The sequence below is a fragment of the Microbulbifer sp. ABH2_005 genome, from assembly GCF_056160005.1.
In genome coordinates this window covers 1-57671 of the sequence record NZ_JBSWWI010000002.1, presented here as the reverse complement: position 1 = coordinate 57671, position 57671 = coordinate 1, and the positions used below count along the sequence as shown (strand labels likewise).

At 51.7% G+C, this 57671-nt stretch carries 52 protein-coding genes (1 of these 52 running past the window's edge); 28 read left to right on the top strand and 24 right to left on the bottom strand.

What is annotated here, in order from left to right; translation table 11 throughout:
* A protein-coding gene (locus tag ACXAFI_RS17765; protein ID WP_475109877.1) for a TonB-dependent receptor family protein crosses the window boundary here: on the top strand, window positions 1–442 show its 3' portion. It extends 1727 nt beyond the left edge of the window; only the last 442 of its 2169 coding nucleotides appear in the window; its start codon lies off the left edge, out of view; the stop codon is at window positions 440–442.
* 76 nt (window positions 443–518) lie between these two features.
* On the opposite strand, the gene ACXAFI_RS17760 is transcribed toward ACXAFI_RS17765, so the two are convergent.
* Complete coding sequence (locus tag ACXAFI_RS17760) at window positions 519–1706, bottom strand: class I SAM-dependent rRNA methyltransferase (protein ID WP_475109876.1); 1188 nt, start codon at window positions 1704–1706, stop codon at window positions 519–521.
* 378 nt (window positions 1707–2084) lie between these two features.
* On the opposite strand from ACXAFI_RS17760, the gene ACXAFI_RS17755 reads away from it, so the two are divergent.
* Entirely contained in the window at window positions 2085–3071 is a 987-nt protein-coding gene (locus ACXAFI_RS17755; RefSeq protein ID WP_475109875.1) for a GlxA family transcriptional regulator, read from the top strand.
* Between the two features lie 270 nt (window positions 3072–3341).
* The gene (locus ACXAFI_RS17750; protein ID WP_475109874.1) at window positions 3342–4616 is read left to right on the top strand and encodes a serine hydrolase domain-containing protein; all 1275 of its coding nucleotides are present in this window, start codon (window positions 3342–3344) and stop codon (window positions 4614–4616) included.
* Window positions 4617–4693: 77 nt separating this feature from the next.
* Here the strand turns inward: ACXAFI_RS17750 and ACXAFI_RS17745 are convergent, their stop codons facing one another.
* From ACXAFI_RS17745 to glyQ, 4 genes are all read right to left on the bottom strand, one after another.
* Window positions 4694–7675 carry a S8 family serine peptidase gene (locus tag ACXAFI_RS17745; RefSeq protein WP_475109873.1) on the bottom strand — a complete coding sequence of 994 codons (2982 nt, stop codon included), beginning with the start codon at window positions 7673–7675 and terminating at the stop codon, window positions 4694–4696.
* A 356-nt stretch (window positions 7676–8031) separates the two neighbouring features.
* On the bottom strand, window positions 8032–8583 hold the full coding sequence (gene gmhB / locus ACXAFI_RS17740; protein ID WP_444920576.1) for a D-glycero-beta-D-manno-heptose 1,7-bisphosphate 7-phosphatase: 552 nt from the start codon (window positions 8581–8583) through the stop codon (window positions 8032–8034).
* A gap of 54 nt (window positions 8584–8637) precedes the next feature.
* Window positions 8638–10719 (bottom strand): glycine--tRNA ligase subunit beta, encoded by a 2082-nt coding sequence (glyS, locus tag ACXAFI_RS17735; RefSeq protein WP_475109872.1) that lies wholly within the window; start codon window positions 10717–10719, stop codon window positions 8638–8640.
* Entirely contained in the window at window positions 10719–11675 is a 957-nt protein-coding gene (gene glyQ / locus ACXAFI_RS17730) for a glycine--tRNA ligase subunit alpha (protein WP_152450306.1), read from the bottom strand. The genes glyS and glyQ overlap by 1 nt, the downstream gene beginning before the upstream one ends.
* A gap of 157 nt (window positions 11676–11832) precedes the next feature.
* Between glyQ and ACXAFI_RS17725 the strand changes: the two genes are divergently transcribed.
* On the top strand, window positions 11833–12720 hold the full coding sequence (locus tag ACXAFI_RS17725) for a lysophospholipid acyltransferase family protein (RefSeq protein ID WP_444920578.1): 888 nt from the start codon (window positions 11833–11835) through the stop codon (window positions 12718–12720).
* A gap of 55 nt (window positions 12721–12775) precedes the next feature.
* Here ACXAFI_RS17725 and ACXAFI_RS17720 read toward each other — a convergent pair whose 3' ends face one another.
* The 9 genes from ACXAFI_RS17720 to def form a co-directional block, all read right to left on the bottom strand.
* Entirely contained in the window at window positions 12776–13963 is a 1188-nt protein-coding gene (locus ACXAFI_RS17720; protein ID WP_475109871.1) for an ABC transporter permease, read from the bottom strand.
* A gap of 67 nt (window positions 13964–14030) precedes the next feature.
* Window positions 14031–15191 carry an ABC transporter permease gene (locus ACXAFI_RS17715; protein ID WP_475109870.1) on the bottom strand — a complete coding sequence of 387 codons (1161 nt, stop codon included), beginning with the start codon at window positions 15189–15191 and terminating at the stop codon, window positions 14031–14033.
* Entirely contained in the window at window positions 15188–15883 is a 696-nt protein-coding gene (locus tag ACXAFI_RS17710; protein ID WP_152450314.1) for an ABC transporter ATP-binding protein, read from the bottom strand. The genes ACXAFI_RS17715 and ACXAFI_RS17710 overlap by 4 nt, the downstream gene beginning before the upstream one ends.
* Before the next feature lie 48 nt (window positions 15884–15931).
* On the bottom strand, window positions 15932–16963 hold the full coding sequence (locus ACXAFI_RS17705; protein WP_475109869.1) for an efflux RND transporter periplasmic adaptor subunit: 1032 nt from the start codon (window positions 16961–16963) through the stop codon (window positions 15932–15934).
* Window positions 16964–17059: 96 nt separating this feature from the next.
* Window positions 17060–18511, bottom strand: a complete 1452-nt coding sequence (locus tag ACXAFI_RS17700) for a TrkH family potassium uptake protein (protein WP_152450318.1) — start codon at window positions 18509–18511, stop codon at window positions 17060–17062.
* Between the two features lie 83 nt (window positions 18512–18594).
* The gene (gene trkA, locus ACXAFI_RS17695) at window positions 18595–19980 is read right to left on the bottom strand and encodes a Trk system potassium transporter TrkA (RefSeq protein ID WP_152450320.1); all 1386 of its coding nucleotides are present in this window, start codon (window positions 19978–19980) and stop codon (window positions 18595–18597) included.
* A gap of 30 nt (window positions 19981–20010) precedes the next feature.
* Entirely contained in the window at window positions 20011–21318 is a 1308-nt protein-coding gene (gene rsmB, locus ACXAFI_RS17690; RefSeq protein WP_475109868.1) for a 16S rRNA (cytosine(967)-C(5))-methyltransferase RsmB, read from the bottom strand.
* A complete protein-coding gene (gene fmt / locus ACXAFI_RS17685) occupies window positions 21315–22268 on the bottom strand; it encodes a methionyl-tRNA formyltransferase (RefSeq protein WP_475109867.1) in 954 nt (317 codons plus the stop codon). Before fmt ends, rsmB begins: the two co-directional genes overlap by 4 nt.
* A gap of 64 nt (window positions 22269–22332) precedes the next feature.
* Window positions 22333–22839: a peptide deformylase gene (gene def, locus ACXAFI_RS17680; RefSeq protein WP_152450326.1), complete on the bottom strand. Its 507-nt coding sequence runs from the start codon at window positions 22837–22839 to the stop codon at window positions 22333–22335.
* A gap of 182 nt (window positions 22840–23021) precedes the next feature.
* Between def and ACXAFI_RS17675 the strand changes: the two genes are divergently transcribed.
* From ACXAFI_RS17675 to ACXAFI_RS17665, 3 genes are all read left to right on the top strand, one after another.
* A complete protein-coding gene (locus ACXAFI_RS17675) occupies window positions 23022–24092 on the top strand; it encodes a LysM peptidoglycan-binding domain-containing protein (RefSeq protein ID WP_152450328.1) in 1071 nt (356 codons plus the stop codon).
* Window positions 24093–24185: 93 nt separating this feature from the next.
* Window positions 24186–25343 carry a DNA-processing protein DprA gene (gene dprA, locus ACXAFI_RS17670; RefSeq protein WP_475109866.1) on the top strand — a complete coding sequence of 386 codons (1158 nt, stop codon included), beginning with the start codon at window positions 24186–24188 and terminating at the stop codon, window positions 25341–25343.
* An 88-nt stretch (window positions 25344–25431) separates the two neighbouring features.
* Entirely contained in the window at window positions 25432–26865 is a 1434-nt protein-coding gene (locus ACXAFI_RS17665) for a catalase (RefSeq protein WP_475109865.1), read from the top strand.
* Between the two features lie 55 nt (window positions 26866–26920).
* Here the strand turns inward: ACXAFI_RS17665 and ACXAFI_RS17660 are convergent, their stop codons facing one another.
* Window positions 26921–27145 carry a hypothetical protein gene (locus ACXAFI_RS17660; RefSeq protein WP_475109864.1) on the bottom strand — a complete coding sequence of 75 codons (225 nt, stop codon included), beginning with the start codon at window positions 27143–27145 and terminating at the stop codon, window positions 26921–26923.
* On the opposite strand from ACXAFI_RS17660, the gene tsaC reads away from it, so the two are divergent.
* The 5 genes from tsaC to ACXAFI_RS17635 are packed head-to-tail and all read left to right on the top strand — an operon-like array spanning window position 27144 to window position 30391.
* Window positions 27144–27710 carry an L-threonylcarbamoyladenylate synthase type 1 TsaC gene (gene tsaC, locus ACXAFI_RS17655; RefSeq protein ID WP_152450334.1) on the top strand — a complete coding sequence of 189 codons (567 nt, stop codon included), beginning with the start codon at window positions 27144–27146 and terminating at the stop codon, window positions 27708–27710. The two genes, ACXAFI_RS17660 and tsaC, sit on opposite strands and share 2 nt — an antisense overlap.
* Window positions 27711–27737: 27 nt before the next feature.
* Window positions 27738–28643, top strand: coding sequence for an oxygen-dependent coproporphyrinogen oxidase (gene hemF / locus ACXAFI_RS17650; protein WP_475109863.1), 906 nt, complete (start codon window positions 27738–27740; stop codon window positions 28641–28643).
* A gap of 28 nt (window positions 28644–28671) precedes the next feature.
* Window positions 28672–29124, top strand: coding sequence for a hypothetical protein (locus ACXAFI_RS17645; protein WP_475109862.1), 453 nt, complete (start codon window positions 28672–28674; stop codon window positions 29122–29124).
* Window positions 29121–29942: a shikimate dehydrogenase gene (gene aroE, locus ACXAFI_RS17640; protein ID WP_475109861.1), complete on the top strand. Its 822-nt coding sequence runs from the start codon at window positions 29121–29123 to the stop codon at window positions 29940–29942. The genes ACXAFI_RS17645 and aroE overlap by 4 nt, the downstream gene beginning before the upstream one ends.
* The gene (locus tag ACXAFI_RS17635; protein ID WP_475109860.1) at window positions 29876–30391 is read left to right on the top strand and encodes a hypothetical protein; all 516 of its coding nucleotides are present in this window, start codon (window positions 29876–29878) and stop codon (window positions 30389–30391) included. Before aroE ends, ACXAFI_RS17635 begins: the two co-directional genes overlap by 67 nt.
* A 53-nt stretch (window positions 30392–30444) precedes the next feature.
* Here ACXAFI_RS17635 and ACXAFI_RS17630 read toward each other — a convergent pair whose 3' ends face one another.
* The 3 genes from ACXAFI_RS17630 to ACXAFI_RS17620 form a co-directional block, all read right to left on the bottom strand.
* Complete coding sequence (locus ACXAFI_RS17630) at window positions 30445–30963, bottom strand: hypothetical protein (protein ID WP_444920593.1); 519 nt, start codon at window positions 30961–30963, stop codon at window positions 30445–30447.
* 86 nt (window positions 30964–31049) lie between these two features.
* Entirely contained in the window at window positions 31050–31997 is a 948-nt protein-coding gene (locus ACXAFI_RS17625; protein WP_475109859.1) for a LysR family transcriptional regulator, read from the bottom strand.
* Complete coding sequence (locus ACXAFI_RS17620) at window positions 31990–32544, bottom strand: gamma carbonic anhydrase family protein (RefSeq protein WP_475109858.1); 555 nt, start codon at window positions 32542–32544, stop codon at window positions 31990–31992. Before ACXAFI_RS17620 ends, ACXAFI_RS17625 begins: the two co-directional genes overlap by 8 nt.
* A 65-nt stretch (window positions 32545–32609) precedes the next feature.
* Here ACXAFI_RS17620 and ACXAFI_RS17615 point away from each other — a divergent pair, with 65 nt between their 5' ends.
* Genes ACXAFI_RS17615 through ACXAFI_RS17605 form a run of 3 tightly spaced genes read left to right on the top strand, consistent with a single transcriptional unit; the run spans window position 32610 to window position 35799 of the window.
* On the top strand, window positions 32610–34658 hold the full coding sequence (locus tag ACXAFI_RS17615; RefSeq protein ID WP_475109857.1) for a M3 family metallopeptidase: 2049 nt from the start codon (window positions 32610–32612) through the stop codon (window positions 34656–34658).
* Window positions 34659–34693: 35 nt separating this feature from the next.
* Complete coding sequence (locus tag ACXAFI_RS17610) at window positions 34694–34969, top strand: YheV family putative zinc ribbon protein (protein WP_152450352.1); 276 nt, start codon at window positions 34694–34696, stop codon at window positions 34967–34969.
* Complete coding sequence (locus ACXAFI_RS17605; RefSeq protein ID WP_475109856.1) at window positions 34969–35799, top strand: hypothetical protein; 831 nt, start codon at window positions 34969–34971, stop codon at window positions 35797–35799. The genes ACXAFI_RS17610 and ACXAFI_RS17605 overlap by 1 nt, the downstream gene beginning before the upstream one ends.
* A gap of 333 nt (window positions 35800–36132) precedes the next feature.
* Here the strand turns inward: ACXAFI_RS17605 and ACXAFI_RS17600 are convergent, their stop codons facing one another.
* Complete coding sequence (locus tag ACXAFI_RS17600) at window positions 36133–37473, bottom strand: MATE family efflux transporter (RefSeq protein ID WP_475109855.1); 1341 nt, start codon at window positions 37471–37473, stop codon at window positions 36133–36135.
* A 788-nt stretch (window positions 37474–38261) separates the two neighbouring features.
* Between ACXAFI_RS17600 and coxB the strand changes: the two genes are divergently transcribed.
* From coxB to ACXAFI_RS17580, 4 genes are read left to right on the top strand one after another with little or no spacing between them, the layout of a single operon-like run.
* On the top strand, window positions 38262–39407 hold the full coding sequence (coxB, locus tag ACXAFI_RS17595; RefSeq protein WP_475109854.1) for a cytochrome c oxidase subunit II: 1146 nt from the start codon (window positions 38262–38264) through the stop codon (window positions 39405–39407).
* An 18-nt stretch (window positions 39408–39425) separates the two neighbouring features.
* Window positions 39426–40976 (top strand): cytochrome c oxidase subunit I, encoded by a 1551-nt coding sequence (gene ctaD / locus ACXAFI_RS17590; protein WP_152450358.1) that lies wholly within the window; start codon window positions 39426–39428, stop codon window positions 40974–40976.
* 18 nt (window positions 40977–40994) lie between these two features.
* Window positions 40995–41567: a cytochrome c oxidase assembly protein gene (locus ACXAFI_RS17585; protein ID WP_152450360.1), complete on the top strand. Its 573-nt coding sequence runs from the start codon at window positions 40995–40997 to the stop codon at window positions 41565–41567.
* A gap of 6 nt (window positions 41568–41573) precedes the next feature.
* Window positions 41574–42464: a cytochrome c oxidase subunit 3 gene (locus tag ACXAFI_RS17580; protein ID WP_444920601.1), complete on the top strand. Its 891-nt coding sequence runs from the start codon at window positions 41574–41576 to the stop codon at window positions 42462–42464.
* A gap of 54 nt (window positions 42465–42518) precedes the next feature.
* Here the strand turns inward: ACXAFI_RS17580 and ACXAFI_RS17575 are convergent, their stop codons facing one another.
* Complete coding sequence (locus tag ACXAFI_RS17575) at window positions 42519–42743, bottom strand: DUF2909 domain-containing protein (protein ID WP_475109853.1); 225 nt, start codon at window positions 42741–42743, stop codon at window positions 42519–42521.
* 33 nt (window positions 42744–42776) lie between these two features.
* Here ACXAFI_RS17575 and ACXAFI_RS17570 point away from each other — a divergent pair, with 33 nt between their 5' ends.
* The 7 genes from ACXAFI_RS17570 to ACXAFI_RS17540 all read left to right on the top strand — a co-directional run bounded on the left by ACXAFI_RS17570 (window position 42777) and on the right by ACXAFI_RS17540 (window position 49121).
* Window positions 42777–43523 (top strand): SURF1 family protein, encoded by a 747-nt coding sequence (locus ACXAFI_RS17570; RefSeq protein WP_475109852.1) that lies wholly within the window; start codon window positions 42777–42779, stop codon window positions 43521–43523.
* A 10-nt stretch (window positions 43524–43533) separates the two neighbouring features.
* Complete coding sequence (locus ACXAFI_RS17565) at window positions 43534–44175, top strand: hypothetical protein (protein WP_475109851.1); 642 nt, start codon at window positions 43534–43536, stop codon at window positions 44173–44175.
* 11 nt (window positions 44176–44186) lie between these two features.
* Entirely contained in the window at window positions 44187–45293 is a 1107-nt protein-coding gene (locus ACXAFI_RS17560; protein ID WP_475109850.1) for a COX15/CtaA family protein, read from the top strand.
* 44 nt (window positions 45294–45337) lie between these two features.
* Entirely contained in the window at window positions 45338–46231 is an 894-nt protein-coding gene (cyoE, locus tag ACXAFI_RS17555; protein WP_475109849.1) for a heme o synthase, read from the top strand.
* Between the two features lie 4 nt (window positions 46232–46235).
* Window positions 46236–46922 (top strand): SCO family protein, encoded by a 687-nt coding sequence (locus ACXAFI_RS17550; protein WP_475109848.1) that lies wholly within the window; start codon window positions 46236–46238, stop codon window positions 46920–46922.
* A 65-nt stretch (window positions 46923–46987) separates the two neighbouring features.
* Window positions 46988–47653: a CPBP family glutamic-type intramembrane protease gene (locus tag ACXAFI_RS17545; protein WP_475109847.1), complete on the top strand. Its 666-nt coding sequence runs from the start codon at window positions 46988–46990 to the stop codon at window positions 47651–47653.
* A 271-nt stretch (window positions 47654–47924) separates the two neighbouring features.
* Entirely contained in the window at window positions 47925–49121 is a 1197-nt protein-coding gene (locus ACXAFI_RS17540) for a dipeptidase (protein ID WP_475109846.1), read from the top strand.
* A gap of 657 nt (window positions 49122–49778) precedes the next feature.
* Here ACXAFI_RS17540 and ACXAFI_RS17535 read toward each other — a convergent pair.
* From ACXAFI_RS17535 to znuC, 3 genes are all read right to left on the bottom strand, one after another.
* Complete coding sequence (locus ACXAFI_RS17535; RefSeq protein WP_475109845.1) at window positions 49779–52394, bottom strand: TonB-dependent receptor; 2616 nt, start codon at window positions 52392–52394, stop codon at window positions 49779–49781.
* Between the two features lie 233 nt (window positions 52395–52627).
* Window positions 52628–53437, bottom strand: a complete 810-nt coding sequence (gene znuB / locus ACXAFI_RS17530; RefSeq protein WP_475109844.1) for a zinc ABC transporter permease subunit ZnuB — start codon at window positions 53435–53437, stop codon at window positions 52628–52630.
* On the bottom strand, window positions 53438–54229 hold the full coding sequence (gene znuC / locus ACXAFI_RS17525) for a zinc ABC transporter ATP-binding protein ZnuC (protein WP_475110015.1): 792 nt from the start codon (window positions 54227–54229) through the stop codon (window positions 53438–53440).
* 144 nt (window positions 54230–54373) lie between these two features.
* On the opposite strand from znuC, the gene ACXAFI_RS17520 reads away from it, so the two are divergent.
* Window positions 54374–55273: a metal ABC transporter solute-binding protein, Zn/Mn family gene (locus tag ACXAFI_RS17520; RefSeq protein WP_475109843.1), complete on the top strand. Its 900-nt coding sequence runs from the start codon at window positions 54374–54376 to the stop codon at window positions 55271–55273.
* A gap of 106 nt (window positions 55274–55379) precedes the next feature.
* Here ACXAFI_RS17520 and ACXAFI_RS17515 read toward each other — a convergent pair whose 3' ends face one another.
* Entirely contained in the window at window positions 55380–55676 is a 297-nt protein-coding gene (locus ACXAFI_RS17515; RefSeq protein WP_444920613.1) for a hypothetical protein, read from the bottom strand.
* 339 nt (window positions 55677–56015) lie between these two features.
* On the opposite strand from ACXAFI_RS17515, the gene ACXAFI_RS17510 reads away from it, so the two are divergent.
* On the top strand, window positions 56016–57671 hold a 1656-nt coding region (locus tag ACXAFI_RS17510; protein WP_475109842.1), incomplete at its 3' end, for a 5'-3' exonuclease H3TH domain-containing protein.

The following is a 57671-nucleotide window of genomic DNA, read 5'->3' as shown; positions in this document are numbered from 1 at the left end:
TGGAAGTGAGTGGGCACTCGCAAACGGTTGGGTATTGCCGGTTCGTGCAACCTACACCTTTACTGACGCAGAAATCAGTGAAGACAGTGACGGTGAAGAGCTGCTTGCTGGCGATAATCTCGAATATCTGCCGGAAAATGTTTTTGCCGTATCTGCCGGCCTCGACAGCGGTGCCGCCTGGCGTTTAAACCTGACCGCAGCTTACCAGGATGAGATGTGTGTACACACCGGTTGCAACCGGGGGAATACCGATAAACTCGATTACACAGAGTCCCTGTGGGTTGTGGATGCCGCTGCGCACTACGATTTCAGCACAGACCTGACCGGCTACCTGAAAGTGGATAACCTGTTTGATGAGCAGGTGATAATCAGCCGCAGTCCCGATGGTGCTCGCGCCAACCGGCCGCGCACCGCCACACTGGGTATGAAATACGTTTTCTAATCCCACAGAGTGACAGAGCAGTCAATTAGGAACCCCGGCCTTTGCCGGGGTTTCTTTTAGAGCGAATAAATGCCCGCTACCAGCGGCTGCCGCCCAGATGGGCAAAGTGGGCCTTGAGGTAGTTGGTCTCAGGAATTGCTGGATGAATGGGATGGTCCGCGCCCTGGCCACCGCTGGCGAGTATTGAAGCTCTACGGCCCAATCGGTGTGCCGCACCGCGTACACAGTCGAGCAGTTCATCCGATTGTAAGTGCATAGAGCAGGAAGCACTTACTAACAAGCCATCCTCCGACAGTAAACGCATAGCCAGTTCGTTAATGTGGCGGTAAGCGGCGAGGCCGGCCTTGTGATCCTTGCGCCTTTTGATAAATGCGGGGGGGTCGAGCACTATGACATCGAACTTCTCGCCCTCGGCCACCATGGTCTTCAGAACCTCTAGCGCCTTACCTTGCACGGTATCCAGTCTGTCGGCAAAACCGTTGTGCTGTGCATTCAATTGGCACCAGTCCAGGGCTTGCTGCGAGGCATCTACGCACACCGCGTGGGAGGCACCGTTGGCCAGAGTCTGGATTCCCCAGCCGCCGGCATAGGAGAAGAGGTCCAACACGCGCTTCCCTTGTACCCAGCGGTTTAACAGGCGACGGTTTTCGCGGTGATCGTAGAACCAACCGGTTTTTTGCCCCTGGTGGACCGGCGCCAAAAGCGGAACGCCATTTTCTTCAAAGGGCACTAGTTCGGGCACTTCTCCGTAAACAATCTGGTTAACGAGTGGCATATCCTCAACCGCGCGGCCCTGGTGATCATTGCGCAGCAGAATTCCCTTGGGTTGAGTCAGCTCGATTAACTTATCCACAACCACCTGTTGGTAGCGATCCATGCCCCAGTTGCTGACCTGTACCACTAGGTGATCGTTAAAGCGATCAACTACCAGCCCCGGTAGGGCATCGGAGTCTCCGTAAACCATACGGTAGCTGGGGTGGTCGAAGTAGCGTTGCCGCTGTAGCAATGCAGTTTGCAAGCGCTCACTAATGTCGTCTTCGGAAAAATTGTCCTTGCGGCTCACTAGGCGGGCGCAGATCAATTGGCTGGGGTTGACCCAGGCAGTGCCCAGAAGTTTGCCCTGACTATCGAGAACCTGGCACTGGCTCCCCGCTTCCAAGCCTTTCAGCGGGGAGCGCTTGGTGTCCACCTCATTGCTGTATATCCACAGGTGGCCGCGCTTTAAACGGCGCTCTGCGCCGCGATTTAATATTAATTCCGCCAATTGGGGTCTCCGTAAGCTGGGGGATTCGCGGAGGCAATTGTGCTCGGCTCGATGGATAGGTCAAGGATTTCGAGCCTTTGTGGATAAACGTGCTCGATGTGAAGTGATCAAAGGGCAAAGTGCGGTAAAAGTGTGAATAACTAGCTTAAAGATCACCCTGTGGATAAACACCGGGAGCGCAGACATCCTATTAAGCAGAGCAGAACGAAAGGTGTGTGAGTGCTCACAAACAAAGTGTGGCCTCGCTAATGAATCTAGTCACAACCTCTGCAGGACTAAGGGTATTTAGCAGAAATGGTTGGTAAAGTGCGAATTAATCGGCAGAATTTACCGCCAAGATCAAATTTTGCCTAGTTGGCGTTGTGGAAAACTCTATCAATGAAATTGACCCAGGACCAGTCTATTCAAATTGCCATGTTTATCTATCCGGGCGCTTCCAGCTTGGATGTGACTGGGCCACTGGAGGTTTTTGCACTGGCTAATCATCTTCTCCGCGAGGAGGGGCGTTATCCCTCTGACTTTTACAAAATCCAGTTGTTGGCTGAAGAATCCGGGCTGGTACAGATGGGCACCGGTGTAAAGCTGTATGCGGATTGCGGATATCGTGAGGCGAAAGATATCCACACTCTATTGATGAGCGGTGGGCCGCCTGGAAGTTATAAGGACCTCTACGCCGAACCAGACATCCTCGGTTGGCTGTGCGACCAAAAACAGGTGGTTACAAGGATGGGCTCTATATGTAATGGTGCTTTGATTTTGGCTAAAGCAGGGGTGCTGGCAGGTCATAAAGCAACTACCCATTGGGCAAATGTGGATGAGCTACGGCAGTTTGCCGGTATTGAGGTAGACCCTGATGCTATTTATGTGTGCGATGATCATATTTATACCTCGGCCGGTATTACCGCGGGCATTGATCTTGCTCTGGCGTTAGTCGAGGAGGATCACGGGCGTAGTTTGGCACTGGCAATCGCCAAACTAATGGTGCTCTACCTCAAGCGGGATGGCGGACAGCGGCAATACAGCAGCCACTTGATGAATCAGCAACAGAGTGATCGCTTTGCCAGACTTGTGGAGTGGATTTACCAAAACTTGGATCAGTCTCTCACAGTAGAAAAATTGGCTCAGGAATCTGCGATGAGCCCACGCAATTTTTCCCGCTGTTTTCTCAAGGAGCTGGGAGTGACCCCGGCGCGCTTTGTCGAGAATATCCGTGTGGAAAAAGCCTGCCAATTGTTGTCTGAGCAATCCCTGTCTCAGGAAAAAATAGCCTGCCTATGTGGCTTTCAATCCCAGGAGCAATTGAGACGCACGTTTCGCAGACATAAAGGCATACTTCCCAGTGAATTCCGCCGGCGTTTTCATTAAAAAATTACTGGCCTTTTAATAATTTTTGAAGGATTTCTTTTTCAAAGAAAAAAGATGAAAAGTTACAGTATTTGAAAGGTATTTTTAGATTGCTTTAGCAGTGCAATGTCAGAATTCGTCGTAAGTGTGTCTCTTTTTCCAAAAGCTGCAGCGTAATAATCCTAGGTCCAAAATTTTTGGGTACGTGATAACGGTTAACTCGTGTAGACATGGCTTAGAGTCTTAGAGTCTTAGAGGCTTAGGGAACTAGGAACTTAAGAGATAGATTAAATGAAAAATAAAAAATTTGTGCTGGGTATCTTTGCCCTGCTGTCTTGTATTGGCTATTTATTGTGGCCGGTTTATCAATTTTATGCCTGGTCTCTGGATGCGTTACCACTCAGCCCATTTGGTTGGCAGGCGCTGGCCACCGAGGCACCATCGACACAAAAGCTATACCAAAAAGAGCTGCAACCGGCAGCAGATCAATCACTTAAAGCCATTGAAACGCATCGCCAGGAGATTGGTTCTCCAGCAATCTCTGCGGCAGTTTCGGCTTGTGGCGAGCTTGTCTGGGCTGGTGCATCTGGATGGGCAGACCTGGAAAAGCAAATTCCTGTTACCACTGAAACACGTTTTCGTATTGGTAGTACTTCCAAGGCTCTGACTGGAACAGCTCTCGCGCGTTTGGTACAGAAGGGGAGTATTGATCTTGATAAATCAATAACCAACTATTTGGAAGCATTACCCAATCAAGAGTGGACAGCGATCACCCCGCGCCAGTTGGCCTCCCATATGTCGGGCTTACCACATTATAAGAAGAATTCTGATTGGCTGGGTTTGTATAAAACACTGGCACTGGACAGTCATTACGACAGTATGTATCAGGCTCTGGAAATTTTTGACAGTAGTGAATTGTTGTTCCAGCCAGGCTCAAGTTTTTATTACAGCACCTTGGGAACTGTTCTTCTAGGCGCAGTTCTGGCAGGTGCAGAGCAAAAAAGCTATTTGAATGTGATGGAAGACGAAGTATTTATTCCTGCCGGAATGAAAAATACTGAGGTCTCTCCATTAAATGGCAATATGGAAAGAAATATTGCCCGTTTCTATAAGAGTAATGGGTTAAGCGGCGACGAACTTCGCCTACGTGAATGGCGACCGGTGGATTTAAGTCATCGTCTGCCGGGTGGTGGTTTTATTTCAACACCTACGGATCTGGTAAAGCTGGGTGCACACTATCTCGACGACAATTTTTTAGCTGCTGAAACCCGAGAAGCTTTTTGGACACCGCAAAAGCTTGCCAATGGAGAAGTGAACGAGCAGCACTATGCGTTGGGTTGGCGGTACCGTGAACAAGAAATTCCGTCTTTGGGAATTGTGCGCCATGCTAATCATGGTGGCGTCAGCCGCGGCAGTCAAAGTTGGTTGATGGTAATACCGGATCACAACTTGTCAGTGGCCCTAAATATCAATCGTAAAACAAAAATCTTTTGGGACTTTGGTCGTATCTCTATGGATATTGCTGAAGCTTTTATTCGACAGCAGGATAAATTAGGTTGTAAATAAAAAACCGGCCGAGACATTAGTCTCGGCCGGTTCCTAAAAACTCCCCCCGTCTGCCAATCGGTGGAGGGAATGGCTCTCTACTGGGTATTCACCATAATCTCGGTTTCGCTAAATACAGCCTCACCATTACCGTGGCTGAGAATCCCCAGGGCACGAGTACCGGGAGTGAGACCTATCCACTCCAGGTCGATAGTGCCACTGCTGTTTATATGCGCCTGAGACGGAGTGGTGAGCTGAGTATTGCCGCTGTTCCCGCTCAGGTTGAAGTTAAACAGAGTGAATGGGGTGGGGCCCTCTGCAGAGGCGTAATCCACCACATACACAGCGTATTGGCCGGCAGTGGGATTGCGCAGATCAACAGACTCGGCAGAGGTTGGTGAGCCGCTGGTGCCCACTTCTGGAAAGTCGGGGCCGGGTCCGTAGACTTGCAAATCCAGGTCGTCGCTGCCACTACCATCGCCCACATCCGCATCGAACAGGGCTACCCGGGCAAGCTCTGTACCCTCCGGAATATCGAAGAAAATCAGCTGGTTTTCTCCATCCTCAACGCTACCGGGGAAAGGTACGCCTTCCGCCAAGCCGTTGATATCCACCTGATAGTTGCCGTTATAACCAAACTGCACGGGCAGGTTTACGGTGCCATCGCTGCCATCCGCGCTGACCTTCTGAACCGTGGATAGCGGAACCGGGCGCACGGCGATGGGACTGCGTACTTCCTGGCGTAAACCAACGGATTTCCAGCTCAGCTCGCCAAATACCCACTCGTTCATGGCCGCTTCCTCGGTAACCGTAAAAGTGACCTCAAACTCGGCACTATCTCCCTCTCTAAGGCGCAGGGTTCTGGGGTTAACACTGACTTCGACCCCTTCGGGTGCCTCTACAGAAGCCCAATACCATCTCTGGCCGCGGCCGACGCTGGTGACACGGCGCTTGATGGTTTGCGTGCCCACCAATTCCCCGACGCCGATTGATGGCAGGTTGAGATTACTGGAATCCAGGGAATAGCCAGCGGAAACCAGTCCCTCACAGGTGGAAGTTTCCAGAATCTGGGGCTGATTTTCCGCACCACAGAGGAAGGCCAGATAGTCGTTGATACCGGCGTCATAGACCAGACCGGGATCGAAAGCGGCAGCGGGTACTATGGCGCCTGCGCCAATATCGAAGGGGTCAGCGGCTTCGGGTCCGAAGGACTTTTGCAGGTCGGTGCGCGCCGTGCTCATCAGCGCAGATTTGGCCATTGCCGGGCTCCAGTCCGGATGGGCCTGTTTTAACAGAGCCATAATACCGGCGACATGGGGGCTCGCCATGGAGGTGCCATTTTTGGCGGCGAACAGGCTGCCACCACTCAGCACTGGCGAGGTACCGGCGAGAATACCTACGCCCGGTGCCGCCACATCCGGTTTGATAATATCCGGCGCGCCCACGTTATGGCCGCGGGAGGAAAAGCTGGCGATGCGGTCTTCGCGGGATATCTTCAGCTCTGGATCGAGAGTACCCGTGACCTCGGCACTTTCAACCAGCATGGCACCATCGGTATGGCGAATCATCACACCGGGGATGGTGGTGTTGGGCGCCGACATAACGATCGGGTCCATACGGTCCACGGCGGTGCCGTCGTTGTATACGACAATGGCCACTGCGCCTGCATCTGCGGCATTGTTGTATTTAGTACTGAAGGAGCAACCTCCACGCTTCACCAGGGCGATTTTGCCTTCTACCGCCTCAGCATTAGTCAGTGCGGAGCAGGCTTCCAGGGGGGCACCCACAACAACTGGTGCCGATAGCAGACCCGCATCTTCCATCGTTACCGGGCCGTTGCCTTCACGGGCATCGTAGGTGCCCACAACTGCCTCAGGGGCATCCACCTGCAGGGCCGTGCCGAAGCTCTGGTCGTCCTCGGCGGCCCCCACTGCGGTAATCCAGGGGACACCGGAAGGCGTGCCCATTGTTTGTGGGCCTGGGCCATTGTTGCCGGCAGAAGTGGCAACAAAAACGCCCGCATCGGCGGCAAACAGGAAGGCGATTTCATCAGCACCGGTAAAAACGGTACTGGAGCCGCCCACCGAGAAGTTGATGACATCCACACCGTCGGCCACGGCTTCGTCAATGGCCGCCATGGAGTCTGCCGAGGAGCAGCCGCTATCGTCCGGGTCTGGGGCATCCCAGCATACCTTATAGGCCGCGATACGGGCGCGCGGCGCCATACCGGTTAGAGTTTCGCCATCCGGGGTGACTACACCGTAGTTGCCAGCGGCAGTGGTGGCAGTGTGGGTGCCGTGTCCATCTGCATCCCGTGCGGACAGAAACTCGTAATCCGCCAGAGTCTTGTTGGAGAGGAAGGCGTCAGAGAAAGACTTGGCCTTGATCAGCTTGTTGTTACAGGTAAAGGCGGCGTCACCGGGGTTAAAGTCTGTGTTGCCGAATTCACAGCCCTCACCGATAAAGGATTCAGGCACCGGACCATAGGAAATATGGGCTCCACGATTACCCTGCCGCGGCGTTGGTATATCCATCAGGCTCGGGTGTTCCGGGTGGATACCCGAGTCGATGACACCCACCACCACATCCTCCCCGGTGATACCCCAGAGCCAGGGGCTGGGTGTATTCGTCAGGCCGAGGAAATCTGCAGTGGAGTCGGTGTGCATCTTCAGCAGGCGGTCTTCCCAGACGCCTTTCACATCTTTATGGCTGCGCAGTGCTTCGGCTTCCTTTTCACTCATAACCGCGGCAAAGCCATTAAAGGCCGCTTTGTATTCGTGCACTTTGCGTGCGCCGGGCACGGCAGAGAGCACCTGCTGGCGACGTGTTTTGAGGAAATCGGAGTAGTGGCGATAGCTGCTGCTGCGGGGGTCAGCTTTACGGCGTACGTTGGATTTAGCGCTGGAGAGGCCCGCGACTGTGCCGCTGTAGGCGGAAAGTGGTTCGCCATCGAGCTGTACGATATAGACCTTTTTATTCTTTTGGATTTCGGGGGTGAGAGTGTCTGCCACCGTGGCTGCGAAACTACTGCTTGAGCACAGCAGGCCCGCAATAAGCGAGGCAATTATTTTTCGTTTCATTGAGTTGTCCCATTTTTTTATTTTTACAGGCGGGTAGAAGTGGGAGAGAAAGTGCGCTGTTTATCCATTGTCACTGACACCCAACACGCCATCCTTGGTTTGGCAGAACACGCTTTCACTGGGATAAAGCCGTCCGACCTGTCACTCGCTTTTAAAGTAATGTGTCGCAGGACTCAATGAACTGGCGCCATAGTCATTGTTTTGTACTATTTTTGCTAACTGGCGAGAAAGAAAAAAAGGTAAGTCACAAATGCGAGGTGGTGCTGTAGCGGAGAGGGTTCCTGATGATGTTTTTCACAGGCCCTTGGAAAAAACCCGTTAAATCTAGAAGGCTGGAAAGGGGAGGATCAGTGGGCTCAGTGGCCCACTAGAAATTGGCTGAAACCAGCTAAGTCTTCAAACACAGCGGTTTCCGCCAGACGCGGATCGGGGCTCTCGACCAGCTGCTGCAGAGTCTCAGTGCCCGCACCGGTTTTAACCAGTACCGGCTTGCACCCTTTCACCAACGCCAGCTGTAGATCGGCCAGTTTATCGCCAAGCAGATAACAGCCGTGCAGGCTGGTGTCGAATTCCGCCTCGATAGCATCGAGCAGGCCGGCCTGGGGCTTGCGACAGCGGCAGTTGTCCTCGGGCCCATGGGGGCAATAGAAAATCGCAGCAATTTCTCCGCCCGCATCTTCTACCAGGGAACGCATTTTGGCGTGTATCGCCTCCAAGTCATCCAGGTCAAACTGGCCCAGGGCCAGGCCGCTCTGGTTGGTGGCTATCACCAGTTGGTGGCCGGCCTGACTGAGTGCAGCCAGTGCCTCGATGCTGCCGGGCAGGGGCTGCCACTCCTCTGCGGATTTCACGAACTGGTCGGGGTTTTGGTTGATGACCCCATCGCGGCCGAGAAGAATTATTGCCATGTGGATTCGCCTGTGTCGCTGAACCGGGGCGCAGAGCCCCGGTTCAAGTAGCCATTACTTGGCGGGAACCAACAGGGAGATGTCGGCAACTTCGAGGAACAGTGCGCGCAGCTGGGCCAGTAGGGCCAGGCGGTTGTTGCGCAGTTGCTCGTCGTCGCTCATCACCATCACATGGTCGAAGAAGTTATCCACGGTTTCGCGCAGTCCCGCCAGACCGGCGAGGCCTTCGGCGAAGAGCGCATCGCTATACAGAGGCTCGACTTCTGTGCGGGCAACCTGTACTGCGGCGAACAGAGCCTTTTCAGCCTCTTCCAGCAACAGAGTTTCATCGACACTGTTGGGTACAGCACTGTCTAACTTGGCGAGGATATTGGAAACGCGCTTGTTGGCGGCGGCCAAAGCACCGGACTCCGGCAGCTGGCTAAAGGCGTTCACCGCGTGTACGCGATTATCGATATCCAGCGGGCGCGACAGCTTGCGCGCGGCAACTGACATAAATACTTCGGTGGCGATACCCTGGTCCTCGTACCGGGCGCGGAAGCGGTCCAGTACGTATTGCAGAGTTTGCTCTACCACCTTGTCGTATTCGCCCAGGGCGGTGCGCGGGTAGTTGTCGCGGGCCAGTTCCAGCAATTCGCGCAGGTCTAGGTCGAGACGCTTCTCTACCAGAATGCGGATGATGCCCAGGCTGGCACGGCGCAGGGCGAAAGGATCGCGGGAGCCGCTGGGGGGCTGGCCGATACCGAAGATACCCACCAAAGTATCCAGGCGGTCTGCCAGGGCGATAGTGGTACCCGTATCGCTGGCAGGCAGTTCGTCACCGGCAAACTTGGGCATGTACTGCTCGTACATGGCCTTGGCCACGTCCAGCGGCTCACCGTCGTTTTCGGCGTAGTAGTAACCGGCGATGCCCTGCATATCGGCAAACTCGAACACCATCTCGGTAACCAGATCTGACTTGCACAGGCGGCCGGCGCGCTCGGCCCAGTCGCCGTTACTGCCAGTTTTCTCGGCAATGGTGCGCGCCAGGGCAGCTACCCGCTCGGTCTTGTCGTAGACACTGCCCAGGTGCTGTTGGAAAACGATTTGGCGCAGCTTTTCACGGCGCGATTCCAGGCTGGCCTTTTTGTCGGTCTCAAAGAAGAAGGCAGCATCCGCCAGGCGCGGACGGATTACCCGCTCGTTGCCGTGGATAACCTGGGCGGCATCCTGGCTCTCGATATTGGATACGGTAATAAAGAACGGCAATAGCTGGCCGTCTTCATCGACGACGTGGAAATATTTCTGGTGCTCCTTCATGGAGGAGATCAGGGCCTCAGCGGGCACCTCCAGGAAGCGCTCTTCGAAGCGGCCGGTGAGGGCGACAGGCCACTCCACCAGTGCAGTCACTTCGTCGAGCAGGTCGTCGTCGATGACCGCTTCACCATTGACGTTATTGGCTTCAGCAATAACTTGAGCGCGAATGGCTTCGCGACGTTCGGCGAAATCTGCCATGACGTAGCCGGGTTCGCGCAGAACCTGTGCATAGTCGTGGGCGGAGTGGATTTCCAGTTCGCGATTGCAGTGGAAGCGGTGACCACGGCTGGTTTTACCGGCTTTTAAGCCGAGTACTTCGCCATCCACCACCTTATTGCCGAACAGCATGACCAGCCAATGCACAGGGCGCACGAATTCTTCACGGCGCGCCCCCCAGCGCATGCGCTTGGGGATAGGTAGCTGAGCCAGGGCTTTCTCGACGATGTCTGCCAACAGGGATTCGGTTTCAGCGCCTTTTTGTTCGCTGATAAACGCCAGGCGCTCGCCTTTGTCGGTTTCCTTGCGTCCCAATTCTTCAACGGTTACACCGTTGCTGCGGGCGAAACCTTCCGCGGCTTTACTGGGCTTGCCCTCTTTGTCGAAGGCGGCTTTAACGGCCGGGCCCAGTTTTTCAATTTGTTTGTCCTGCTGCTTGTCGGCCAAGCCGAACACAGCGACTGCCAGGCGGCGCGGGGCGGCGTAAAATTTTACTTCGCCAAAAGATAACTCAGCGCCTTTGAGGCCTTGGCTAATGCCATCGGCGAAGGCGTTCATTAATTTGTGCAACGCCTTGGGTGGCAGCTCTTCGGTACCCAGCTCTACCAGAAAATCCTGAGCCATTACTGCTTCTCCTCTTGCTCGATGTTTTCCGCCAGAATATCCGCTCGCAGTGCCTCATCTGCCAGGGGGAAACCTAAGGCGCGGCGCGCATCGTAGTAGGCCTGAGCCACGGCACGGGCCAGGGTGCGAACACGCAGGATATAACGCTGGCGCTCGGTCACCGAGATGGCGTGGCGCGCGTCTAACAGGTTGAAGGCGTGGGAGGCTTTCATGACCTGCTCGTAAGCGGGTAGTGGCAGGCCCAGTTCGATCAAACGCGTGCTCTCGCGCTCGCAGTGATCGAAGGTGGCGAATAGGAATTCCACATCGGCGTGTTCAAAGTTGTAGTGGGACATTTCCACTTCGTTCTGGTGGAAAACGTCGCCGTAGGTGACGGGGCTGCCGTCCGGGTTGCGGGTCCAGACCAGGTCGTAGATGGACTCAACCCCTTGCAGGTACATGGCGATGCGCTCGAGACCATAGGTGATCTCGCCGGTAACCGGGTAGCACTCGAGGCCTCCCACCTGCTGGAAATAGGTAAATTGGGTGACTTCCATACCATTCAGCCAAACTTCCCAGCCGAGGCCCCAGGCGCCCAGGGTTGGGGATTCCCAGTTGTCTTCTACGAAGCGGATATCGTGGATAGCCGGGTCTACGCCCATGGCGCGCAAGCTGTCGAGGTACAATTCCTGGATATTGTCCGGGGACGGCTTCATCACTACCTGGTATTGGTAGTAGTGCTGCAGGCGGTTGGGGTTTTCGCCGTAGCGGCCATCGGTGGGGCGGCGACAGGGCTGCACATAGGCCGCGTTCCAGTTTTCCGGGCCTATGGCGCGCAGGAAGGTGGCTGGATGAAAGGTGCCGGCGCCCACTTCCATATCCAGAGGCTGTAGAATGACGCACCCTTGGCGCGCCCAATAATCCTGCAGGGCAAAAATAAGTCCCTGGAAGGTACTGAGATCGTATTGCTTGGACACCGCTATCTCCGGATCAGTATCTGCTGTGGGCAAAGGGACGCAATTATAGCGGCAGCGGCTCCTGTGCTTAAAGCGCTATAGCCGCGTCAAGAGGTTTCAATGGCCATACTTGGGCAACACGGCCACTTTTAAGTGGCTTTTGTATAGGAAGTAGTGAGTGGATATTAAGGGGCGCCTTGCTGTTGGGGCACTGAAAATGATCGGTAAATTGCCGCTGCACTGGTCGCGGCGAGTGGGTTGGTTTGCCGGCAAAATGGCAGTGTGGACGCGTTCCGAGGGCCTGCGTCTGAGCCGAATCAATCTCAAGCTTTGCTATCCGGCGATGGACCCCAAGCAGCGCGAAAAGCTGGCAAGGGAGAGTGTGATCAACACGGCCATGGCCGGTTTTGAGATGGCCTCACTGTGGAATACGCCCTGGGCCAAAAATGAAAATGCCATTGTCCGGGTGCGCAACCAGCAGTTGCTCAATGCCGGCGAGGCGGAAGGGCGCGGTACCATCGTGTTGATGCCACATACCGGCAACTGGGAAATATTTGGACTGTACGTGGGCACCTTGGCCCCCTGTGCTGTGCTTTACCAGCCACCCAAAATCGAAGCCTTGGACCCGGTGATTCGCAGTGGGCGTGAAGTGACCGGCGGCAAGATGGTACCCACCAATGTGCACGGCGTGCGGTCGCTGCTCAAATCTCTGAAGGCCGGTAATTTAGCCCTGATTCTGCCCGACCAGGAACCGGATATGGGCGGTGACTTCGCCCCATTTTTTGGACGCCCGGCACTGACTATGACCCTGGTGCACAATCTGATACAGCGCACCAACTGCCATGTGGTTTTTGGATTTGGCAAGCGTGTAGAGGGCGGCTTTGAGCTGGTATTTGTCCCTGCGGAAAAAGCGATTTACAGCGAAGAGCAAAAAGTATCCCTGGCGGCGATGAACCGCGGTGTGGAAGCCTGTATTGCCCAGGCGCCGGAGCAGTATCAGTGGGAGTACAAGCGCTTCCGCCGCCAGCCGGAGGGCAAGAGCAAAATCTACCGCAAAAAAAAATAGGGGCCTGAAGGGCCCCTTTCTCTATCGGTAACAAGAATAGGCAGCGAGGCGAGCTTTATGCCGCGTGGCGAAATGCCACGATTACCGGCATGCGCGCGGCGCGCCAGGCGGGGAAAAAGCCACTGAGAAAGCCGATCACTAGCGCCAATATGGCGCCCTGCAGGAAAAGGTCCGGGGACATCTCAAAACTAAATACCACCTGGGTAAAACTACCGCCCAGTGTCGAAGTATTCAGGCCGTCGAAGAACAGGTAGGCAGCCAGGGAACCCAAAAGGCCACCGGCCACAGCCAGCACCATGGCCTCGGCGATGGTGCCGCAGAAGGCGGAGAAATTGCTAAAGCCGAGGGCGCGCAGGGTGGCAATTTCCTTGGCGCGGTCCGCCACTGAGGTGTACATGGTATTGAGCGCGCCGGCCAGGGCACCGAGGGCCATCACCGCACTGATGATCCAGCCAAAGGTGGCGATATATTGCAGTTGTTTGCCCTGGCTGGCGAAATACTCCCGCTCGGTCTGGGCGTCGAGATTCAGGCGCGGTTCCCGCGCAATGGTTTCCTTAACCGATGCCAGACCGCCGTTATTGTCCAGTTGCAGGCGAATCGACTGGTAACTGCTGCCGCGATTGTAATGGCTCTGGATGGTTTTGATATCTGCCCACAGCTCACTCTCGAAAATATTGCCCCCTGTGGAAAAAACCCCGACCACTTTCCACAGGTTTTTGCCAAAGCGCACCTCGCTGCCAATATCAAAACCACTGAACTCTCGCAGAACCCCCTCACCGACAATCATTTCATTGGTTCCTGGGACAAACATACGGCCTTCCGTTAAGCGCATATTGGTGCGCATGGCCATGCCGGTTTCGTTGAGGCCGCGCAGGGGGATATTGGCCTCGGTGCCGCTGGACCTTTTGATGCCATCCACAATGACATACAGTTCCGGCGAAACCAGTGGGCCATTGGCATCGCGGGCGACTCCCGCGGACTCGCTAACCAGGTTGACCTGGTCCTGCAGGATCACCGAGTTGAGTTCGGTGGAGGAACCCTCGCGCATCAGGATGGCGATCTGGCTGGAGCCGGCACCGCGCATGGTTTCCTCGAAGCCTTTGGCCATGGCGAGAAAAGCCAGCAGAATCGCCACCACCACCGCCGAGGCCAGTACCATCGCCAGGGACATCCACAGGCGCCGGCGCAGGCTGCCCAAGTTCATTAAGGTCACTGAAATTATTTGTGCAATTAGAGAGCCCATTGGCTTTCCTCCGGTTGGGCTTTATCAATCGGGCGCTTTCTGTAGTGAGAAGCTCGATACAATGTATTTAAGGCTGACGATTAAATGCCGAGACAATATTCAGCCGCAGCGCGTTAAAGGCCGGTAGCAGACCGGTAATAATTCCCAGCAACAACATAAAAAACAGTGCCTGCAGGGCGATGTCGCCATCGAGAATCAAGTTGGGCAGGAAACGGGCGAGGAAGGTTTTGACCCCTTCAACTAAAAGCCAGGCCGCGGCGAGTCCAGAGAGACCGCCGATAAAGGCGATTAACAGGGATTCCGAAAGCACCATGCGGAAAATACGCGTGCTGGAAAATCCTAACGTCTTGAGCACCGCGATCTCTCCGGTACGCTCGCGAATCGCCAGGGCCATGGTGTTGCCGACCACAATCAGAATGGTGAAAAACGCGGTAAAAACCACCGAGAAAATAATCAGGCCGATATTGCCGATTTGCTCGATAAAGGCTTTATTGAAGGATTTTTCCGTGCTGGTATCCGTTTCACTTTGCGAGTTGGCAAAACTGTCGTCGATAGTTTTTGCCACTTTTTCATTGAGAGAGGGATCGTCTGTGGTGAGTGCCATCCAGCCTATCCAGTCATTGCCGAATGTCTGGGTTTCCATAAAATATTTGTAGTGAAATAACATCTGGCGGGTATCATACTGCTCGGTATCCCCTTTAAAAATACCGGAAACGACAAACTCCCAGGTGTAACCACCGTCTTTGTGAGTAAAAATATTCGAGGAAATGGGAATTCTATCCCCCACTTTCCACCCATAAATCTGCGCGAGTTTTTCACCCACCAGCGCGCCTTGGCGATTGTTAAACCAAGCCTGTTTTTGCTCTTCCGGAATCACTATTTCTTCGTAAACGCGCAGATAGGATTCTGGGTCCACCGCCAGCGATACAATTTGCCGGCTCTGCTCCTGGAAATAACCCCCAAACCAATTCAGGTGGGTGACGTCTTTTACCCCTTCCACCGCAGCGACTTTTTGGAAATAAGAGATGGGCAGTGATTGGGTAAAATTGATTCGGTTAAAAACCACCAAACGGTTATCAGCAGATAATTCCACACTGGAATTGAGAGCGGTTTTTAAACTGGTAACAGCGCCAAAAATTAAAAAGGCGATGAAAATGGCGAAACAAGTGAGAAATAACCGCAGAGGTTTCCTCGTCATGTTTTTATAAATTAAATAGAGATCGTTCATGCCACAATTTCCCTCTGCACAAATTGCCCCTTATCGAGATGCAGGGTGCGCTTGGCGTATTTGGCCGCGGCCGGATCATGGGTGACCATGACGATGGTCTTACCGTGATCGCGGTTGAGTAATTGCAGCATTTCCAGGATTTCATCGGCGGTGGCGCGATCCAGGTCACCGGTAGGCTCATCACACAGAATGAGTTTTGGATCGGAAACAATCGCGCGGGCGATGGCCACCCGCTGCTGCTGGCCGCCGGACATTTCACTGGACATATGTTTGGCGCGATCGCTCAGGCCCACCAGGGCGAGGGCGGTTTCCACATTTTTTCGGCGTTGCGTCTTGGACAGTTTGGTAAGCAGTAGCGGGAGTTCCACATTGCGCTGTGCGTTGAGCATCGGCATCAGATTGTAGAACTGAAAAATAAATCCAATATTCTGCGCGCGCCAACGGGTCAGAGCGCTCTCACTGAGGGAGTCTATACGGGTGCCATCAAACCAAATTTCCCCACTGGTGGGCTGATCGACCCCACCGAGCATATTCAACAGGGTGGTTTTACCGGAGCCGGATGGTCCCATAATGGCGACAAAATCTCCGCGCTCAATACTCATATTGAGGTCGTCAAAAATAGAGATTTTCTCTTTACCTTTGACAAAACTCTTACCGACACTATTTAACTGAAACAACACATCTTCAGACATCTGCAATTTCCTTTTTTAAATGAATATTTAGAGCCGTAGTCTGTGCCGTTAAAGCGCCACTTCCTCCGCGGCAAGAAAGCCAACCTTCACCCCCATATCCGGCAGGATACGGGAGTCCTTTTGATCGATGCCGATACGTACGCGCACTGTCGCCTTGGCGCGATCGGCGGTCGGAATAATCGCCACTACCGTGGCGGGAATATCCCACTCGGGATAGGCGTCTAAGTTCGCATTGACCTTTTGCCCGGTGGAGATGCGGCCGATAAAGGCCTCGTTAACATCCACCTCAATCTCCAGGGAGTCCATGTCTACGATGGTACAGATACCTGTGCGGGTGAAACCGCCACCGGCGGAGCTGGGGGCGACAATTTCTCCGGGCTGGGCATTTTTTTGCGTGACGATCCCGCCAAAGGGGGCGCGAATGGTGTGATCTTCCAGGCGTTCACGCTGCCGCTCGGCTTCCAGCTTAGCCACCTCGATATTTGCCCGGGCGCTGTTTAAGTCCGCCCTCAAACCTTCGACTGTGGCCTCACTCTGGGTCAATTGCGCTTTGCTGGAATAATTTTTTTCGCGCAATCCGGCGAAACGCCGATATTGGCGCTCGGCCTCTTTTAATTTGGCGAGAATGCTGGCTTCCTGGGCCTGCAGTACCTGAATCTGCGCGCGGGCAAATGCCAGGCTGACGCGCGCCTTGACGTCGTCGAGACGAGCTAGTACCTGGCCTTCCTGTACCTGCATACCCTCCTCGACATCCACACTGCTGATCAGCCCCATCACTTCCGCAGACACCGTGGCCATGCGTCGTGCGGTGATATATCCGGAAGCATTCAATACCGTTTCCAGGCGCGCGCTGCTGGTAGGTACAGATGCGGTAGTGTGTGTGCTGGCAGAGGCTGGGATTGGGCCTGCGGGTGGATCTTCGGCCAAGAGGGAGGCGCCAAAAAAACCAACCAGCAGGCCGGCGACTGCGCCGCTGGAAGCCGCCAACAGGGTTTTTCGGGACGATGAAGGTAAATCATCGGGCGCTGTATCCCGGTCAATTTTCAGTTGACCAAGCAGCTCACTGGTGTTTCTGCTCATACAACCCTGTTCTTATTCATTACTTCCTGTAAAGAACAACTGTGGCAGAAACTAAAAAATATTGCTATTCGATCTCGCCCGCCTTCTGGCGCTTAATTAATGGCGCCAGAAGGCGGGGGTTAACAGCACCAGCAGGGTGAAAATTTCCAGGCGTCCCATCAGCATGGCGAGGATCAGAAACCACTTGGCGACCTCGTTGACTGAACCATAGTGGGATGACGCCTCACCCAGGGCGGGGCCGATATTACTTAGGCAGGAGGCCACCGTTGTGACAGAAGTGACGAAGTCTTCGCCAGTGGCAATCACGATAATGGCGAGAATGAAAAACGACAGAACATAGACCGCAAAAAAGCCCCACACGGCATCGGTGACCCGGTCCGGTACAATCTTGCGATTGAGTTTGATGGGAATCACCGCATTGGCGTGCACCAGGCGATTCAATTCGCGCATACCGGATTTCATAATCAGCATACCGCGCACCGCCTTGATGCCCCCCGAAGTGGAGCCGGCGCAGGCGCCGAGAATCCCCAGCAGCAATAGGGCATAGGGTAAAAATACCGGCCAGGCGGAAAAATTCTCCGAGGCAAAGCCGGCGGTGGTGCTGATGGAAACTACCTGGAAGAAGCCGTGCAACAGGCTGTTGCCCGGAGAGAAAATATTCAGAATCCACAGGTAACAGCTAATCAGTAGACCGGCGCCCAATATCAGCATGACATAGAAGCGAAATTCGGAGTCGCGCCAGTAGTGTTTGAGGGTTTTGTTGCGGAAAGCATAAAAGTGCAAACCGAAGTTAATCGCCGCGGTGAACATGAAAATGATGCAGATCACCATAATGGCCCGGTTGTGGGCGTAGAAGCCCATACTGGCATCATGGGTGGAAAAGCCGCCGTTGGCGACGGTGGAGAAGGCGTGTCCCACGGCATCGAATACAGTCATGCCCGCCCACCAGTAACCGATGCCACACAAAATCGTCAGGATCACATAAATGACGATTAACGCCCGTGCCGTCTCCGCGATACGCGGCGTCAGCTTGGTGTCTTTCACCGGGCCGGGTATTTCCGCCTTGTACAACTGCATACCGCCGATGCCGAGCATGGGCAGGATCGCCAGCGCGATCACAATTACGCCGATACCGCCAAACCACTGCAATTGCTGGCGGTAATAGAGAATCGCCGGGGGCAGGGAGTCGAGGCCGGTGATCACGGTGGCACCGGTGGTCGTTAGCCCGGAAATAGACTCAAAAATGGAATCGGTAATACTCAGATCGGGTTGCGGGCTGATAATAAACGGCAGGGAGCCGAAGCTGCCGAGGATCAACCAGAAGAGTGAGGTCACCACAAATCCGTCGCGAGTGCGCAAATCCTGACGCAGGTCGTGTACCGGCAACCACATAAACAGGCCAGTTACCAGGGTAATGACAAAGGCGATAATAAAGGCGTTGTGGGTATGGTCTTCATACCACAGGGACACGACGATGGGTGGCAGCAGGGTTAAGCTGAACACCGTAAGGAGAATTCCGAAAACTCGCGCAATTACCGCAATTCGCATTGGCGCCTGTCAGCCTGTTATCTGTTGTTACTTTATATGGACGGCGGAGTGTGTGATCGCCGGACTTTTCAAAAAAAAGCGGGCTAGAAAAAGCCGAAACCAACCTGGAACAACTGTTCCACATGGCGCGTCTGGCGGCGATCCACCAGGAATACAATCACGTGATCGTCGCTCTGTACAATCACATCGTCGTGCGCCATCAACACTTCGCTGCCGTTGACGGTTTCGCGCACTATGGCGCCGATGGAGGCACCCTCGGGTAAATCGATATCCTCGATTTTCTTTCCCACCACCTTAGAGGTGCGTTCATCGCCGTGGGCGACCACCTCGATTGCCTCGGCAGCGCCGCGGCGCAGGGAGTGCACATTGACCATATCACCGCGGCGCACATGGGTAAGCAGGCTGCCGATGGTATTTTGCTGGGGCGAAATGGCAATATCGATTTCACCGCCCTGCACCAGGTCCACGTAGGCGCGGTTGTTGATCAGGGTCATTACCTTGCGCGCGCCCAGGCGCTTGGCCAGCAGCGATGACATGATGTTAGCTTCGTCATCGTTGGTGAGGGCGAGGAAAACATCGGTGTCTTCGATATTTTCCTCCAGCAACAGCTCCTGATCTGAGGCGCTGCCGTGCAGGATAATGGTGTGGGACAGCTCCTCGGATAAAAATACACAGCGCTCGTGGCTGCGCTCAATAATCTTGACCGAGTAGCGGTTCTCTAATTTGGTCGCGAGACGCAGGCCGATATTGCCGCCTCCGGCAATGACTACACGTTTATAACCGTGCTCCAGACGGCGCAGCTCGCTCATTACCGCGCGGATATCGGCCCTTGCGGCGATAAAAAAGACTTCATCGCCGGCTTCAATTACCGTATCCCCTTGGGGAATAATCGGCCGGTTTCGCCGGTAGATGGCCGCCACACGGGTATCCACCTTAGGCATATGCTCGCGCAGATAACGCAGCTGGTGTCCCACCAAAGGGCCGCCCTGAACGGCCAGTACCGTCACCAACTGCACGCGGCCACTGGCGAAATCCAATACCTGCAACGCGCCGGGGTGCTCCATCAGGCGTGCAATATATTCGGAGACCAACTGCTCGGGGCTGATCAGGACGTCGATGGGAATGGCTTGGTTGTCGAATAACTGGGGATACTGCAGATAGGAGGAGGCGCGCACACGCGCGATCTTGGTGGGCACACGGAACAATGAGTGGGCAATCTGGCAGGCCGCCATATTGGTTTCATCATTGTTGGTCACCGCCACCAGAATATCGGCATCCTCGATGCCGGCATCCATCAGCACATCGGGGTGAGAGGCGTGGCCGTTGACCACGCCGATATCGATGCGGTCGCGCAATTCCCGCAGGGTTTTTTCGTCGCTGTCCACCAGCACAATATCATTGCGCTCCGAGGCCAGGGCCTCCGCCAGTGAGCCGCCCACCTGGCCGGCGCCGAGAATGACAATTTTCATATCGGAAGAGACCCGCGGCTAGCGCTGCTGTTATTCGGCTTTGCTGAGCAGAGCGTAGTAGAAACCGTCGCCGCCACCGTTGTGGGGTAACAGTTGCATTCCCGCAACCTGCTTTTCACCCCAGGACTTACCGTGCAGCAGTTCCGGAGTATTGTCGCTCGCATCCTCGGTCTCCGCAATGAAGGCGGCGACAACTTCGCTATTTTCGGCCGGCAGCACCGAGCAGGTGGCGTACAGCAGACTGCCGCCGGGCTTGAGCAGTGCCCAGGTGGCGCGCAGAATTTCTGCCTGCAGCTTGGCCAGCTCGGCGATATCCTCCGCGCGGCGCAACAGTTTGATATCCGGGTTACGGCGGATGACCCCAGTGGCGGAGCAGGGCGCGTCGAGCAGGATTCGGTCGTATTGTTGTCCGTCCCACCAGGAATCTGCCGCGGCCGCATCGGCGCAGATTAATTGTGCGGACAGGCCGCAGCGCTCGAGGTTTTCCTGTACCCGGTCGAGGCGCTCCTCCTCGATATCGAGGGCACTCAATTCAATCGCGGGCTGCTGTTCCAGCAGATGGCAACTCTTACCGCCAGGCGCGGCGCAGGCATCCAGCACCCGCTCGCCTTCACCGGGTGCCAGCAGCTGTGCCGCCAGCTGGGCGGATTCATCTTGCACGCTCACCAGGCCCTCGGCAAAACCGGGCAGAATCCCCACCGGCACCGCTTCGAGCAGGGTGATGCCCACGGGCGAGAGGGCACAGGCCTCGGCGGACAGCCCAGTTTCGTCGAGCTGCTGCAGGTAATCCTCGCGGGAGATACGCGCGCTATTGACCCTCAGGGTCATGGGTGGATTGGTATTGTTGGCGCGGAAAATTTCAGACGCCTGGGTTGGCCAGGCGGCTTTGATCGCCTGTTGTAGCCAGGCGGGATGTACCGAGCTGAACTGTGGGTTACCGGACAATTTTCTCTGCAGACGCTCGCGTTCGCGCAGGGCGTTGCGCAGCACGCCATTGATCAGGCCGGTGGCGCGATCCAGCTTGAGACTGCGGGCGGCGTTGACTGTGGCAGAGATGGCTGCGTGATCGGGAATGCGGGTATATTCCAGCTGATAGAGCCCCAGCAGGATCAGTGCGCTCACCAGGCTATCGCTGGGTGTTTTGCGCAGCAACTTGGCTGCGATCAATTGCAGGCGCGGGGCGGTGCGGGCACAGCCATAACAGAGTTCGCGCAGCAGGGCGCGGTCGCGCTCCTCAACCTTGTCCTCGGCTTTAGGTAACAGGCGTGCCAGTGAACCTTGCGATTCCAGCAGCGCGGCCACTACCCGGGCTGCTTCGGCGCGTACATCTCTACTCATAATGATCCCAATTGTGTGCCGGGGGCAAACAGCGCCCGGTAGCCTTTCAAAATTTCCGCGGCCGGCAGCGCTTTTTTACCGGGTAACTGCATTATTTGCAGGCGCAGGGCTTCGCGACCACAGGCCACCAGGATGCCTTCATCGTCGCAGGCCAAAACGGTGCCGGGCGTATCGCTGTGGCAGCCTCGCTCCAGGCTGGCGCTGTAAATGCGTAGGCGCTGCTCGCCTTTGCTGTCGCTAAAGGTGGTCCAGCATACCGGGAAGGGATTGAAGGCGCGGATCTGGCGCTGAAGTTCCTGCGCCGGGCGCTGCCAGTCGATGCGCGCTTCCTCTTTGGTGATTTTATTGGCGTAGTTGGCCTTTGTATCATCCTGGGCTTCTGGCGTGGCAGTGCCTGAGGCCAGCTGCGCCAGTGCTTCGGTCAGAGCCGGCCCACCGAGTTCGGCGAGCTTGTCGTGCAGGCTGCCGCCGGTATCTTTCGTAGTGATATCGCAGCGGCGCTCCACCAGCACCGGGCCCGTATCCAGTCCGGCCTCCATTTGCATAATCGCCACACCGCTCTGGCTGTCACCCGCTTCGACGGCGCGCTGAATGGGAGCGGCACCGCGCCAGCGCGGCAGCAGGGAGGCGTGTACGTTGACGCAACCCAGTCGCGGGGTATCCAGTACTGCCTGCGGCAGGATCAGGCCGTAGGCCACCACCACCATAATGTCGGCGCCGAGTGCCGCCAGCTCTTCCTGGGCAGCCTGGTCGCGCAGGCTCTGAGGCTGGTATACGGGGATACCGTGGGAGAGCGCCAGCTGCTTGACCGGGCTGGCCAGCAGTTTTTTGCCACGCCCCGCCGGCCTGTCCGGTTGGGTGTAAACGGCGATGACATGGTGGTCGCTGTCGAGCAGCGCCTGCAGGTGCACGGCGGCAAAGTCCGGCGTGCCGGCAAAGATGATGTTCACTGGCGGATTCTCAGATCGAGGGATGGAGATGGCGCCGGGCCAGCCGGCGGCCAGTTCTTATATATCAGGCGCGTCGGCGCTGGGACTTTTCCAGCTTGGAGCGAATGCGGTTGCGCTTGAGTGGGGAGATGTAATCCACGAACAGCTTGCCATCCAGGTGATCGACTTCGTGCTGGATGCACACTGCCAGCAGTCCCTCAGCCTCTATGGCAAAAGGTTCGCCGTTGCGGTCCAGCGCCTTCACGCGCACCCTGCGCGGGCGCTCCACCGTCTCGTAGAAACCGGGTACCGACAGGCAGCCCTCATCGTACTGGTGGATCTCTTCCTCTAACACCTCGATTTCTGGGTTGATAAAGGCCAGCGGCTCGCTGCTGTCCTCAGAGATATCCACCACCACGATACGCTCATGGACATTGACCTGAGTCGCAGCGAGGCCAATGCCAGGAGCCGCGTACATGGTTTCGAACATGTCTTCTAGCAGCTGGCGGTGCTCGTCGGTGACTTTTGCGACGGGTTTGGCGATCTCACGCAGGCGCGGATCGGGAAATTCCAGTATCTCGAGTTTAGCCATAACACCTGTGACAAACTTCTAGTATTCGTTGAACGTGCGCTGATAACATTATGATCGCGCTCAATATTTACCGAGTGGACCCCGATTTTCGCTGGCGCTGCGCGCCCGGGGCCGGCCACATTTCCTGTGAAGGGTGGCCCGGCGCTGAGAATTATAGCGATAAAGAGCATAGGAATGCTTCCATGAAAAAAATAATCCTGGCCGCCGTCTCGATGTTGGCGGTCGCCCTTGGCACCCAAGCGCAGGATCAGGTGCGCCTGAACCCCAGCCACCCGGATGCCTATGTCGTGCAAAAGGGCGATACCCTCTGGGATATCTCCAGTGAATTTCTGGTACAGCCCTGGTACTGGCCGGAGATCTGGCAAGTAAACCCGCAGGTTGAGAACCCCCATTTGATCTTCCCCGGCGACAGTCTGCGCCTGGTATATGTAGATGGCCAGCCGCAACTGCAGCTACAGCGCGGACCGCGCGCCTATCAACTATCTCCGGGTGCAAATGGCAATCGCCTGACCCCGCAGATCCGCCGCGAGGCGGTAGAGGATGCGATCCCGGCGATTCCTCTGGATGCCATCAATGCCTTCCTGTCCCGCACCCGTATCGTCGAGCCAGATGCCTTTGAGGGCACGCCTTATATCGTTTCCGGTTCCGATAACCACATTCTTATGGGCGCGGGCGATACCATTTATGCGCGCGGTGATTTCGAAGTGCCCCTGGCTTCCTACGGCCTTTACCGTCCGGGGCCTGTCTACGTAGACCCCGTAAGCAATGAGACTCTGGGACGCCAGGCGTTGGGCATTGGTGAAGTGGATTTGCTGCAGCTTGACCCGGATAACCGCCCTGGATTCTCCGTCGCCACTCTGGGCGTAGCCAGTACCGCCCGCGAGATCCGCCTTGAGGACCATTTGATGCCGGTGGAAGAACGTTCCATCGATGCACTCTTTCACCCCAGCGCCCCCGCCGTGACGGTGAATGGCTTGATTGTGGGTGTCGATGAAGGCGTGACCCAGATCGGCAAGTTTGACGTAGTCATCCTCAACCTGGGTGAGCGCGATGGCATAGTGCCTGGCAATGTGATGGCGGTGTATAAGCGCGGCTCTATGGTTCGTGATCGTATCGCCGGAGACAGCGTAAAGCTTCCGGATGAGCGCGCTGGCGAGATGATGGTTTTCCGCACCTTTGAGAAGATGAGCCTGGCGCTGATACTCGAAGCGGACCGTCCCCTGGCGGTAATGGACTCGGTGCGCAATCCATAACCAGTCCATAGAGAGTGCGGTGACTCTTGCTGTTTGGAGTGCCGCACCACTGAATAACCACTTTCCTGCAAAACAGACAATACGGTGAGCTGCATGGATGCGTTGACCGCCAGTATGGCTTTACTGCGCCTTGAGGGATTGGGCCCTGCACGTTACTGGCAGCTGCTAGAGCATTTCGGTAGCCCCGATCGGGCCCTACTAGAATTTCCCCCAACCCTATTGAGTAAACTGCCGCCACGGGCGCAAACCCAATGGCGTGAGTGTTGCCGTCTTGGCGCCCAGAGCGAATTGTTGGAGTGGGTGTCAGCCGAGCGAGCCCGCTGTGCGCAAACCGGAGTGCATCTGGTGCACCACGGTGATACGGATTTCCCGGCTTTGCTCTCGGAAATCTCCCGGCCCCCACCATTACTGTATTTACGCGGTGCCCGCGCCGCTCTCTCTTTACCCCAGATCGCTATTGTCGGTGCGCGCCGTGCCACCACCGCCGGGTTGGATAATGCCCGCAGCTTTGCCATGGAGCTGGCCGGCGCCGGTTTTGCTATCACCTCAGGGTTGGCACTGGGAGTGGATGCGGCAGCGCACCAGGGCGCATTGAGAGGAGAGGGGGTCACGATTGCGGTGCTGGGCAGTGGCGTCGACTCCGTCTATCCCCGCCAAAACCGCGCCCTGGCCGAAGAAATCCTTGTCGCTGGCGGCGCCATTGTCAGTGAGTTGCCGCTCGGCAGCGGTGCCGAGGCGAAAAACTTCCCACGTCGCAATCGGATAATCAGCGGACTCTCTATGGGAGTACTGCTGGTAGAGGCCGCTGTGCGATCCGGTTCCCTGATTACCGCGCGCCTGGCGTTGGAGCAAAATCGCGAGGTCTTCGCCATCCCCGGCTCTATTCACAACCCGATGGCCAGAGGCTGCCATCACTTGATCAGGGAAGGGGCGACGCTGGTGGAGACCAGCGCAGATATCGCAGGACAGCTGGGCGGCCTGTTGTCCGCGCCGGTAAAGAATGAAATCGCAACCGAGGTAGCACTAGAAGTAGCGCTGGACGAACACCAGCAGCAATTGCTGTTAGCCCTGCAGGGCGGTCCCCGCAGTATTGAACAGCTTGCAGTGGATACCGGGGAGTCCGCCGGTGAATTGATGGCGCTGTTGCTGCAAATGGAATTGGAGGGATTGTTGGAGCAGTTGCCAGGTGGTTACCAGCTGACAGCTCGGGGCGCAGGTTGCTGTCGTCAAAGAGAGGGCGTAACCACCTAAATCATCTTTGAGGCTGCAGCCGCCGGATGGTTCGCGAACTGTTAGCCCAGCGTTAATACTCAGTGGATTCTAAAACAGGAGGCAGGTCATGGCGGATAAACCCAAACTCACCACCGATGCCGGCGCACCCATTCCGGACAATCAAAATAGTCTGACCGCGGGTCCGCGAGGGCCGCTATTAATTCAGGATTACCAGCTGCTGGAGAAGCTCGGCCACCAGAATCGAGAGCGGATTCCCGAACGCACTGTACATGCCAAGGGTTGGGGGGCTTACGGCACACTGCGTATCACCGGGGATATCGGCAAGTACACCTGCGCCAAGGTGCTGCAGAAAGGCGCAGAAACACCCATGATTGGCCGTTTCTCTACGGTGGCCGGGGAGTTGGGAGCGGCGGATGCCGAGCGCGATGTGCGCGGCTTTGCCCTGAAATTCTATACCGAGCAGGGCAACTGGGACCTGGTGGGTAACAACACCCCGGTCTTTTTCGTACGTGACCCCTACAAGTTTCCCGACTTTATCCACACGCAAAAACGTCATCCCCGCAGCCACCTGCGCTCTCCCACCGCCATGTGGGATTTCTGGTCGCTGTCTCCGGAAAGTCTGCACCAGGTTACGATCCTCTTCTCCGATCGCGGCCTGCCGATTTCACCCATGCATATGAACGGTTACGGTTCCCATACCTACTCTCTGTGGAACAATGCTGGCGAACGCTTCTGGGTGAAGTTTCATTTCAAGACCCGCCAGGGGCACAAGTTTCATACCGATGCCGAAGCGGAGGAGGTGGTTGGTCGCACCCGTGAGAGCTATCAGGAAGCGTTGTTTGGCGCGATTGAGAAGGGTGACTACCCCAAGTGGAGCCTGCAGGTACAAATCATGCCGGAGGCCGAAGCGGCCAAGACACCTTACAACCCCTTCGATCTGACCAAAGTGTGGCCCCACGGGGATTACCCGATGATCGAGGTTGGCGAGATGGAGTTAAATCGCAACCCCGATGATTACTTTGCCGAGTTGGAGCAGGCCGCTTTCTCTCCCTCAAACATTGTGCCGGGCATTAGTTTCTCCCCGGACAAAATGCTGCAGGCGCGAATTTTTTCCTATGCCGATGCCCACCGCCATCGCCTCGGCACCCACTATGAAAATCTACCGGTCAATGCACCGCAGTGCCCGGTACATAACTACTATCGCGATGGCGAGATGAATGCCACGGGAATTCGCAGCGGCAATCCCGACGCCTATTACGAACCCAACAGTTTCAATGGTCCCCAGGAAGACCCCAGCGCCAAGGAACCTCCAATGGCACTTTCTGGCACCGCTGATCGCTATGATCACCGCGAGGGTAACGATGACTACAGCCAGGTCCGCGCCCTTTTTAATCTTTTCGATGACGGCGAGAAGCAACGGCTCTTTGGCAATATTGCCAGAGCCATGGCAGGGGTTCCGGATGAGATAGTGCAGCGGCAGTTGGCTGAGTTTCACAAGGTGGACCCGGATTACGCTGCAGGCGTTAAGGCCGCATTGTGAGCCTGACTAAAGTTTCAGCGCTGGTGACTTGATACAGGGGGCAGTGGATAAACGATTACTCGGGGGAGACGTTCGGCAACACCTTGTGCGCGGTTGCGCAATCCGCTAGATTTTGGCGCTTGTCCCCACTTTGACAGTTGAGAGAGTTGAAATGAGCAAGCCTTTTGTAGCGATCCTGATGGGGTCCGGTTTCGATTTGCCAGTGGTGGAAACCGCCTTCGCTGTGCTGGATAAGTGCCACATTCAACATTGCAACGCCAACTAGCAGCGATACTGTCATGAGGTACTCTCCCCTTGCTGTACAAAAGGCTGCCCGCGCCCTTGCGGCGGGTGGTGTTATCGCGCACCCCACCGAGTCTGTGTGGGGCCTCGCCTGCGATCCAAATAACTTACAGGCCGTTAGGCGCCTATTGCGCCTGAAAAACCGCCCACTGGAGAAAGGTTTGATCCTGGTTTCCGGTGAGGAGGAAAGTTTTAGCCCGTTGCTCGACTCTCTCAGCGCCGAACAGCGCCAGCAGATGCGGGAAACCTGGCCCGGCCCCGTGACCTGGCTGGTACCCCATAAAGGCCGCGTACCTTACTGGGTCTGTGGCGCTCATCCCGCGGTGGCTCTGCGCCACACCGACCACTCTTTTACCGCTGCGTTAACACGGGCTTTTGGCGGTGCTATCGTATCCACCTCTGCCAATCCGGCGGGGTGCCAACCCGCAAGGCATAAGTACCAGGTACTCCGCTATTTTGGCGATGCCCTCGACTATGTGGGTGGCGGTGCCACTGGTGGCCGCAACTCCCCCAGTGAGATTCGCGACCTACTCAGCGGAGAGCTGTTGCGCGCGGGTGGTTGATTTCTATAAATGAGTTAGTGATTCCCCATGAGTGATATTGATACCAAGGAAGTAAAGGGCTACCTGCTGGATCTACAAGATCGTATTTGCAGCGCGCTGGGTAGTGAGGACGGCCGGGAGTTTCACGAGGACGCCTGGGAGAGGCCCGGTGGCGGTGGTGGTCGAACCCGTGTGCTGGAAGAGGGGAACCTGATTGAGAAAGGCGGGGTTAATTTCTCTCACGTCTATGGTGACGGCCTGCCACCCTCTGCCACCGCCAGTCGCCCCGAGTTAGCCGGCTGCTCCTTTGAGGCGATGGGTGTCTCTCTGGTGATCCACCCGCGCAATCCCTATGTGCCCACCAGCCATGCCAACGTGCGTCTGTTCGTTGCCAAAAAGCCTGGCGCGGAGCCGATTTGGTGGTTTGGAGGGGGCTACGACCTCACTCCTTACTACGGTATCGAAGAAGATGTGGTGCATTGGCACAGCACCGCCAAAAATGCCTGCGCCCCTTTTGGGGAAGAGGTATACCCACGCTTCAAACAGTGGTGTGACAAGTATTTTTACCTCAAGCACCGCGATGAGGCCCGTGGAGTGGGTGGTCTTTTCTTTGATGACTTTAATGAGGGCGGTTTCGAAAACGCCTTCGCCCTCACTCGCGCAGTGGGCGACAGTTATCTGGAGGCTTACCTGCCCATTATTCAAAAGCGCAAGAATACGCCTTACGGTGAACGCGAGCGGGATTTCCAGCTGTACCGCCGCGGCCGTTATGTGGAGTTCAACCTGGTGTTCGATCGAGGCACTTTATTTGGTCTGCAGAGCGGTGGGCGTACCGAATCTATCCTTATGTCATTGCCCTCGCTAGTGAGTTGGAAGTACGACTGGCAGCCGGAACCGGGTTCCGCTGAGGAAAAGCTCTACACGGATTTTCTGCCGCATAGGGACTGGGTATAACCTGGATCAGGCACTACGGAGGTTTGCTGTGCAACAGACGCGATTGGAAGCTATCAACTCACTATTCCTGGATTACAGGCGCCACTTCGAAACGGGTGATGCGCAGCAGATAGCCGATTATTACCGCTTCCCTCTGCATTATTACCGCGAAGATGGCAATAAACTGACGGTGGATCGCGGCGCATTCGTGCAGCAGGTCGAAAAGTTGCTCAACGCCTACAGGCGCCTTGAGGTGTGCCAGATTCTCGGTACGGTGACCGAGATTATCGAGTTGAACGATTACAGTAGCCTCGCCAGCGTGCGTTGGACCCTGTTACATCGCTGCGAGCAAAGCGACAAGGCAATCGAGCTTTACAGCTCCCACACCCGTTACCTGCTGACGGATACTGAACAGGGCCTTAGAGTCGACGCTTTGGTCATCGTCGATGAAAGTGCCAAGATTCGCGAAGCCGTCAGGGCGCGCAAGAGGGCCCAGTCGTGAGCGACCGCTACGGAGTGGTAGGCAATCCCATCGACCACTCCCTCTCCCCACAAATTCACACCGCCTTTGCCGCTCAGACCGGTGAAGATCTGGTGTACGAAAAACTGCTCGCCCCTCTCGAGGGTTTTGTCGACACCGTGCAGGCCTTTTTTATCGAGGGTGGTCGCGGTCTCAATGTAACGGTGCCGTTTAAGCTTGAAGCTTGCGAGCTGGCGGATGAACTTACCGAGCGCGCGGCCGCCGCCGGTGCGGTGAATACCCTGGTGTCCGACGAGAATGGAAACCTGCAAGGTGACAATACCGATGGCGCCGGCTTGGTGGCGGATATCCGCAACAACCTGGGCTGGTTAATTGAGGACAAGCGGGTATTACTCCTGGGCGCCGGTGGCGCCGCTCGTGGAGCTTTATTGCCTCTATTGGCTGAGCGCCCTGCACAACTGCATATTGCCAACCGCACTGCCGCCAAGGCCAGCCAGCTGGCAGATGAGTTTTCCCACTATGGCGCCATGACGGCAAGTGGATTGGAAGAGCTTTGCGGGGGGTTCGACCTGGTGATCAATGCCAGTTCGGCGAGCCTGGACAATCGACTGCCGCCCCTGCCTGAACACCTTTTCACAGGTACTGGCCGGGCTTATGACATGGTCTACGGTGCAAAGCCGACGCCTTTTGTACACTGGGCCCGTGAACAGGGGGCTGAGGCTGCCGATGGTCTCGGTATGCTGGTGGGACAGGCGGCGGAGGCCTTCTATTTATGGCGCGGGGTAAAGCCCCGTGTAGAGCCGGTGTTGGCGCAGTTGCGGCGAACACTAGCAGCCTGATTTATCTGGCTGAAGTCATAACAACAAAAATTAACGGGGTACTGGCTGTGCGCGAGTGGTTGCGTAATCTCTCTATGTGTTTTGCGGTGGGTTGTTTCGGCGGCCTCTGTTATGCCTTGGGCCTGTGGGCTATGGGCAGCTACGGGTTTACCCGCTGGTTGGGGGTGGATTTGGCACCGCACCTCAGTAACGCTTACCTCTACCAGCGTATCGTTTGGGGCGGGCTCTGTGGTCTGTTGTTCTTACTCCCCTGGCGCAATGCCTGGCTGTTGCGCGGTGCCCTATTGTCACTGTTACCTGCCGCCTTCCTGCTGTTCTACCTTTTGCCCCAGCGTGGCTACGACTACGGCGCTTTTGTGTTGGGAACCATGACTCCGCTAGTGATTGTGCTCGCTTGCGCTATCGGCGGTATCGCCGCATCGGCACTGCTGCGGCTACAGGGCAAGTAAAGTACACCAAGGTAAATAAATACCGCCGCGAGTGATTGCGGCGGTACCTCCAATCAGGCCTCAAACTCTATTTCGATAAGGCTGCAGCTCTGGGTGTGGCCCATGGCTCTCTTGATGGTGGGATATACAGAGGCGGTAGCGACACTGACGCCCAGCTCGATACGCTGTTTTTTATCCAGCTGCTCAGAGATACGCTGGTCCAACTGTGGATCTATATTTTTGTAACTGGCCAGTGCGGTGGCAAAGTCAAAAATATCCTTGAGGTGTTCCGGTAAATTACTGCCGCCCTGAATACAGGCCTTCACCAGTTGCGCTGAGACATCGGCCTCCAGTGCCATACGCACATTGAGTTGCAGGCATGCACCGCAGTCTGCTACCTGCATGGCGGCTAGCTTGCTCACCCAAAAGACCTCCAAAGATAAGAACTCCCGGTGCATTGACAGGGGCTGGAACTGTGCGAATTTCTCAAAGCCCTCGGGAGATGAGCGTAAAAACTCTTTCAGATACTCCATGTCGTAGCGATATTTCTTGGAGAAAGCATCCATTTCTTGCAGCTGCTGTTGTTCTGTCATCTCGGTGGCTCCTATTGCCGGTGATAGAAATTCGGATCTGAACGACCCAGCTGCCAAGTTTTATCGGGAAATTTGCTAGATAAAAATTAGATGCTATCGGTTTGCTCGATAGGTGGGCTGTAATAGTTGCCATACAGGCGCCGAGCTTCTCTTGCAAACCAAAGGCCGGCTTTGCCTTGGGCGGTTTTAGCTGACCAGAGCAAGTCGACATCCAGGCTCCAGGCACTCAGTGCGCTGGTGAGTTTCAACTCCACCAGTTTGCCACTTTTCAGGAAAGGGCGAGCCAGCTCATAGGGCGCGTTGACCCAACCGATGCCTTTACAAGCCAGATCCAGGGCCTGCAGCAGGGAATCGCAGGTCCATACCTGTGCTGAAAGCTGCCAGCGCTGCTGGTCCTCCGCCATGGCCGTGATGATTTGTCGGTGGCGTGCGGCCTCATGGAGGGAGGTGGGTTGCTGGCGTGCCAATGGATGGTCTGGTGTGGCGAGGCAGAGAATTTGTTGGCGTCCGAGCGTGTTGAATTCCAATGCGCCGGGATAGCTGCCCCCGCTTGCCACAAACGCAAAATCGGCCTCTCCGTTGTTGATGCTTTGCACCGCTTGTTGATGACTGGCACTGCGCAATTGCAGTTGGGTGTGGGGGAAGCGCTGGCTGAAGCTTGCCAGCACATCGTTGAGGCGGTCGGGCATCACCAACTCCTCAAACAGGATACGCAGCACGGCTTCTTCGCCGCTTTGATAGGAGTCCGCGGCCTGCTGAAAACGCTGCAACTGCCCCAGGGCCTGGCGGGCCAGCGGCAACAGGGCCCTGGCTGCGGCCGTGGGCCGCGGAAATTTTCCGCTGCGATCGAAAAGGTCGAGCCCAAGGTCCAACTCAAGATTTTGGATACAGGCACTCACCGAGGACTGGGCGCGCCCCTGTTCGCGGGCAACAGCGGAGAAAGAGCCCAGCTCGCAGGCGCGCACAAAAGTATGCAGTTGATCGGTATTCAGGTTGAGCATGGAGGTCGAATCGCCCGGTGATGCGTTATTCACTATCTTGACGCAGATATTGATCCTTCAGGTTCACATAGTTTTGCGCAGAATAATTGAAAAACGCCTTCTCCTTGTCGGATAGCGGGCGTGCCTTGCGGCAGGGAGAGCCCACATAGAGGTAGCCGCTCTCCAGGGTTTTGCCTGGAGGTACCAGCGCGCCTGCGGCTAACACCACTTCGTCTTCTATCACTGCACCATCCAGTACAATGGCGCCTATGCCGATCAAAATCCGGTTGCCGATGCTACAGCCATGCAGGCAGGCCTTGTGACCGATCGTGACGTCTTCGCCGATTGTCAGCGGCCAACCCTCCGGGTTAAACGGGCCGGCATGGGTGATATGCAATACCGCTCCATCCTGGACACTGGTGCGTGCACCAATCTGAATACGATGCATGTCCCCGCGAACCACCGCCATGGGCCATATGGAGCAATCATCACCCAGAGTGACATCACCGATCACAACCGACTGTGGGTCAACAAAAACGCGTTGGCCGAGTTGCGGTGTTTTCTCGCTCACAGAATCGTTGTGGCTGCGCAGTGGGGACATAAAGAAGCTCCTGTACAATGAATCCTCTATCATAGCTGTATCCTTTTTCCAGCACAGGGTCCCGTATGTCCAATCCACTGTTGAATATCCCTCTTCTCCCGCCGTTCAACCAGCTGCAGCCCGAACAGGTGGAGCCTGCCATTGCAAAGCTCATCGAAGACTGTCACAAGCAGTTGCAGAGTGGCTTAGAGAACCCCGATTGGGAGAGTACCCTGAAGCCACTAGAGCAGGTTCAGGATCAGCTCAATCGTGCTTTTTCACCGATCAGCCACCTCAACAGTGTGTTGAGTGGTGAGTGGCGAGCGCCCTATGAGGCGGCGCTGGCTCAGGTTACTGCCTATTGGACCGAGCAGGGGCAAAACCGCGAGCTGTATGAGGTATATCAACAACTGGCGGCATCGCCTGAATTTGCGAATTGGCCACAGCCGCGAAAGAAATCTATTGAGCTCGGCTTGCGGGATTTCGAATTGAGTGGGGTTGGCCTGAAGGGTAAGGCCCGGGAGCGATTTGCCGCGAACAGCAAGCGCCTGTCGGAGCTCACCAGCCAGTTCGCCAATAATGTATTGGATGCTACCAATGCCTGGAGCTGGCATACCGAGAATGAGGCAGACTTAAGTGGTTTGCCGGAAACGGCTCTAGCGGCTGCGCAAGGTGCGGCAAAGGCCAAAGGCAAAAACGGCTGGGTGATCACCTTGGAGGGACCGAGCTATCTGGCGGTAATGACTCATGTGGAGAACCGTGAGTTGCGTCAGCAGGTGCATACCGCGTTTGTCAGCCGTGCCTCTGAGGTTGGACCCAATGCTGGTGAGTTCGACAACTCAGAAGTGATGGAGTCCATTCTGGCTCTGCGCGCAGAGCAGGCCCGGCTGCTGGGAATGACCAATTACGCTGAGTTATCGCTGGCCAGTAAAATGGCCCCAAGTTGCGAACGCGTATTGGAATTCCTCAATGACCTGGCGAAGAGAGCTAAACCCGCCGCCGAACGCGAAATGGCAGAGTTGCGCAAATTTGCCAGCGAGGAATATCAACTCGAAGAACTTCAGCCCTGGGATATCGCCTGGGTTGCGGAAAAACTCAAGCAGCAGCGTTACGCGATTAGCCAGGAAGAACTGCGTCCATACTTCCCTTACGCCAAGGTTGTCGAAGGTCTATTTGCGGTAGTGGAAAAACTCTTTGGAGTTACCGTGCAGGAAGATACTACCGTGGAAACCTGGCATAAAGATGTTCAGTTCTTCTGGTTGTACAGGGATGGTGAGCGCATTGCGGGTTTCTATCTGGATGCCTTTGCACGGGAGAAAAAGCGTGGTGGAGCCTGGATGGATACCGTTACCACTCGTCGTCAAAGCGAAGATGGCTTGCAGCTGCCCGTCGCTTATCTGGTGTGTAATTTTAGCCCCGCAGCGGGGGACATGCCTTCACTGCTGACGCATTATGAAGTCACCACATTGTTTCATGAGTTTGGCCATGGCCTGCATCATATGTTGACCCAAATTGATGTAGCGGCGGTTTCTGGCATCAATGGTGTGGCCTGGGATGCGGTGGAAATGCCCAGTCAATTTCTGGAAAATTGGTGCTGGGAGCCGCAGGCGATCGCCATGATCTCCGCACACTTCCAAACTGGAGAAGCGTTGCCGGCAGAATTATTGGAAAAAATGCTCGCGGCCAAGAATTTCCAGTCAGCTATGTTCACTGTACGGCAGCTGGAATTTGCGATATTTGATTTCCGCTTACACAGCAGTGAAGAAGCAATGGATGCGAAGAAAATCCAGCAGCTGATGAAGGAGGTGCGCTCTGAAGTAGCGGTAGTTCCTGTAGCAGAGGAAAATCGTTTCCAACATGGTTTCAGCCATATTTTTGCTGGTGGCTATGCGGCGGGATATTACAGCTACAAATGGGCAGAAGTACTCTCGGCTGACGCCTTTTCCCTATTTGAAGAAAAGGGAATATTCGATAGTGTCACCGGGGAAAGCTTTATGCACTCCATTCTTGAACAGGGCGGCAGCCGAGATGCTCTTGAGCTGTTTGTAGAATTTCGCGGTAGAGAACCCGATATTGATGCGTTGTTGCGTCATTCTGGTATTGAACAGCTAGAGTTAAATATTAGCCCGGCCTAAAAAGGCCAATAAGTCATGCATATTGAGCAGTAATAATGGTCGATCAGGAAAATTCTGACGGGCAGCAGAAAAAGCCCAAAAAACGTTTTATTGCTGGCGCGGTTTGTCCGCGCTGCAGTGAGATGGATCGAATAATCAATTATCAGGAAGATGGAAAAAATTACCGCGAGTGTGTTTCTTGCGGATTTAAAGATGAAATTCGCCTGCAATCCTCGCCCTCTGAACTTTTAACCCGAGTGAGTACCGGGCAAAGAAAAGAGGCCAGTGAAGAGCCGGTGAAATTTATTCAACCAATAAAAAAAAATAAATAGTGAAAAAGGTACTTGCAGTTATAGCCGTGCTAGCCATCACAATTGTTGTTGGCTTGTGCGGCTTGAATAACTATCGAAAAACTCAAAAACAACAGCTGGAGATGACCTCGCACCTTCTGGCTAGCTGTGTTAACCAGGGAATTCTCAGTCTCTTTCAACTACAGGCAAATGACTGGAGGAAAAATCCAGAATTTTATTTACAACAACAGCGTGCACTGAATGAGGCTGTTGAGGCATTGCCACAGAAAATCTTAGATGGAAAACCCTTCAAAGAGTGGAAATATGCTGTTGATATTTGTGATAAGTTGACAAGAAATAGCAATTTACAACATATCACAATATTCAGGCCTCTTACTGATCTCGCTTCATTTGAGATGTCAGATGCCTCAACTTTTAAAAACCGTAAATCACTTAGAAAACGTAAGAAAACTATTGGCGCTTTAAGAGAGTCTGCACAGGCTGCAGATAGATACTTGAAAGATTTACGTAGCGATATTAATACTCAGGTGCAAACTTATGGTTTCTCTGCTGAGGAAAAAGCGTTCATTCAAAAGCAAATAAACACAGAAGTTCTGGACTATTATCAGCAGAGTAATTTTTCCCTAAATTCTGTGAATGTTTACCTGGAAAGGCTCTCCTCCTTTTATAAGTTAATGGCTGAAAATCCTAAGGCCTACACGGTTCGTAGTGGAAGTCTCTATTTTTATAATCCTGAATTGAGGGGTAAGGTTGAAGGGTTGAATCGAGTGATTTTGCAGGGAGAAAATGCTTTTTTTGCCAACTATACACAGATTTTAGTTAGGAAGCAGATATCAAGTCCGGGGCTCTGAAAAATGGTGAGCGGGTATTATTACATTGTTATGCCCGCTCAGTATCAACCATCCTGAGATTATTATTTTTATCTTTCGGAATTTATCATTTTGATTTGTTGAGAACACGTTAAAAATCTCTTAGAAATAACTAGCCCTAAATTAAAATAATAGTGGTTTTATCTAGGTTTTTTGTTTGTTTATGAAAAGTGTTTCCCTATAGTAGGCCAAGCTGGATATCTTTTAATAAGTCTCAGTACAGCAATAAAATCTCTGGATACTATCTTTTATAGGCTTACAGGTACGGGTACAAGTTTTGGTTCTCCCTAAGTTTCTTGCACAGTGAGCGATAAATCATTTGGTTATCCAGAAACCGTTTATAGTGTAGTAGCGATAATAAAAAATAAGTCCCAAGGATCGTGCAGTAATCCACAAGAATAGGCTGAACCATATGCCATGGTTGCCCCAGCCTTGGGTCAGCCACCAACTGGGGAAAAATATGAGTATCGTGGCAATAAACATAGTATCACGCATTTGTCGGCTTTTTCCTGCCCCAATAAATACACCATCGAGTTGGTAACTCCATACAGCCAATAGTGGCAGGGCACATAACCACCAGTAGACTTTATTGATCTCTAAGATAACCTTAGGAAGATCAGTAAACAGTTTGATAATGATAGGCTTGCCTGTTATCAACAATAAGGTAAGAAGAGCTGCGCTCCCCAATGCCCAGATTCCGGCTGCATAAACTGTTTCTTGAAATAGTTTATTAGATTTTTTCCCTATAGATTCACCCACTAATGCTTCGGTAGCATGGGCAAACCCATCCAATGCATAAGAGGTCATCATCAGTAGTTGCAATAATATGGCATTTGCGGCCAACACAGAGTCCCCTTGTGCGGCCCCCTGGGCAGTAAAGAACGTTAGGGTCAATAGCAGTAAGCAAGTGCGAATAAATAAATCGGTATTGATATGAAGCAACTCTAGCCATGGCTTCCAATCCACCCATGGCTGAAATTGTGGGGCGCGTATGTGAGTGACAATGTCCTGCCAAATCGTGTTATTCACGCGAGTTAGTAAGAATAAACCCATCACGAGTGCAAAGAAATCTGCACAGACCGTGGCTATCGCTGCGCCTTTCGCACCAAGTCCAAAACATAGAATAAAGAGAAAATCCAAACCAATATTTAACAGGTTGGCTACAAGCAAAATATATAAGGGAGCTCGACTATCCTGCCGGCCAATAAAAAAGCCAAGTAAGGCAAAATTCACCAAAGCTACTGGGGCACTGATTAGGCGAATTAGTAAATAAGCTGTTGCATGAGGGCTGGCATCGCTACTGGCATTCATCCAGTTGACAATGTGACCTATAAAGGGATAGGCCATTAGTTGGAGCAGGACTCCTAGGGCTAATGCCAATGTCAAAGCACGTAATAACCATTCAACACCACCATCCTGACTGCGGGCCACAATTCCCGTAGTGCCCATACGTAGAAAACCAAAGGCCCAGAGGAGCATCGACATTACACTTGCGCCAATGGCGACTCCAGAGAGATATTCGGCTGAAGAGAGATGACCGAGAATGGCGGTATCAACAGCCCCCAACAATGGCACTGAAATATTGCTGAGGATCATAGGCCAAGCAAGATTCCAGACTCTTCCCAGGTTTTTTTGCTCGACATGTAGGTAATTCATAGAGTTACTTAATAGGTTTAATCGCGAAGAGACTTCAGGTGGGGTTGAGGTGTATTGCTTTTTCTGTTGTCAGGTAAAGTAAAAAGCCGAACATCGAGTGACGAACCCGATTGTTAAATCCGATAAGCTAATAGGTTATGCATCTTTTGGCGCAAACTTCATTTGTCACTAAGCTGTCGATTATACCTTATTGTTCAATTACCTGATTGATGAAGGGGGTGATGCGCTAGCTGGGTTCGATTGGATCCAATTAGGGATAAGAAAATTTTCAGGGGTGAAAAACCTCATTGAGACACTGCACTATTAATCTCCTTTACATAATTTAATCGTATCGCTACAAAAAACCTGACGTAACACCAGGCTAGGAGGAACATCATTCAATATTGGTTAAATATATTTGAAATTTCCTATGAACTAAGCCTAGCTGAGCATAATTTATCGCTATATAGCATGATTGACTTTTTATCGTCAGTATGTTCCTGTTGTACCTGCAGTAGTTGCGACAAATAAAGAAACACAGGTTGTTGGTTGTACCTTCCGGGCGTCGACATCTGAAGTAAAAATTTTTTTACTAAAAATAACGAGTTGCACTGACGGCAGTATTGCGGGGATACCTCCTCGCCCAGTGTATGTAGTCTTGTGATACTACAGTATGTCCACAAATTTTGAGTGGAATTCACCCTGAAACAGTAAACACACAGGGCAATTTCAGTTATCCGTGAAGGCCGGCGGCCAAAATAAAATTCGGGGTTCCCATGGAAACCCGCAACCACGGAGATCTGTAGGCGATGTTGAGAGGCTTTGATCGGCTGTTCGCCTTGCTAGCCGCCTCGCTATCCGTCCAGTCCGTACTGGCGGAAGAGCAGGCTGTTGAGCGCTGGGGGGTCAATATGCCCAAAGGGGTGACGGAAGTTGCCCAAACCACCTATGAATTGCACATGCTGATTTTTTGGATCTGTGTGGCTATTGGTGTCCTTGTATTTGGTGTCATGTTTTACAGTATGTGGCGCCATCGTAAAAGCAAGGGTTACAAAGCTGCCCAGTTTCATGAAAGCACAGCTGTGGAATTAGTGTGGACAATAATTCCCACCGTTATCTTGATCCTCATGGCTATTCCTGCAAGTAAGACCCTTTATGATATTTACGATACTGATAAAGCAGATCTGGATATCATGATTACTGGGTATCAGTGGAAGTGGAAATATGACTATATCGGATCTGACGTTACTTTTTTTTCAAACCTCTCGACCCCACGTTCACAAATAAATAACGAACAACCCAAAAATCCTAACTACCTATTGGAAGTGGATGAGCCCTTGGTTGTGCCTATCAAGAAAAAAATCCGTTTTTTAATTACCGCAAATGATGTTATTCATGCATGGTGGGTGCCTGATCTCGCAGTAAAAAAAGATGCCATCCCAGGTTTTATTAATGAATCCTGGACTCGCATTGAGGAGCCGGGAATCTATCGGGGGCAGTGTGCTGAACTCTGTGGTAAGGACCACGGCTTTATGCCGATTGTGGTAAAGGCAGTTCCTCAAGAAGAATACAACGCATGGCTCGATGGACGTGTGGCCACAGCTATAAAAATGCGTGAGCTCACAGGAAAGACTTTTACTTTCGATGAACTTTTTGCTCAGGGTGAAAAAGTTTATAACAGCATGTGTGCGGCTTGCCACCAACCAAATGGGAAGGGTGTCCCTGGTGTGTTTCCGCCAATAGCTGGCTCAAAAATTGCGACAGGCCCACTGAATAGCCATCTCGACATAGTCATTGATGGATCTCAGGTAAATCCCGCCATGCAGGCATTTGGTGATCAGTTATCTGAGGTGGATATTGCTGCGGTGATCACTTATCAACGCAATGCCTTCGGTAATGAAATGGGCGATACGGTTCAGCCCGTTGATATCCTTAACTTCAAGAATAAGCAGTAACTGCTAGGGGATTTTAACATGGCACACGGACCTCAATCTGGCCTAAAACGCTGGCTGTATACAACAAATCACAAGGATATCGGTACCCTATACCTGTGGTTCAGTTTTGCAATGTTCTTCCTGGGCGGATGCATGGCACTCATTATTCGTGCCGAACTCTTTGAACCAGGATTACAGATAGTACAGCCAGAATTCTTTAATCAAATGACGACCATGCATGGGTTAATCATGGTCTTTGGTGCAGTAATGCCAGCATTCGTGGGGCTGGCCAACTGGATGATACCGATGATGATCGGTGCACCAGATATGGCACTACCAAGAATGAATAACTGGAGTTTTTGGATATTACCTTTTGGCTTTGCGATGTTGGCATCGACCCTCTTTATGGAAGGTGGAGCTCCAAACTTTGGTTGGACATTTTACGCCCCATTGTCGACTGAATATGCCCCTCCGAGTGTTACTTTTTTTATATTTTCCATTCACATCCTGGGAGCATCCTCAATTATGGGAGCGATTAATATCATCGCCACCATTCTGAACATGCGCGCTCCAGGCATGACATTAATGAAGATGCCACTCTTTGTCTGGACCTGGTTGATAACAGCCTACCTTCTGATTGCGGTGATGCCAGTACTAGCCGGCGTGGTAACCATGATGTTGATGGATATTCATTTTGGTACCAGCTTTTTTAGTGCTGCGGGCGGAGGTGATCCAGTACTGTTCCAGCATGTTTTCTGGTTCTTTGGGCATCCTGAGGTTTACATCATGATTTTGCCGGCATTTGGTATTATTTCGGCAATTATTCCGACCTTTGCACGTAAGCCATTATTTGGTTATAGCTCTATGGTCTATGCAACGGCCGCTATTGCGTTCCTAAGCTTGATCGTGTGGGCCCACCATATGTTTACCGTGGGAATGCCGATTGCCGGTGAGCTGTTCTTTATGTATGCCACCATGCTGATTTCTGTACCTACCGGAGTAAAAATTTTCAATTGGGTTTCCACAATGTTTCGTGGCTCAATGACATTTGAAACTCCCATGCTGTTCGCAATAGCTTTTATCATTCTCTTCGCTATTGGCGGCTTTTCAGGTTTGATGTTGGCCATTGCTCCGGCGGATTTCCAATATCATGATACCTACTTTGTGGTTGCGCATTTCCATTATGTGTTGGTTCCTGGGGCAATTTTCTCCATTACTGCGGCGGTTTATTACTGGTTACCCAAATGGACCGGGAATATGTACAACGAAACCATGGGGAAAGTGCACTTCTGGCTGGCTTTTATCGGTCTGAATTTAACTTTCTTCCCCATGCATTTTGTTGGACTGGCTGGTATGCCGAGAAGAATTCCTGATTACGCTTTACAGTTTGCCGACTTCAATCAGATGGCAAGCATGGGGGCGTTTTTGTTCGGCGCCGCCCAAGTGGTATTCCTCTTCAATGTGGTGCGTACGGTGATGGGGGGCAGGAAGGCAACTGAGCAGGTATGGGATAATCCACAGGGGTTGGAGTGGACAGTGCCATCACCGGCTCCATACCACACCTTTAGTACGCCTCCGGTTGTTCGTTAATTTCTGGTTGAAATACTGATGAAATTAAGCGAAAACACAAAAGTTTCTGCAAAATTGCTGGCGCTCGCCGCCAGCATGTTGGTATTCGCTATATTTGTAATGCCACCACTCTACGATGCTTTTTGTGAAATTACCGGACTCAACGGTAAAACTGGTGGACGTTATGAAGCTGTCCCTGCTGCTATAGATACCAGCAGATCGATAACCGTTCAGTTTGTTGCGAGTAATAACGACAATATGCCCTGGAGGTTCTCTCCCAGTGTAATGTCAGTGGAAGTCCATCCTGGTGAGGTCATGGATACCGTATTTCTTGCATTTAATCCTACAGCAAGAGATATGGTTGGCCAGGCAATTCCAAGTTTGGTCCCCTTCAAGGCTGCTGAATATTTTCATAAAACAGAGTGTTTTTGCTTCAATCAACAAATCTTAAAAGCGGGAGAAGAGGCAGAGTTGCCATTGCGATTTATTGTTGATCCAGAGATACCAAGCAGTGTAAATACCATAACCCTTTCCTACACGCTGTTCGATGTTACGGAAAGAATTTCTAAAAATACCGATAAGAATAAAGCCGTATCTGCGCGAGAGGGATAAAAAATTATGGCTAGTGAAAGCAGTTATTATGTTCCAGAGCAATCTAAGCTGCCGATATTTGCCACCATCGGTTTGTTTTTAATTGCCTTTGGGGCGGCAAATTGGATTAATGGCGGAAGTTCCTATATTTTCTTTACCGGTGCTCTGGCCTTGGCAGCCGTTTTATGGTTTTGGTTTGCTGCGGTGATTAGGGAAAATATGGCAGGACTAAATAGTGAACAGTTGAAGCGTTCATATGTCTGGGGAATGGGGTGGTTTATTTTCTCAGAAGTTATGTTTTTTGCCGCATTTTTTGGAGCCCTCTATTACATAAGGAATTTCTCCGTGCCTTGGTTGGCAGGCGAAGGTGAAAGGGGAATATCAAATATGCTATGGGAGGGATTCGAGAATACTTGGCCTCTCTATGTAACACCAGATGCAGCAGCACATGGGGATACGGCCAAATTTATTGGCCCCAAAGATGTTATTGATCCATGGCACTTGCCCCTGTGGAATACGATAATTCTATTATCTTCCAGCGTTACCGTGCATTTTGCCCATGTTTTCCTGAAAAAAGGTGAACGTGGAAAATTCAATCTTTGGCTGGGAGGGACCGTTCTTCTAGGTTTCATATTCCTATATCTCCAGGCGCAAGAATACTATGAAGCCTATCAACACCTTGGTCTCACCTTAGAGTCAGGTATTTATGGTACAACATTTTTTATGTTGACCGGTTTTCATGGGGCGCATGTAACTCTTGGAACGATAATGCTACTCATTATGTTGCTACGTTCTGTGATCGCACATCATTTTAAGCCAAACGATCATTTTGGTTTCGAGGCTGCAAGTTGGTACTGGCACTTCGTAGATGTTGTCTGGGTTGGGTTATTTATTTTTGTATATGTCCTAGGCGCCTAATCTGTAATCAGATCAAAAACGCCCCAAGATACAGTCACTTTGGGGCGTGTGTAACTAATATTTATCCGTCCACGGAGCGCTGTTGACCAAAATACCACTTTCAAAACCGTACCAAATTGCTAGTAAAAGAAGTGCTGCAAGTGAAATCCTAATACCTAGCGCATAGAGGGTACGTTTTGACTGAGGAGCGCCCATATCTCGCAATAGAAAAAATAAAGCACTGGAAAGGCTTACCAGTACCGCGAGAAATAGGATCACTATAACAATTTTGAGCCACATATAATTATTTTCCATTATTTTACGTAGTAGCGCATGACAGTAGAGATACCATCAGTTTCTGTAGAAAATACCAGTGTATCACTGATTCGTAACTGGCCTATAACCTTGTTTTCAATAGGGCTAATACCAGTTTTTGTGTTACTGGGTGTTTGGCAGCTTAATCGTGCGGAAACTAAGCAAATGATAAGCTTAGAAATAGATGCGAGAATGTCAGCTCAGCCAGTAAATCCAAAAAACGGAATTGAATTAAAGCGTTTCCTGCCCGTTAAATTAACTGGAAAATATTCCAGCAATTATTTCTTATTGGATAATCGCACCCGCCGAGGGCAGGCAGGCTACGAAGTTCTGCAAATATTTATCTCCGGTAATCAACGCTGGTTGGTAAATCGAGGTTGGATACCTCTCCCAGAAAGTAGGGCTATCACTCCAGAAGTAAGCTATCCCGATGGTGTAACAACAATTCTAGGATTTATATATCCAGTTGAATATTCAGAAAATCTGTCTTCAAATGAAAAGCTATTTCATCAAAGAATACAGACTGTAAATAGGGGATTTACTGATAGTTTGGATTTAAGTTACAAAGCCTGGACTATACGGCTCAGCGCAGATTCAGAATCATCGTTAGTAACTGATTGGAATTTAATTAATAGTAATTCCGATCGACACATGGCCTATGCAGTGCAATGGTTTGCTATGGCAGTAGCGTTATTTATTCTTTGGTTACTTACTGCAACCAATTTTACAAGATTATTTAGAAATAGACAAAATAATAATACTTAGGGGTATGGTAATGGAAAATAGAGAAATTTCATCAGGCCTAGGGGATTCTAGGGAGAAAAAAAGTTTTTTTTCCTCAAAAAAGATACAGGGAATATCCATTATTGCCTCTGTATTGCTGCCAATGGTTGCAGCCTATATAGTTTTTTATACAGGATTGGGAGTGCCATCAGGAACAGTTAATCAAGGTACGTTACTACAACCGCCGATTAATATTAAGGAATTAAAACTATCTTCGTTTGGTAGTCAGGTTGCTTTGCTCGGGAATGATTCTAAAAAGTGGCGATATCTGATTCTAGATGGTTCAGATTGTAACGAAGCGTGTGAAAAACTCTTATATACCAGCCGGCAAGTACATATCCGTTTAGGTGAAAAAGCCAATAGGGTAGAGAGACTTTTGATCACTGATGAGTCTATGACCCATGAGAAACAAAAAAAACTACAAATAGATCATCCTCGACTTAAAGTTTTGCGCTTGAATGAAAGTAGCATGAATACTCTACAAGAGTTAACGGCCCATCAAAATATCGATGAAACCAGAGCAATACTTATAGATCAGGATGGCTTTGCCATGATGGTTTATGACAATCAACATCGCGGAAATCAGCTACTGAAAGATATCAAACGCTTATTGAAGTACTCCTATGAGAAATAATGGAGAGTGACATGGAGTCATCAATGTATCGAGATAGTAATCAAGTAATGGATACATACTATAGCTGGCGTTATAAGTTGGCCTTGGGAAGTTGTGCGCTTGCCCTAGTAGTGGTCATTTTGGGTGCGTTTACTAGATTAGCTGATGCAGGATTGGGGTGTCCTGACTGGCCTGGTTGTTATGGCCACCTTACTTGGCCAGATGAAACCCATGAGATCCAGGCTGCTAACGCTGCCTTTCCCGATACACCAGTAGATAACAGTAAAACTTGGCCAGAAATGGTACATAGATATTTTGCTGGTACATTATTGCTATTAGTAGCATCACTTCTTTATTTATCATGGCGTAGACCAAAACAGCGAACCTTTAAACATACACATTACCTGATGGGCCTAATTATTTTACAGGCAGCTTTTGGTATGTGGACTGTAACCTTGAAGTTATGGCCCCAGGTAGTTACAGCCCATCTTTTGGGGGGGATGGCAACTCTTTCCATGCTGTGGCTCCTTGTTGAGAGAATGAGACATGGAGAGAATTCTTCTCTAAATAAGAAATATCATACTCTTCATAAATTATTGCCTCTTGCAATATTGACTACACTAGTAATAACAGTACAGATTGCTCTGGGTGGCTGGACGAGTTCTAACTATGCTGCGCTTGCTTGTCCAGATTTCCCTACCTGTCATGGGCAATGGCTGCCTCAAGCTGATTTTCGAGCAGGATTTAATATCTTTCAGCAAATTGGCCCTAATTATTTGGGTGGAGCTTTGGAGAGTGATGCACGTACCGCTATTCACTTAAGCCATCGTATTGGTGCACTGCTTGTAACTTTAATGGTTCTTACTCTGGCATATCTTACCTGGAGAGCAGGCTCACGTTCTTGGGCGATAGTATTGATTGCTTTAATAGCGTTACAGGTAAGCTTGGGTATTGCAAACGTTGTAATGTTTCTTCCACTACCAATTGCGGTTGCTCACAATGCTGGAGCTGCACTTCTTTTATTAGGAATTTTAACTTTTTGTTATCGTATTTACTCTTCAAAACCCTCAGAGATCAGTGAGAACTCATATAAAGCAAATTATGAACTAAACAAACCGAAGCTGACTGGCAATATGTAATAGTCAAACTTCTTATTGTGGAAGAATTAGGGAATAATAATATTATGGCCATACAAACTGCCAAATTAAATTCAAATAGCTGGCGTGACTATTATGAGCTCACAAAGCCAAGAGTTGTGATGCTAATGATTCTTACATCACTGATTGGTATGTTGTTAGCTGTCCCAGGAATGGTTCCTTTTAATATTTTAATTTGGGGAAACTTAGGTATCGCCCTTTGTGCCGGTAGTGCGGCAGCGGTTAATCACTTGGTGGATCGTTACATAGACACAAAAATGTCGCGTACGAGTAATCGCCCAGTTGCAAAAGGAAGAGTTGAACCCCGTAAAGCAATTATATTTTCTTTATCATTAGGCATTCTTGGCATGGCAGTACTAATGATATTTGTGAATATATTAACTGCTTGGTTAACACTAATATCGTTAATTGGTTATGCCGTTATTTATACCATGTTCTTAAAACATGCTACACCTCAGAATATTGTAATCGGCGGTCTTGCAGGTGCCGCACCCCCTCTGCTGGGGTGGACAGCGGTTACCAATGAAATTCACCCACATGCTTTGTTGTTGGTATTGATTATATTTGCCTGGACGCCCCCACATTTCTGGGCATTAGCTGTGCATAGAAAGGAAGACTATGCCAGGGCAAAAGTGCCCATGCTCCCAGTTACTCATGGCGTAGCATACACAAACCTACACATCCTACTTTACACATTTATTTTATTTGCGGTAAGTTTGCTCCCTTTTGCCACAGCTATGCTAGGTTGGCTATATCTTCTTGGAGCCGTTGTCCTTGGTTTAGGTTTTATATATTGGAGCTTGGTAATGCTTCGTGGCCGAGACCCAAATGCGGGAATGGAAACATTTAAGTATTCCATTATTTATTTGATGGCTCTTTTTTGTATTATGTTGCTAGATCACTACTTTGTAGCGGTGTAAGACAATGAGAAATAAAAATTATAAAGAAGTGGAACCAGTATTGGATCAACAACAAAAACGCGGTGTTCGTATAACGATTGCTGTTTTATTGATGTTTATTGTGGCAGTATTGGTCGGTTTTGTTCATAAGCTAAGTCAGCCAAGAATAATTAGTGATTCAGAACTAAGATTAAACGGCGCTGTAAGATTACAGAGGGCTAGAATTTTAGATAATTTTAAGCTGATAAAAGATAGTGGTGACCGATTCGAAACAAGCAGCTTGAAAGGTCAGTGGACATTAGTATTCTTTGGCTTTAGTCATTGTCCTGATGTTTGTCCTACAACACTTTCTAGTCTAAATAGTTTTTATCAAATGCTGGATGAAGATATTCGCACTGATACAAATGTTATTCTAGTAACAGTTGATCCAGCTAGAGATAAACCAAAGATACTCCATGATTATGTTCGCTATTTTAATAAAGATTTTCGCGGAATTACGGGAGATTTTATAGAAATAAAACGCTTTGCAAGTCAATTAAATGTTCCCTTCAATAAGGTGAATTTAGATAATGGTGAATATACTGTTGACCATGGATCTCAAGTGGTATTGATAAATCCACTTGGACATTACCATGCTTTCTTCAGAGCTCCTCTTGACCCTGCAAAGATGAAGCTGACTTATCGCTCTATTCGAGCTACTTTTGAAGGTTAATTATTTGGTTGTTTTATTTTTCAATCAAAAAAAAACAGATGTTTATCTTGAAGTAAGGAAGTAAAGTGCTGTCAAAAAAAGTTAATAGGTTAAATTTTCCAGATAGTTCTAGAACTCTTTGGGGCGCACCTCTTCTTCTATCTTTATGCATTATTCCTTTTGGCTGGGCCGGATTGCTAGCTCCTATTATCTGGATTTCTTTAACCGCACTTGAAATGAGTTATGGCTGGAAGCGCGCCGTTTTATTTATTACTTGCATAATTCTGATGCTGGTATCGGGATTTAATATCATTCCTGGTAGTGAGCGGATTCAAATTCTAGACCCATATTCCGATAGTTCAGGAAATCTGATATACGCAAGTTTTAGTACCGGTAAAGCAGTAATTGCTATTGCTTTACTTGCTTTCATGTTGGGTCAGAAACAAACCTTAAGGCGTATAGATTTAGCTTATCTATGTTTAGCTATCATTATACCGGTTACTGTTGGTTTAGCATTATATGGACCATCTATAAAATTATCATTGACGATAGTAATTGCTGCACTTATAAATCTCTTAATAGTAAGCATCAGTGAAGAAGGTTTTTTTCGTTGGATATTACAAAGGGGATTAGAGGAGACCCTTGCTAGCTGGCGATGGGTTTCTGTGCCAATTGTTACTGGGATATTTGTTTTACTCCATATTGGTTGGTCGGCAGAACCGGCAGCGATTATATTGCTTAGCTTAGCTTAGCTTAGCTTCATTCTGTTACTCGATTCTCTGGTATTTACGCAGAAATTTTTGGCTTTGTGTATTGACCCATTGGGGAGTTAATGTTCTTCATATGATGATTCTACCTTACCCCCTCCCTGGTTAAATCTGAGAAAAACTTATTATCCGAAAGCAAGTTAGCCTAAGAAATATAATTTTTTAATTTTAGAAAATCATCATACTTTTATAGATTATTACGATAATCTTCCATAAGGTATCCTGGGATAAAGGTTTAACCGTTAGGAGATACTCGATGAAAAAGAATATATTATTTATAATTTTACTTTTAGTGGCTTGTGATAAATCAATTCACGATGACCGCCGCGCTCTTGCAGAAAAGCTGACTCAGGAGAATATTTTAGTTGATGGTCATATCGATGTACCCTATAGAATTTCGCAAGAAAACTCAGATGTTGGCATAAGTACTGAAGGTGGAGATTTTGATTTTCCCAGAGCTAAGAGAGGAGGCTTAAATGCGCCTTTCATGTCGATATATATCCCCGCTGAGAAAGAAACTAATGGCACCGCAAAGGATTATGCCGACCAGTTGATAAGTAGCGTCGAGGACTTGGTTGCCACTTATCCCAATAAGTTCGCTATCCCTAAATCCATAGATGAATTAAGAAAACAAGTTGAGCAAGGTAAAATCTCTCTTCCTCTAGGGATGGAAAATGGCGCTGCTATTGAAGGGAGGTTAGAAAATTTGGAGTATTTCTATAACCGGGGAGTTCGCTATATAACCCTGACCCATTCAAAGAGCAATCATATTTCTGACTCCCCTTATGATGATTCACGTCCCTGGAAAGGACTGAGTGAATTTGGCAAGAAATTGGTCGGTGAAATGAATACTCTAGGTATTATGATTGATGTTTCTCATGTTTCCGATGAGGCCTTTTGGCAGGTTATAGAAATTTCTTCAGCCCCAGTAATAGCCTCGCATTCTTCGGCCAGGAATTTCACCCCGGGTTTTGAGCGTAATATGAGCGATGCAATGATTATTGCTCTTGCAGAGCAGGGTGGACTGATTATGGTGAATTTTGGATCTACCTTTATCAGTGCTAAATCGCGCTCTTCCCAGGCCTCAATAGCTGCTTTGGTTGAAAGCTACATGAGGGAAAGTAATCTGAGCAAAGAAAGCCCAATAATCGAAGAATACACGAAGTCTTTATATAAAGATAAGTTTGTCTATGCTGACTTAGACGACGTTCTTGATCACTTTGATCATATTCGCAACCTAGTCGGTGTTGACCATATAGGAATTGGCTCAGATTTTGATGGTGTTGGTGATAGCCTTCCTATTGGGCTGAAAGATGTTTCAGAATATCCAAATCTAGTTTTCGGTCTTCTGGAGCGAGGTTATAGTGAAGAAGACATTAAAAAGATCCTTGGTGGAAACTTACTTAGGGTATGGCAAGAGAACGAAACTTATTCGGCTTTTCATGGGCGCTAATTCCCACTTGTATTTTATTCTCCTAAGCTATGCTGTCAGCAGTCCTTTATCTAGTCGTATTGAAACTATAGATTGGCATCCTAGATAAGTTTTCTTGGCTTTTAACGCAAGAGTGGGTGATATTCCATTGACAGGGTTTCTGAACAACGGCATTTCTAATATTCAATATTGTTGAATGTTGGGGTTACTTATTTCTTTAACAGCATAAATAAGCTTAGTGATAGATGATTTGAATTTTTTAATTTCGACTAAAATCGATGGTTAATTCAATGTTAAAGGCTTCCGACTTCTTTATTTTATTGGCCGCTTTGATCTCTTTTTGCTTATCTGGGTACTTGTGGTTTAACGGATACAAGGAGCAAGGTGTTTTTACCGCTCTGTGGGTTCCCAGTATTCTATCAATTGGTATCTATTTTAAAGTTTCTGCCTTGCTAGCAAGAAGATGATTATTATGTCTGATTCTTTGATTTTGATGATAGGGATTGGTGTGTTTATCTGTCTGGTTGTGGGGGTAGTATTGACGGTTTATGAGTTCCATAAAGCGGGCTATGAACCAGTTAGAAATCGGTCCAAAAGAAATAAATCTGTAAGGTAATTTTTAGATCGTTTAATCTAAAAAGGGAAGCCGCTGGCTTCCCTTTTTTGTGAACTCCTGACTTAGAAGGTATAAGTCATTTTTCCATAAATAAAGCGTCCGCGTGGGTCATGTTGGGATTCGACATAACCATAGAGGTCACTATCTCCATCACCAATAGCGAATGGGGGCTCCTCATCGAAGACATTATCGGCTCCCAGACTTAGAATCATGTTTTGAAAGCCTGTATAGCGAGCTTGCAAGTTCATGGTTAAGAAAGAGTCTACAGCACGGGTACTATTGATGTCATAGTCAAGAGTGCCATCAAAGTCTGCATCAGGTGCATCTTCAAACTGACCAATATAGCTAAGGCCTGCACTGAAACCGAAACGATCAAAAGTCCAGTCGACGGTAGCGTTCCAGCGGTGCTTTGGATACTCGTACTCTCCGGCTAAGTCTCTAGTTAAAAAGGCGCTACCTTCTGAATTTAGTTCTACACGCTCAAACTCTGACAGGTAAGAATAATCTAGGCGTAATCCTAGCTCACCATTTGCAAGCTCAAAGCCACTGTACACAACACTCAGGTCGACGCCGGAAACTTCCTGCTCGCCAATATTGGTAAAGCCACTGCGAATGGATTGCAAAGCTCCAAGAGACTGACCACTTACTGGCGTATCCCGGCGACAAATAACACTGCTTTGGTCATTACAATACTGGCTGTAGAGATAACCAAAGGGCACTTCGTCGATCTTACCTTCCTGGGTGATATTCCAATAATCCAGTGAGAGTTGGAGTCCCTCTATAGGCTCTAGCACTGCGCCGATATTAAATGACTCGGATTCTTCTGCATCAAGTTCAGGATTGCCGGAGTAAATAATCGTGTAATCAGTTTGATTACAGTAAGTGTCATTAACTTCACAACCATAAGTATCCTTGAAGAAAAGGGACTCTTGTGAGTCGCCGAGGCCGATCTGTGCTAAGGATGGTGCCCGGAATCCCGTTCCCCAGGATGCGCGCAGAGATAGCATATCATTAGCGCTCCAGAGCAACTTAGCCATGGGGTTGGTGGTGCTGCCGAAATCGCTGTAGTCGTCATAGCGTCCGGCCAAGCTCAATTCAAAATTAGCTGGCAGGGGAATAGCAAACTCGACATAAGCTGAGGTGATATCTCTGCTGGCTTTTGCGGAAACGGATTCGGTTCCAAAGATCAAGCCACGCTGGAATTGGTCATCGGGGATATCGGAGGCTTTTTCTTTACGGTATTCGAGGCCTGCCGCCATAGCAATGGTGCCATTGGTGGTTTCAAAGAGATCGCCATTGATGGAAAAGTCATAGGCGGTCAGATCGGATTTTCCCTGGCGTACAAGGCTGGTGGTAATCGCGTCAATTACCGAATCGGGATTCTGGACTCCACCAAATGGATTGTATCGCCCGGCATTGATTTCATACTGCAGTAGATCAGTGCGGACCCACCCTTGTGATTTATTACCGGTTTGTTCTGATTCGCTGCGTGAACGCTGGATGGAGGCTTCCCAGTCCCATTCCGCAATGCTGCCACGTAAACCAAAAACACCGCGCAAGTTGTCTGTTTCGATGTCCCACTGGCGGGCCCCAGCATCTACTGTGCGATAGCGGAAGATGTCCACATCTTCACCGAATGGGTTGTTGGGGTGATCGGCCAGGACATAAAGGCCTGCATCGCCATCCAAGGGCGTTGGGGCTCCTTGGGCTACAGAAGTATTGTGCTGAACAGCGATCTCACTGAAAAATTCGATATTCTCGTTGAGGTCCGTATGGCCCAACATAAGCAGACCTGTGCGTTCGGCCTCTGGGGTGATTAAGGTCCAGGGGCCATAATCGTAAACACACACCTCGCCCGTATCACGGTCCTCAGGGCAATTGGGGTCAGGCAGAATGGTTCCGTTCCCCAGAATAAAGCTACCTGGGTAGCCGCGGGAAGAGCGGAAATCCATACCGCCACGTCCAGACTGATTGGCCGTGTCTAGACCACTGCGCTCTGTACTGGCAAGACGGCTGTTTTTGTGGTGATCAAAAATAACGGTGAAATTAGAGTTTTCCCCATTGATGCCCCAAACAGCTGAGAAAGACTGTTCGTCATAACCATCTGCACTGCCGTAATCCATCGATACTTCGGCACCTTCAAAGTCCTTGCGAAGCACCAGATTAACCACCCCGGCAACGGCGTCTGAACCATAAATAGCCGAGGCACCATCCTTCAAGACTTCCACACGCTCAATAGCGGCCAGCGGGATGCTGTTGATATCTACAAAGTTGGTGGTAATGCCTTCAGCGAAAGCGCTGATAGCCACTCGCCTGCCATTGACTAATACCAGGGTTGCGTCGGCCCCCATGCCGCGCAAACTCACCGCAGCTGCGCCGTTGGCGGTGGAGTCCTGGTTATTGCCTCGGGTCGAGAAGGTACCGTTACCGGAAGCGGGATTTTTCTCAAACAGCTGCTGCAGATTGGTATAACCAGATTTCTCGATGCTCTCTCGATCCATCACCTGAACCGGAGTGGCGTTTTCAAATTCTGCGTTGCGGCTGATTCGTGAGCCGACGACGCTGACCTCTTCAATAGCGCTTTCCTCTGCGGCGAAGAGAGTTTGTGGGGTTGTGGTAGCGACTGTAGCCAAAATGGCAGAGGCCAACACATTGCGACGGAGAGTGAATTTTTCCATGTTTCTTGCTCAACTTTTTTATTGTCATAGACCGTGACTGGCCCAAATAGGGTGGTCGTCGAGCAACACTAGCAACGGCGGAAAATTGAAACAATTGGCTGTGAATAGGGTGCAGGCTTAGTAGGAAAATAAGCGAACTAAATCACTTTTTTGAGATGAAAAAGGCGACATGCATGCTAATAAATGGGTTCGGGCAATCTTCGGGCAGGATAGGAATACTGGTTAAATTTGTGCTAGCTGATTTTTACCGGACGCAGCTGGCTACAGAGAAAAAACACCGCGGCTGCGAGGACAATAGATGGGCCCGCAGGGGTGTCCCATAAAATAGAGGCGAGCAAGCCGAATACTACGGCGAGGCAGCCGATCAGGGATGCCAATAGCGCCATTTGTTCCGGGGTGTGCGAGAGCCTGCGCGCAGCGGCAGCGGGAATTATCAGCAGGGCGGTGATCAGCAACACACCAACCACTTTCATGGCGATGGCAATTAGCAGGGCTAACATCAGCATGAGCGCCATACGAATTCTCTCTACCGGTACACCCTCTACCGAGGCCAGCTCCTCGTGCAGGGTGAAGGCCAATAGTTTTTCCCAAAGCCAATAGAGCAGGGCGAGGATGCCCACTGCGGTAATAGACATCAGCACCAGGTCTTGGCTGCCGACGGCGAGCAAGTCGCCGAGCAACAGGGAGAGTAGGTCCACCTTAATTTCGAACAGGCTGACCGTCACGATACCGAGTGCCAGCATCGAGTGGGAGAGAATCCCCAATAAGGTATCCACGGCTAATTTCTGCCTGCGCTGCAGGTACACTAGCAGAATCGCCAGCAAACAGCAGGTTGCACCAACGGCGAGGGTGGGCATGATATGCAGTACAAAGCCTAGAGTGACGCCGAGCAGGGCTGAGTGTGCCAGTGTGTCACCGAAGTAGGCCATGCGCCGCCATACGGCAAAACAGCCTAGTGGACCGCTAACCAGAGCGACCAGCAGACCGGCGCCCAGGGCATACCAGAGAAATTGGCTGTGCAGTAATTCGCCGAACTCGACCACTTATTGTTGCTCTCTATTTTTGCCACTCGGCTCTGTATCCGAGTGATTGTGGTTGCACTCGCCGGCGATGTCGCCACTCAGTTTGTGCTGGTGGTTGTGCTGGTGGGTATAGGGTGCCACTTTATCGCCAAATAGCGCCAGGTAGGCGGGATCTCTGCTCACCTGTTCCGGGTGGCCGTGACAGCAGATATGCTGGTTGAGGCACAGCACCTTATCGGTGGCAGCCATTACCAGATGTAAATCGTGAGACACCAGCAACACCCCGCAGCCCAACTCATCGCGCAGGGTGGCAATCAACTGGTACAGCTCGCTTTGCCCGCCCACATCGACGCCCTGAGTGGGCTCATCCAGCACGAGTAATTGCGGTTTGCGGGAGGCGGCTCGGGCGAGCAGAACTCTTTGCATCTCTCCGCCGGAGAGATTTGCCAGGCTGGCCTGCAACAACTGCCCGGCACCCACTCTATCCAGTGCGGCCTGGGCTTGGGCAGCCTTTACTCCCGGTTGCCCCAGTTGCAGGAAGCGCTGCACAGACATCGGCATGGAGTTGTCGATATGCAGACGCTGCGGCATATAGCCTATTCGCAAGCCCGGTTGGCGCCAGATAGTGCCACTCGTAGGTTTGGTCAAGCCCAATAACAGTCGGAGTAGGGTGGTCTTACCGGCGCCATTGGGGCCGATCAGTGTAACGATCTCCCCCTGGGTCAACTCTACGGAGATGTCCCGAAGTAGTTGCCGGCCGGCGAGTTGCAGCGCGACGCAGTCGGCAGTAATTAGCGGCGGGGAAGGGCTCAGGGCAAAATCTCCAGGGCGGGCGTGAAAATCCGTATGTATGTAGCTTCCTTGCGAGGGCTCGACGAGAGAGCCTGCAGCCAGTCGGACTGGCGGCGTGAAGCCGGTTGTGATTATATCGCAGTTTTGCGTCGCCAAATGCCTCCCATGTCCCCCTCTTCGCGTGTTTTCTCCTTTTTTGCCCTGTTGTTGCTCTGCCTTAGCCTGTTGGCCTGTGGCAAACCGCAGCCCGTCGAGCGTACGGAGCTAGTGGTGAGCGTGCGTCCGCTGGCGCTGATTGCTCGGGAAATTGCCGGTGATAATCTGCCGGTGCATGTGCTTATCCAGGGGGCTGATCCCCATCATTACGCCCCCAGTGTTTCTGATCGGGCACGTCTGGAGCGGTCCCTACTAATGATTTGGTTGGGGCCGCAGATGGAGGGGCTGCTGGCCGGGCAGGTGAATTCTTTATCCGAAGAGAGGCAGCTGCAGTTATTGGGCGCAACTGACTATGAATATCAGGGGGCCAACGCAGCTGATCCCCATTTATGGTTGCGCCCGCGCAACGCGGCATTGGCGGGCGCTCTGATTGCCGAGCGCCTGGCGCAGTTACAGCCGCAGCAGGCCGAGCTGTACCGCAGCCGCGCACGTGATTTTTCTCAATCAATGGCCAGTCTGCAGAAAGTCTTGGATCGGGCCCTGTGGGCATACCGCGATGTCCCCATAGTGGTGACCCATGACGCCTACGGGCATTTCTTTGGTTCCGCAGGGGTGGAAACCCGCGCTTTAGGGAACAGTAGCGGTGGAGGTCATGGCGCTCGCGCCATGTTGGACCTCAGTGGGGTGGGACGGGGTTGCCTGTTTGGAGAAGTCCCTGAAAATACTCGCGACCGACAGCTGGCGGAACACCTGGGGCTGAAATATGCCGCGTTGGACCCTCTAGGCGATCAACTGGGGCCCGATGCCCGCTATCGCGATTTGATTGAGTCCTTATTGGCACAGGCGCGCGGTTGTCTCAGCGAGATATCTGATCAAGGCGCTGATCAAGCCGATCAAAGTGAGCAGTGAATTCATAATTCCCCGGGAGTGTGATTCGACCTGAACCCGAACTTGAAAAGGAATTGAAAGATGGCCCGATGGCAGGGAGATCGGGCCAGAATCATAGGTAAAGCAATTAACCGGCAGTACCGGATTTATTCTTTAACTGCTGAAGTTTTTCCGCTCGCACCGAATCACGCTCGGCCTTGCGCCGCATTTTTTCCAGGTGGCGCATCTGGCGTTGAAACAAGACTTCGCTCTGCTCCCTGGTAGCCTCCTCCAACATCAGCTCGTGACCTGGCGCCTGCGCATGTCCCGCTGTAGTGGAGGCAGTTTCCTGAGTCTTTTCCGTCTGACAGGCGGAGACCGCGGCTACCGGCGATGCCAAAACGGGGGCGGCAAATAGCAGGGCGGCGTACATCACTCCTCTCATAATAAGAATCCTTCCTTAACACTCGTGGGTAACTTTTTGCGGAAACAAAAGACCCTGTGCCACCTGTGTGTGGCGAATGGCATTTGTTTCCGGGGAGTTGGCGATTAGTAAAAGTCGCTACCGGCAAGACTAGACAAGCCTGAGCATTTGGTGAGGTTACTGCGTCGATTGTTGTCGACTCAGCGTCGAGGTGAGTTGGCTTTGCCGCAAGGATCTGTGGCGGCGGTAAATAGTTTGTCTCACGGCAGCGAGCGGAAAAACTGTGTAAAGGGGGGTATCCTATCGGCCAATCCAGCGCTGCGAGCGCCCGACAGGACCAACAACAGAATCCCGAGATTTATGACTAAACAAAGCTCCCCCGCCGCCCCGCTGATTTTGGTGGATGGCTCCTCCTACCTGTATCGCGCTTTTCACGCTCTGCCACCGCTGACTACCAGCCAGGGCAAACCTACCGGCGCGGTGCGCGGTGTCATCAGCATGCTGCGCCGCCATTTGAAGGAGCATCCGCACAGCCCGGTGGTAGTGGTGTTTGATGCCAAGGGCAAAACCTTCCGCGATGAAATGTTTGCCGAGTACAAGTCCCATCGCCCGCCGATGCCCGATGACCTGCGCGAACAAATTCAGCCGATCCACGACATTATCGATGCCATGGGGCTGCCGCGTCTGGTGGTGGATGGGGTCGAAGCGGACGATGTGATCGGCACCCTGGCCCTGGAAGCCCAGCGTCAGGGGCAGGAAGTGATTATCTCCACTGGCGATAAAGATATGGCGCAGCTGGTGCGCCCTGGCGTCACCCTGGTCAATACCATGTCCAATACTGAGATGGACAGCGAGGGGGTGGTGATAAAATTCGGCGTGGGGCCGGAGTTGATTATCGACTTCCTCGCCTTGATGGGGGATAAATCCGACAATATTCCCGGTGTCCCGGGGGTAGGTGAAAAGACCGCTCTGGCGCTGCTGCAAAATCTGGGCAGTCTCGAGAATATCTACGCAGACCTGGATGCCATTGCGCCGCTGGGATTCCGCGGTGCCAAGACCCTTGGAAAGAAGATGGCCGAACACCGCGAGGCAGCGGAACTCTCCTATAAACTGGCCACCATCAAGACCGATGTGGAGATGACCTATCACCCGCAGGACCTGCATAACGCGGAGCCCAATACCGAGGCATTGATAGAACTGTTCACCCAGAATGAATTCCGCGGCTGGTTGGAAGAACTGACCAGTGAAGAGTCGGAAGAGGCGATGGCCGAGGCCGTTGAGCGGGACTACGTCATCGTCACCGAGATGGCAGAATTCGACACTTGGCTTGAACAACTCAAGGCATCAGAGATCTTTGCTTTCGATACCGAGACCACCAGCCTCAACTATATGCAGGCAAAACTGGTGGGGGTGTCTTTCGCGGTAGAGCCCTACCGCGCCGCCTATGTGCCCTTGGCTCACGATTATATGGGCGCACCCGAGCAGCTGCCCTTCGATGAGGTTCTCGCCAAGCTGAAACCTCTGCTGGAAGACGACAAGCAGAAGAAGGTTGGGCAAAACCTCAAGTACGACAGCCATATCCTGGCCAACTACGGCATTGCGCTGCGCGGTATCGCGCGGGACACCATGCTGGAATCCTACGTACTGGACAGCACCGGCAGTCGCCACGATATGGACAGTCTGGCACTTAAATATCTGGGCGAACACACGGTACATTTCGAGGATATCGCCGGTAAAGGCGCCAAGCAGCTCACCTTTAACCAGATTGAGCTGGATAAAGCCGGCCCCTATGCCGCCGAAGATGCGGATATCACACTGCGTCTGCACAATGAGTTGAGCGCGCGTCTGCAACGGGAGCCAAGCTTGCAGAAGGTTCTAGATGAAATTGAGATGCCGCTGCTGCCGGTGCTCGCACGCATGGAGCGCAACGGCGCCTATATTGATGCGAAAATGCTCTCTGAGCAGAGCGCCGAGCTCGAGCAGAAGATGCGCGAGCTGGAGCAAAAGGCCTATGAG

Coding starts and splice junctions, on each gene's coding strand:
- ACXAFI_RS17755 (WP_475109875.1), top strand. CDS start 2,085: ATGAAATTGACCCAGGACCAGTCTATTCAAATTGCCATGTTTATCTAT.
- ACXAFI_RS17750 (WP_475109874.1), top strand. CDS start 3,342: ATGAAAAATAAAAAATTTGTGCTGGGTATCTTTGCCCTGCTGTCTTGT.
- ACXAFI_RS17745 (WP_475109873.1), bottom strand. CDS start 7,675: ATGAAACGAAAAATAATTGCCTCGCTTATTGCGGGCCTGCTGTGCTCA.
- gmhB (WP_444920576.1), bottom strand. CDS start 8,583: ATGGCAATAATTCTTCTCGGCCGCGATGGGGTCATCAACCAAAACCCC.
- glyS (WP_475109872.1), bottom strand. CDS start 10,719: ATGGCTCAGGATTTTCTGGTAGAGCTGGGTACCGAAGAGCTGCCACCC.
- ACXAFI_RS17720 (WP_475109871.1), bottom strand. CDS start 13,963: ATGGGCTCTCTAATTGCACAAATAATTTCAGTGACCTTAATGAACTTG.
- ACXAFI_RS17715 (WP_475109870.1), bottom strand. CDS start 15,191: ATGAACGATCTCTATTTAATTTATAAAAACATGACGAGGAAACCTCTG.
- ACXAFI_RS17710 (WP_152450314.1), bottom strand. CDS start 15,883: ATGTCTGAAGATGTGTTGTTTCAGTTAAATAGTGTCGGTAAGAGTTTT.
- ACXAFI_RS17705 (WP_475109869.1), bottom strand. CDS start 16,963: ATGAGCAGAAACACCAGTGAGCTGCTTGGTCAACTGAAAATTGACCGG.
- ACXAFI_RS17700 (WP_152450318.1), bottom strand. CDS start 18,511: ATGCGAATTGCGGTAATTGCGCGAGTTTTCGGAATTCTCCTTACGGTG.
- trkA (WP_152450320.1), bottom strand. CDS start 19,980: ATGAAAATTGTCATTCTCGGCGCCGGCCAGGTGGGCGGCTCACTGGCG.
- rsmB (WP_475109868.1), bottom strand. CDS start 21,318: ATGAGTAGAGATGTACGCGCCGAAGCAGCCCGGGTAGTGGCCGCGCTG.
- def (WP_152450326.1), bottom strand. CDS start 22,839: ATGGCTAAACTCGAGATACTGGAATTTCCCGATCCGCGCCTGCGTGAG.
- ACXAFI_RS17675 (WP_152450328.1), top strand. CDS start 23,022: ATGAAAAAAATAATCCTGGCCGCCGTCTCGATGTTGGCGGTCGCCCTT.
- dprA (WP_475109866.1), top strand. CDS start 24,186: ATGGATGCGTTGACCGCCAGTATGGCTTTACTGCGCCTTGAGGGATTG.
- ACXAFI_RS17665 (WP_475109865.1), top strand. CDS start 25,432: ATGGCGGATAAACCCAAACTCACCACCGATGCCGGCGCACCCATTCCG.
- tsaC (WP_152450334.1), top strand. CDS start 27,144: ATGAGGTACTCTCCCCTTGCTGTACAAAAGGCTGCCCGCGCCCTTGCG.
- ACXAFI_RS17660 (WP_475109864.1), bottom strand. CDS start 27,145: ATGACAGTATCGCTGCTAGTTGGCGTTGCAATGTTGAATGTGGCACTT.
- hemF (WP_475109863.1), top strand. CDS start 27,738: ATGAGTGATATTGATACCAAGGAAGTAAAGGGCTACCTGCTGGATCTA.
- ACXAFI_RS17635 (WP_475109860.1), top strand. CDS start 29,876: ATGGCGCGGGGTAAAGCCCCGTGTAGAGCCGGTGTTGGCGCAGTTGCG.
- ACXAFI_RS17630 (WP_444920593.1), bottom strand. CDS start 30,963: ATGACAGAACAACAGCAGCTGCAAGAAATGGATGCTTTCTCCAAGAAA.
- ACXAFI_RS17620 (WP_475109858.1), bottom strand. CDS start 32,544: ATGTCCCCACTGCGCAGCCACAACGATTCTGTGAGCGAGAAAACACCG.
- ACXAFI_RS17615 (WP_475109857.1), top strand. CDS start 32,610: ATGTCCAATCCACTGTTGAATATCCCTCTTCTCCCGCCGTTCAACCAG.
- ACXAFI_RS17610 (WP_152450352.1), top strand. CDS start 34,694: ATGGTCGATCAGGAAAATTCTGACGGGCAGCAGAAAAAGCCCAAAAAA.
- ACXAFI_RS17600 (WP_475109855.1), bottom strand. CDS start 37,473: ATGAATTACCTACATGTCGAGCAAAAAAACCTGGGAAGAGTCTGGAAT.
- coxB (WP_475109854.1), top strand. CDS start 38,262: ATGTTGAGAGGCTTTGATCGGCTGTTCGCCTTGCTAGCCGCCTCGCTA.
- ctaD (WP_152450358.1), top strand. CDS start 39,426: ATGGCACACGGACCTCAATCTGGCCTAAAACGCTGGCTGTATACAACA.
- ACXAFI_RS17585 (WP_152450360.1), top strand. CDS start 40,995: ATGAAATTAAGCGAAAACACAAAAGTTTCTGCAAAATTGCTGGCGCTC.
- ACXAFI_RS17580 (WP_444920601.1), top strand. CDS start 41,574: ATGGCTAGTGAAAGCAGTTATTATGTTCCAGAGCAATCTAAGCTGCCG.
- ACXAFI_RS17575 (WP_475109853.1), bottom strand. CDS start 42,743: ATGTGGCTCAAAATTGTTATAGTGATCCTATTTCTCGCGGTACTGGTA.
- ACXAFI_RS17570 (WP_475109852.1), top strand. CDS start 42,777: ATGACAGTAGAGATACCATCAGTTTCTGTAGAAAATACCAGTGTATCA.
- ACXAFI_RS17565 (WP_475109851.1), top strand. CDS start 43,534: ATGGAAAATAGAGAAATTTCATCAGGCCTAGGGGATTCTAGGGAGAAA.
- ACXAFI_RS17560 (WP_475109850.1), top strand. CDS start 44,187: ATGGAGTCATCAATGTATCGAGATAGTAATCAAGTAATGGATACATAC.
- cyoE (WP_475109849.1), top strand. CDS start 45,338: ATGGCCATACAAACTGCCAAATTAAATTCAAATAGCTGGCGTGACTAT.
- ACXAFI_RS17550 (WP_475109848.1), top strand. CDS start 46,236: ATGAGAAATAAAAATTATAAAGAAGTGGAACCAGTATTGGATCAACAA.
- ACXAFI_RS17540 (WP_475109846.1), top strand. CDS start 47,925: ATGAAAAAGAATATATTATTTATAATTTTACTTTTAGTGGCTTGTGAT.
- ACXAFI_RS17535 (WP_475109845.1), bottom strand. CDS start 52,394: ATGGAAAAATTCACTCTCCGTCGCAATGTGTTGGCCTCTGCCATTTTG.
- ACXAFI_RS17520 (WP_475109843.1), top strand. CDS start 54,374: ATGTCCCCCTCTTCGCGTGTTTTCTCCTTTTTTGCCCTGTTGTTGCTC.
- ACXAFI_RS17515 (WP_444920613.1), bottom strand. CDS start 55,676: ATGAGAGGAGTGATGTACGCCGCCCTGCTATTTGCCGCCCCCGTTTTG.